51 protein-coding genes and 1 pseudogene are annotated in these 55,277 nt (G+C 74.3%); 20 read left to right on the top strand and 32 right to left on the bottom strand.

The window, feature by feature from the left end; all coding sequences use genetic code 11:
- Positions 1-10: 10 nt before the first annotated feature.
- The 4 genes from MN205_RS07775 to msrA all read right to left on the bottom strand — a co-directional run bounded on the left by MN205_RS07775 (position 11) and on the right by msrA (position 3,872).
- On the bottom strand, positions 11-1,090 hold the full coding sequence (locus tag MN205_RS07775) for a hypothetical protein (protein ID WP_242125959.1): 1,080 nt from the start codon (positions 1,088-1,090) through the stop codon (positions 11-13).
- Positions 1,087-2,322 (bottom strand): ATP-binding protein, encoded by a 1,236-nt coding sequence (locus MN205_RS07770; RefSeq protein WP_242125957.1) that lies wholly within the window; start codon positions 2,320-2,322, stop codon positions 1,087-1,089. The genes MN205_RS07775 and MN205_RS07770 overlap by 4 nt, the downstream gene beginning before the upstream one ends.
- Positions 2,319-3,104 carry a response regulator transcription factor gene (locus MN205_RS21710; protein WP_242125956.1) on the bottom strand — a complete coding sequence of 262 codons (786 nt, stop codon included), beginning with the start codon at positions 3,102-3,104 and terminating at the stop codon, positions 2,319-2,321. Before MN205_RS21710 ends, MN205_RS07770 begins: the two co-directional genes overlap by 4 nt.
- 96 nt (positions 3,105-3,200) lie before the next feature.
- A complete protein-coding gene (gene msrA / locus MN205_RS07760; RefSeq protein WP_242125954.1) occupies positions 3,201-3,872 on the bottom strand; it encodes a peptide-methionine (S)-S-oxide reductase MsrA in 672 nt (223 codons plus the stop codon).
- Positions 3,873-3,952: 80 nt separating this feature from the next.
- On the opposite strand from msrA, the gene MN205_RS07755 reads away from it, so the two are divergent.
- Both MN205_RS07755 and MN205_RS07750 read left to right on the top strand, forming a co-directional pair.
- On the top strand, positions 3,953-5,158 hold the full coding sequence (locus MN205_RS07755) for a cystathionine gamma-synthase (protein ID WP_242125951.1): 1,206 nt from the start codon (positions 3,953-3,955) through the stop codon (positions 5,156-5,158).
- Between the two features lie 465 nt (positions 5,159-5,623).
- A complete protein-coding gene (locus tag MN205_RS07750; RefSeq protein ID WP_242125949.1) occupies positions 5,624-6,790 on the top strand; it encodes a serine hydrolase in 1,167 nt (388 codons plus the stop codon).
- Positions 6,791-6,901: 111 nt separating this feature from the next.
- On the opposite strand, the gene MN205_RS07745 is transcribed toward MN205_RS07750, so the two are convergent.
- Positions 6,902-8,953 carry a VWA domain-containing protein gene (locus MN205_RS07745; protein WP_242125947.1) on the bottom strand — a complete coding sequence of 684 codons (2,052 nt, stop codon included), beginning with the start codon at positions 8,951-8,953 and terminating at the stop codon, positions 6,902-6,904.
- Between the two features lie 231 nt (positions 8,954-9,184).
- On the opposite strand from MN205_RS07745, the gene MN205_RS07740 reads away from it, so the two are divergent.
- From MN205_RS07740 to MN205_RS07710, 7 genes are all read left to right on the top strand, one after another.
- On the top strand, positions 9,185-10,669 hold the full coding sequence (locus MN205_RS07740; RefSeq protein WP_374115887.1) for a CoA-acylating methylmalonate-semialdehyde dehydrogenase: 1,485 nt from the start codon (positions 9,185-9,187) through the stop codon (positions 10,667-10,669).
- A 98-nt stretch (positions 10,670-10,767) separates the two neighbouring features.
- On the top strand, positions 10,768-11,427 hold the full coding sequence (locus MN205_RS07735) for a GntR family transcriptional regulator (RefSeq protein WP_242125943.1): 660 nt from the start codon (positions 10,768-10,770) through the stop codon (positions 11,425-11,427).
- 130 nt (positions 11,428-11,557) lie between these two features.
- A complete protein-coding gene (locus MN205_RS07730) occupies positions 11,558-12,946 on the top strand; it encodes an MFS transporter (protein WP_374115886.1) in 1,389 nt (462 codons plus the stop codon).
- 147 nt (positions 12,947-13,093) lie between these two features.
- Positions 13,094-13,861: a transketolase gene (locus MN205_RS07725; protein ID WP_374115885.1), complete on the top strand. Its 768-nt coding sequence runs from the start codon at positions 13,094-13,096 to the stop codon at positions 13,859-13,861.
- A gap of 41 nt (positions 13,862-13,902) precedes the next feature.
- Positions 13,903-14,913, top strand: coding sequence for a transketolase family protein (locus tag MN205_RS07720; RefSeq protein WP_255818422.1), 1,011 nt, complete (start codon positions 13,903-13,905; stop codon positions 14,911-14,913).
- A gap of 25 nt (positions 14,914-14,938) precedes the next feature.
- Positions 14,939-15,700, top strand: a complete 762-nt coding sequence (locus tag MN205_RS07715; RefSeq protein WP_242125934.1) for an SDR family NAD(P)-dependent oxidoreductase — start codon at positions 14,939-14,941, stop codon at positions 15,698-15,700.
- 78 nt (positions 15,701-15,778) lie between these two features.
- Entirely contained in the window at positions 15,779-19,204 is a 3,426-nt protein-coding gene (locus MN205_RS07710; RefSeq protein WP_242125932.1) for a pyruvate carboxylase, read from the top strand.
- 20 nt (positions 19,205-19,224) lie between these two features.
- Here MN205_RS07710 and MN205_RS07705 read toward each other — a convergent pair whose 3' ends face one another.
- The 5 genes from MN205_RS07705 to MN205_RS07685 all read right to left on the bottom strand — a co-directional run bounded on the left by MN205_RS07705 (position 19,225) and on the right by MN205_RS07685 (position 29,984).
- The gene (locus MN205_RS07705; RefSeq protein WP_242125930.1) at positions 19,225-21,531 is read right to left on the bottom strand and encodes a cation-translocating P-type ATPase; all 2,307 of its coding nucleotides are present in this window, start codon (positions 21,529-21,531) and stop codon (positions 19,225-19,227) included.
- Positions 21,528-21,722 (bottom strand): cation transporter, encoded by a 195-nt coding sequence (locus MN205_RS07700; protein ID WP_242126257.1) that lies wholly within the window; start codon positions 21,720-21,722, stop codon positions 21,528-21,530. The genes MN205_RS07705 and MN205_RS07700 overlap by 4 nt, the downstream gene beginning before the upstream one ends.
- A gap of 73 nt (positions 21,723-21,795) precedes the next feature.
- Positions 21,796-22,077 carry a metal-sensitive transcriptional regulator gene (locus MN205_RS07695; RefSeq protein WP_242125929.1) on the bottom strand — a complete coding sequence of 94 codons (282 nt, stop codon included), beginning with the start codon at positions 22,075-22,077 and terminating at the stop codon, positions 21,796-21,798.
- Between the two features lie 397 nt (positions 22,078-22,474).
- Entirely contained in the window at positions 22,475-28,315 is a 5,841-nt protein-coding gene (locus MN205_RS07690; RefSeq protein WP_242125927.1) for a pectinesterase family protein, read from the bottom strand.
- 226 nt (positions 28,316-28,541) lie between these two features.
- Entirely contained in the window at positions 28,542-29,984 is a 1,443-nt protein-coding gene (locus tag MN205_RS07685) for a sigma 54-interacting transcriptional regulator (protein ID WP_242125925.1), read from the bottom strand.
- Between the two features lie 135 nt (positions 29,985-30,119).
- Here MN205_RS07685 and MN205_RS07680 point away from each other — a divergent pair, with 135 nt between their 5' ends.
- Positions 30,120-31,391 (top strand): AI-2E family transporter, encoded by a 1,272-nt coding sequence (locus MN205_RS07680; protein WP_242125923.1) that lies wholly within the window; start codon positions 30,120-30,122, stop codon positions 31,389-31,391.
- A gap of 64 nt (positions 31,392-31,455) precedes the next feature.
- On the opposite strand, the gene greA is transcribed toward MN205_RS07680, so the two are convergent.
- Positions 31,456-31,953: a transcription elongation factor GreA gene (greA, locus tag MN205_RS07675; protein WP_242125921.1), complete on the bottom strand. Its 498-nt coding sequence runs from the start codon at positions 31,951-31,953 to the stop codon at positions 31,456-31,458.
- 151 nt (positions 31,954-32,104) lie between these two features.
- Positions 32,105-32,524, bottom strand: coding sequence for a DUF4307 domain-containing protein (locus tag MN205_RS07670; RefSeq protein WP_242125919.1), 420 nt, complete (start codon positions 32,522-32,524; stop codon positions 32,105-32,107).
- 135 nt (positions 32,525-32,659) lie between these two features.
- On the opposite strand from MN205_RS07670, the gene mca reads away from it, so the two are divergent.
- Positions 32,660-33,562 carry a mycothiol conjugate amidase Mca gene (mca, locus tag MN205_RS07665; RefSeq protein ID WP_242125917.1) on the top strand — a complete coding sequence of 301 codons (903 nt, stop codon included), beginning with the start codon at positions 32,660-32,662 and terminating at the stop codon, positions 33,560-33,562.
- Positions 33,559-33,882 (top strand): hypothetical protein, encoded by a 324-nt coding sequence (locus MN205_RS07660; protein WP_242125915.1) that lies wholly within the window; start codon positions 33,559-33,561, stop codon positions 33,880-33,882. Before mca ends, MN205_RS07660 begins: the two co-directional genes overlap by 4 nt.
- A 4-nt stretch (positions 33,883-33,886) precedes the next feature.
- Here the strand turns inward: MN205_RS07660 and MN205_RS07655 are convergent, their stop codons facing one another.
- Positions 33,887-34,825, bottom strand: coding sequence for a Gfo/Idh/MocA family protein (locus tag MN205_RS07655; protein ID WP_242125912.1), 939 nt, complete (start codon positions 34,823-34,825; stop codon positions 33,887-33,889).
- 49 nt (positions 34,826-34,874) lie between these two features.
- Positions 34,875-35,771 carry a hypothetical protein gene (locus MN205_RS07650; RefSeq protein WP_242125910.1) on the bottom strand — a complete coding sequence of 299 codons (897 nt, stop codon included), beginning with the start codon at positions 35,769-35,771 and terminating at the stop codon, positions 34,875-34,877.
- A gap of 404 nt (positions 35,772-36,175) precedes the next feature.
- Between MN205_RS07650 and MN205_RS07645 the strand changes: the two genes are divergently transcribed.
- Positions 36,176-36,643, top strand: coding sequence for a hypothetical protein (locus tag MN205_RS07645; protein ID WP_242125908.1), 468 nt, complete (start codon positions 36,176-36,178; stop codon positions 36,641-36,643).
- 205 nt (positions 36,644-36,848) lie between these two features.
- A pseudogene (locus MN205_RS07640) lies at positions 36,849-37,279 on the top strand (dihydrofolate reductase family protein).
- A 329-nt stretch (positions 37,280-37,608) separates the two neighbouring features.
- Here the strand turns inward: MN205_RS07640 and MN205_RS07635 are convergent.
- Both MN205_RS07635 and MN205_RS07630 read right to left on the bottom strand, forming a co-directional pair.
- Positions 37,609-37,836 (bottom strand): hypothetical protein, encoded by a 228-nt coding sequence (locus MN205_RS07635; protein WP_242125906.1) that lies wholly within the window; start codon positions 37,834-37,836, stop codon positions 37,609-37,611.
- A gap of 208 nt (positions 37,837-38,044) precedes the next feature.
- A complete protein-coding gene (locus MN205_RS07630; protein ID WP_242125905.1) occupies positions 38,045-38,851 on the bottom strand; it encodes an NAD(P)H-dependent oxidoreductase in 807 nt (268 codons plus the stop codon).
- A gap of 123 nt (positions 38,852-38,974) precedes the next feature.
- Here MN205_RS07630 and MN205_RS07625 point away from each other — a divergent pair, with 123 nt between their 5' ends.
- The 3 genes from MN205_RS07625 to MN205_RS07615 all read left to right on the top strand — a co-directional run bounded on the left by MN205_RS07625 (position 38,975) and on the right by MN205_RS07615 (position 41,795).
- Positions 38,975-39,976, top strand: coding sequence for an AraC family transcriptional regulator (locus MN205_RS07625; RefSeq protein ID WP_242125902.1), 1,002 nt, complete (start codon positions 38,975-38,977; stop codon positions 39,974-39,976).
- A 151-nt stretch (positions 39,977-40,127) separates the two neighbouring features.
- The gene (locus tag MN205_RS07620; protein WP_242125900.1) at positions 40,128-40,763 is read left to right on the top strand and encodes a phosphotransferase; all 636 of its coding nucleotides are present in this window, start codon (positions 40,128-40,130) and stop codon (positions 40,761-40,763) included.
- A gap of 639 nt (positions 40,764-41,402) precedes the next feature.
- On the top strand, positions 41,403-41,795 hold the full coding sequence (locus tag MN205_RS07615; protein ID WP_242125898.1) for an SDR family NAD(P)-dependent oxidoreductase: 393 nt from the start codon (positions 41,403-41,405) through the stop codon (positions 41,793-41,795).
- Between the two features lie 45 nt (positions 41,796-41,840).
- Here the strand turns inward: MN205_RS07615 and MN205_RS07610 are convergent, their stop codons facing one another.
- The 6 genes from MN205_RS07610 to MN205_RS07585 all read right to left on the bottom strand — a co-directional run bounded on the left by MN205_RS07610 (position 41,841) and on the right by MN205_RS07585 (position 47,048).
- The gene (locus MN205_RS07610) at positions 41,841-42,518 is read right to left on the bottom strand and encodes a response regulator transcription factor (protein WP_242125897.1); all 678 of its coding nucleotides are present in this window, start codon (positions 42,516-42,518) and stop codon (positions 41,841-41,843) included.
- Positions 42,515-43,975 (bottom strand): histidine kinase, encoded by a 1,461-nt coding sequence (locus tag MN205_RS07605; protein WP_242125895.1) that lies wholly within the window; start codon positions 43,973-43,975, stop codon positions 42,515-42,517. The genes MN205_RS07610 and MN205_RS07605 overlap by 4 nt, the downstream gene beginning before the upstream one ends.
- Positions 43,976-44,070: 95 nt before the next feature.
- Positions 44,071-44,925 carry a hypothetical protein gene (locus tag MN205_RS07600; protein ID WP_242125893.1) on the bottom strand — a complete coding sequence of 285 codons (855 nt, stop codon included), beginning with the start codon at positions 44,923-44,925 and terminating at the stop codon, positions 44,071-44,073.
- Complete coding sequence (locus MN205_RS07595) at positions 44,922-45,878, bottom strand: ABC transporter ATP-binding protein (protein WP_242125891.1); 957 nt, start codon at positions 45,876-45,878, stop codon at positions 44,922-44,924. The genes MN205_RS07600 and MN205_RS07595 overlap by 4 nt, the downstream gene beginning before the upstream one ends.
- A 364-nt stretch (positions 45,879-46,242) precedes the next feature.
- Positions 46,243-46,617 (bottom strand): hypothetical protein, encoded by a 375-nt coding sequence (locus MN205_RS07590; RefSeq protein ID WP_242125890.1) that lies wholly within the window; start codon positions 46,615-46,617, stop codon positions 46,243-46,245.
- Positions 46,618-46,646: 29 nt separating this feature from the next.
- Positions 46,647-47,048, bottom strand: a complete 402-nt coding sequence (locus tag MN205_RS07585) for a hypothetical protein (protein WP_242125888.1) — start codon at positions 47,046-47,048, stop codon at positions 46,647-46,649.
- 767 nt (positions 47,049-47,815) lie between these two features.
- On the opposite strand from MN205_RS07585, the gene MN205_RS07580 reads away from it, so the two are divergent.
- Positions 47,816-48,100, top strand: coding sequence for a hypothetical protein (locus MN205_RS07580; protein ID WP_242125886.1), 285 nt, complete (start codon positions 47,816-47,818; stop codon positions 48,098-48,100).
- A 48-nt stretch (positions 48,101-48,148) separates the two neighbouring features.
- Here MN205_RS07580 and MN205_RS07575 read toward each other — a convergent pair whose 3' ends face one another.
- The 3 genes from MN205_RS07575 to MN205_RS07565 all read right to left on the bottom strand — a co-directional run bounded on the left by MN205_RS07575 (position 48,149) and on the right by MN205_RS07565 (position 49,966).
- Complete coding sequence (locus MN205_RS07575; protein ID WP_242125884.1) at positions 48,149-48,469, bottom strand: hypothetical protein; 321 nt, start codon at positions 48,467-48,469, stop codon at positions 48,149-48,151.
- 145 nt (positions 48,470-48,614) lie between these two features.
- Positions 48,615-49,289 carry a bifunctional 2-polyprenyl-6-hydroxyphenol methylase/3-demethylubiquinol 3-O-methyltransferase UbiG gene (locus MN205_RS07570; RefSeq protein WP_242125882.1) on the bottom strand — a complete coding sequence of 225 codons (675 nt, stop codon included), beginning with the start codon at positions 49,287-49,289 and terminating at the stop codon, positions 48,615-48,617.
- A 191-nt stretch (positions 49,290-49,480) separates the two neighbouring features.
- The gene (locus tag MN205_RS07565) at positions 49,481-49,966 is read right to left on the bottom strand and encodes a hypothetical protein (protein ID WP_242125880.1); all 486 of its coding nucleotides are present in this window, start codon (positions 49,964-49,966) and stop codon (positions 49,481-49,483) included.
- Between the two features lie 180 nt (positions 49,967-50,146).
- Here MN205_RS07565 and MN205_RS07560 point away from each other — a divergent pair, with 180 nt between their 5' ends.
- Positions 50,147-50,908 (top strand): YdcF family protein, encoded by a 762-nt coding sequence (locus MN205_RS07560; protein WP_242125878.1) that lies wholly within the window; start codon positions 50,147-50,149, stop codon positions 50,906-50,908.
- Here the strand turns inward: MN205_RS07560 and MN205_RS07555 are convergent.
- The 4 genes from MN205_RS07555 to MN205_RS07540 all read right to left on the bottom strand — a co-directional run bounded on the left by MN205_RS07555 (position 50,875) and on the right by MN205_RS07540 (position 52,868).
- Complete coding sequence (locus MN205_RS07555) at positions 50,875-51,441, bottom strand: GNAT family N-acetyltransferase (RefSeq protein ID WP_242125876.1); 567 nt, start codon at positions 51,439-51,441, stop codon at positions 50,875-50,877. The two genes, MN205_RS07560 and MN205_RS07555, sit on opposite strands and share 34 nt — an antisense overlap.
- Positions 51,442-51,583: 142 nt before the next feature.
- A complete protein-coding gene (locus MN205_RS07550) occupies positions 51,584-51,682 on the bottom strand; it encodes an LPXTG cell wall anchor domain-containing protein (RefSeq protein WP_242125874.1) in 99 nt (32 codons plus the stop codon).
- A 116-nt stretch (positions 51,683-51,798) separates the two neighbouring features.
- Complete coding sequence (locus MN205_RS07545; protein ID WP_242125873.1) at positions 51,799-52,272, bottom strand: SRPBCC family protein; 474 nt, start codon at positions 52,270-52,272, stop codon at positions 51,799-51,801.
- Between the two features lie 83 nt (positions 52,273-52,355).
- Positions 52,356-52,868 carry a GNAT family N-acetyltransferase gene (locus tag MN205_RS07540; protein WP_242125871.1) on the bottom strand — a complete coding sequence of 171 codons (513 nt, stop codon included), beginning with the start codon at positions 52,866-52,868 and terminating at the stop codon, positions 52,356-52,358.
- Positions 52,869-53,032: 164 nt separating this feature from the next.
- On the opposite strand from MN205_RS07540, the gene MN205_RS07535 reads away from it, so the two are divergent.
- A complete protein-coding gene (locus MN205_RS07535; protein WP_242125870.1) occupies positions 53,033-53,476 on the top strand; it encodes a hypothetical protein in 444 nt (147 codons plus the stop codon).
- A gap of 80 nt (positions 53,477-53,556) precedes the next feature.
- Here the strand turns inward: MN205_RS07535 and MN205_RS07530 are convergent, their stop codons facing one another.
- The 3 genes from MN205_RS07530 to MN205_RS07520 all read right to left on the bottom strand — a co-directional run.
- Positions 53,557-53,883, bottom strand: coding sequence for a hypothetical protein (locus tag MN205_RS07530; protein WP_242125869.1), 327 nt, complete (start codon positions 53,881-53,883; stop codon positions 53,557-53,559).
- A 250-nt stretch (positions 53,884-54,133) separates the two neighbouring features.
- Positions 54,134-54,565, bottom strand: coding sequence for a hypothetical protein (locus MN205_RS07525; protein ID WP_242125868.1), 432 nt, complete (start codon positions 54,563-54,565; stop codon positions 54,134-54,136).
- A 288-nt stretch (positions 54,566-54,853) separates the two neighbouring features.
- On the bottom strand, positions 54,854-55,277 hold a 424-nt coding region (locus tag MN205_RS07520), incomplete at its 5' end, for a hypothetical protein (protein ID WP_242125867.1).

The raw sequence follows: 55,277 nt of genomic DNA, 5'->3' as shown, positions 1-55,277 counted from the left end.
CGGCGGGCCGTCAGCGCGCCCGCAGCTCCGCCCACAGCGAGCCGCCCACCGCGTCCACGTCCACGTCCAGGGCCAGGTGCGCCGGCAGGCGCGCCTGCAGCGCCCACGCCACCGCGGCCGCGGTCGCCGGTGCCGCCTCCACCGCCAGGGTCGCCGGGCTCCCGCCCGGCGGCAGGCGCAGCGTCACCGTGCCGTCCGCGCACGACGGCAGCACCACCGTCAGCACCCCGCGGACCCCCGCGAGGAACTCCTCGTCGCCGCCGCGCACCGCACGGTCGTCCACCACGTCCACGGTGCAGCCGCGGGCGCGGGCCGCGCGCAGCCGTGCACGCACCGGCGCGTCCAGCAGGGCCCGCGCGCGCAGGTCGTCGCGCAGCCGGCGCTCCAGCCCCACCGCCGCCCGCGGCAGCTGCGCCCAGGCGCGCTCGTCGGTGGTCCCCGCGGCCGCCACCTGCCGCAGCAGCGGCAGCGCCCCCAGGTCCAGCTCCGCACGGCGCTGCCGCGCGCTGCCCGCCCGCGCCCCGGCCGCGGCCTCCTCCGCCGCCGCCCGGGCGGCCACCGCCTCGTAGCGGGCCACCTCGCGCGCGGTGCGGTCGAACAGCGCGCGCACCGCGACCGCCGCGCTGAACCACAGCAGCGCCGGCTGCTCCAGGGCGGCGATCCACGCGGCCGGCTCCTCCACCCCCGACCGCAGCACCTGCACCGCCACGACGAGCGCGGACGCCAGCTCCGCCGCCAGCGCCGCCGGCCACCGCCGGCGCACCACCAGCGCCACCACCAGCACCTGCGTCGCGCCCGGCCACCAGTTCGCGTAGGTGCGCCACGCGGTCACCGGCAACCACGGCATCACCGCCAGCCCGGACAACGGCACCACCGCGGCCGCCGCCCAGGCGGCACCCGCCCCCAGACGCGTCGACCCGCCCAGCAGCGGCCGCAGCAGCAGCGCCGTCGCCGCCAGCACGGCGGCCACCGCCAGCAGCGTCAGCGCGGGCAGGCGGTGCACGTCCAGCGACAGCAGCGCCGGCAGCGGGGCGTGCGAGGCCAGCCACAGCGCCGCCCCCGCGGCGCAGGCGCGCTGCACCGCCCTCACCGCCGGATCCCCCCGCCCCCGCGCAGCTCCCCGCCGTCCTCGCACAGCTCCCCGGTGGACGCCGCGGGAAGCACGGGCACGGACAGCAGCACGCAGGTGCCCGTCCCCGGCCACGAACGCAGGCACGCCGCACCGCCGACGGCGCGCACCCGGCCGTGCACCGACACCGCCAGCCCCAGGCGCCAGGCCGCGGGGGAGCGGGTGGGGAAGCCGGGTCCCGCGTCCCGCACCTCCACCAGCAGCCGGCCCCCGTCCGTCCCGGCGCGCACCCGCGCCCGCACCCGCAGCGGTGGGGGAGCGCCGGTCCCGTCGGCGCCGTGGCGCACGGCGTTGCGCACCAGCTCCGCGGTCGCGGTGCGCAGCGCCTCGGCGGCCTCGGGGTCCAGCGCGTCGCCGCCGCCCCCGTCACCCGGCCCGTCCAGCAGCGCACCCGGGTGCAGGTCCCGCACGGCGTGCGCCACCTGCGCCCACACCCGCGCCACCGGCAGCGCCGCCGGTGGCACCGTCGGGCGCTCACCCTCCACGCGGGCCAGGGCGGTGCGCGCCGCGTCCCGCGCCTCGGCGCGCCCGGCCGGGTCCTGCGCCTGCGCCGTCGTGGTCAGGGCCGCCAGCACGTCGTCGTGGACGATGGCGTCCCAGCGGGTGTTCTCCAGCTCCGCCGCACGCGCCGCGGACCCGCGCGCCGCCGCGTCCTCCGCGCGCAGCCGCGCCTGCTCCAGCCGGGCGCCCGAGGAGCGCACGGCCGCCACCGCCACCCACACCGCCGGGACGACCACGAGCACCAGCAGGGCGTCCAGGGCGAACGTCACCGGCGGCACCACCCACACCCCGGCCACCTGCACCAGCGCGCGCAGGCCGACGTGCACCAGGCCCAGGCCGAGCGCGGTGCCCAGGCCGGCGGCCACCGCCCCCGCACCCACGGTCAGCGGCGACAGCGCCAGCACCCACGGCGCCTGCTCCGCCCGCCCGGGCACCACCAGCGGCCACGTCGCCAGGGCCGCGTCCCCCAGGACCACCAGCGCCCACGGCAGCCACGGCCGCGGGCGGCCGTGCGCCGCCTGGGCCAGCAGCAGCACCAGCAGCACCGCGTAGGCGGTGAGCACCGGCGCGCTCCACGGCGCCGGGGGCCGCGGGCCCCGCCCCGCGCTGGCGGAGACCACCGTCGGCACCAGCGACAGCACCGCCAGCGCCAGCACGAGCGCGACGATGCGGTGGCCGCTGCGGGCGGTCACCTGCCGGGCGGGGGAGCGCCCGCGCCGGGCGGCGCCGCCGGCGGTGCGGCGGGGGGCAGGGGGCTGAGCACGCCGTCCTCCACGGCGCGCCGGTACAGCTCCATGCGCGTGTAGGCGGGCCGGTCCAGCGCGGCGTACTTGGCGCGGATGCGCTTGAGGTAGCTCTTGGCGGTCTCCAGCGTCACGCCCAGCCGCAGGGCCACCGAGCGCGCCGGCATCCCCCCGGCGTACAGCTCCAGCACGCGGCGCTCCTGCGGCGACAGGTGCCCGGCCAGGTCGGCGTCGCCCTGCAGCGCCGCGGCCGTCTCCGCCGACGGCAGCGTCTCGCCGTCGGCGACCGCGCGCAGCGCCTCCGCCAGGGTCGCCACGGGACGGTCCTTCAGCAGCACGCCCTGCGCACCGGCGCGCAGGGCCTCGGAGGCCTCGGCGTGCTGACGGCCCTCGGTGTAGACGAGGACGCGGCTGCCGGCTCCCCGCAGCGCGCCGACGTTGTCCGCCGGCCGGGAGCCGTCGCCCAGGCGCAGGTCCAGCAGCACCACCGGCGCGGCACCGGTGCCGTCACCGCCGGTGCCGTCACCGCCCGTGCCGTCACTGCCCGTGCCGTCGGCGTCGTCACCGCCGAGGGCGCGCAGCAGCTCCGGCACCGTCGGTGCGGTCGCGACGAGCTGCACGCCGTGGCCGGCGAGCTCCACGCGCAGCCCCGTCAGCAGTGCCGGGTGGTCGTCCACGGCCGCTACGCGCAGCGCAGCACCGGACGCGGTCGGTGCGGGGTCCTGCTCCACTCGAGTGACCTCCTTCGACCGCGGAGCTTAGCCAGCCCACAGCGGTCAGCCTGCACGCGACGAACGCGCCCGCCCCCCGGCCCGTTCACGACCGGCTCACTCCCCGGTGCCGACCAGGCCGATCTGGCACGTCAGACCGTTCGGGCCGTGGTTGCAGTACCCGTTCGGGACCTTGTGCAGGTACTGCTGGTGGTGCTCCTCCGCGTACCAGAACGGGCCCGCCTCGCTCGCCGGGCGGATCTCCGTGGTGATCTCCCCGTGCCCGTGCCCGGTCAGCTCCCGCTGGAACGTCTCGCGGGTGCGCTGCGCGGCTGCCCGCTGCTCGTCCGTCGTGGTGTAGACGGCCGAGCGGTACTCGGTGCCGCGGTCGTTGCCCTGCCGGTAGCCCTGCGTGGGGTCGTGGTTCTCCCAGAACACCTTCAGCAGCTGCTCCGGGCCCGTCACCGACGGGTCGTAGGCGACCAGCACCGTCTCGGCGTGCCCGGTGCGGCCCGTCACCGACTCCTCGTACGTCGGGTTCTCCGTGAAGCCGCCCTGGTACCCGGCGGCCGTGGTCACCACCCCCGGCTGACGCCAGAAGATGCGCTCCGCACCCCAGAAGCAGCCCATCGCGAACGAGATCACCTCGGTCCCCTCGGGCCAGGGGCCCTCCAGCGGCGTGCCGAGCACGGCGTGGGTGGACGGGACCTCGAAGCGGCGGACCGGCGAGCCCGCCAGGGCCTCGTCAGCGGTCACCATGCGCGTCTTGAACGGGTTGCCGAACAGCATTGAGCGATCCTCCCTCGTGGTGTCCCGTCCAACAGCGCGGGCCGACGGGAGCTTCCCGGCGCTGCGTAGGCTTGCGGACCGTGACGACTCCCGACAGCCCCACCGGCGGCACCCCCGCGACGCCCGGCTTCTCCACCCGCGCCCTGCACGCCGGCCAGGAGGCCGACCCGGCCACCGGCGCCGTCGTGACCCCGATCTACCAGGTGTCCACGTACAAGCAGGACGGTGTCGGCGGCCTGCGCACCGGCCTGGGCACCGGCTACGAGTACTCCCGCTCCGGCAACCCGACCCGCACCGCCCTGGAGGTGCAGCTCGCCGCCCTGGAGCAGGGCGACGCCGCGTTCGCCTTCGCCTCCGGCCTGGCCGCCGAGGACACCGTGCTGCGCGCGCTGCTGAAGCCCGGCGACCACGTCGTCATCCCGAACGACGCCTACGGCGGCACCTACCGCCTGGTGAAGAAGGTCGCCGAGCCGTGGGGCGTGGAGCACACCCCCGCCGACCTCGCCGACCTCGACGCCGTGCGCGAGGCCGTGCGCCCGGGCAGCACCCGCCTGGTGTGGCTGGAGACCCCCACCAACCCGCTGCTGACGATCGGCGACATCGCCGCCATCGCGGAGATCGCCCACTCCGCCGGTGCGCTGCTCGTCGTCGACAACACCTTCGCCACCCCCTACCTGCAGACCCCGCTGCTGCTGGGCGCCGACCTCGTCGTGCACTCCACGACCAAGTACGCAGGCGGCCACTCCGACGTCGTCGGCGGCGCCGTCGTCGTGCGCGACGGCGACGACGGCCGCGGCAGCACGATCGCCGAGCGCATCGGCTTCCACCAGAACTCCATGGGCGCCGTGCCCGGCCCCTTCGACTCCTGGCTGGTGCAGCGCGGCCTGAAGACCCTCGCCGTGCGCATGGAGCGGCACTGCGACAACGCCGAGCGGATCGTGGAGTTCCTGCAGTCCCACCCGCGCGTCACGAAGGTGCTCTACCCGGGCCTGCCGGAGTTCCGCAACCACGACGTCGCCGTCAAGCAGATGCGCCGCTTCGGCGGCATGATCTCCTTCCGCACCGCGAGCGTCGAGGACGCCCTGAGCGTGTGCAAGGGGACCGAGCTGTTCACCCTCGCCGAGTCCCTCGGCGGCGTGGAGTCCCTCGTGGAGCACCCCGGCCGGATGACCCACGCCTCCGTCGCCGGTTCCCTCCTGGAGGTCCCGGACGACCTCGTGCGCCTGTCCGTCGGCCTCGAGGACGCCGACGACCTCATCGCGGACCTCGCCACCGCCCTGGGCTGACCCCCGGTCCGGTGCCGTCCGCGTGGTCGCCGTGGTCGCCGTGGTCGCCGTGGTCGCCGTGGTGGGCCGGTGGGGGTGCTGCAGCCGGCTCTCCGCCCGCTGCTCGGTGCACCGTGCCCGGTGACCGTGCGGGGCGGGCTCCGGACGCCGGCCTCCGCACCCCCACCGTCCTGCCGCCCGCTCCGGTGATCCTCGTGCCGGGGGACCCGACCCCGCGTGGGGTGAGGCCGGAGGATGGTGGGGTGGTCCTGTCGGCGGGCGTCCGGAGCCCGCCCCGCGCTGGTCGGTGGGGTGCGGCGAGGAGCAGCGGGCGGAGAGCCCGACGGCAGGACCACCCCACCACCCGGGCGCGAACCCCGCTCCGGTAGGGGAAACCCCCGCACGGGGACACCCGCGCACCCCCTCGAACGCCACGCCCCGCTCCGGTCGGATGGGAACACCACCCACCGACGTCAGGAGCCCGACGTGACCGTCACGACCCCTCCCGCGCCCTCGCGCCGATCCGTGCTCAGCGTCCTCGGGGGAGCGGCCCTCGGCGCCGGTGCCGTCGCCGCGGCCCCGCCCGTGGTCGCCGCCCCGCGCCGGCGCCGCCACCCGCTGCAGGAGCACCTCGACCGCCTCGTGCACGAGGTGGGTTTCCCCTCCGCGCTGGCGAGCGTGCGCGACGCCGACGGGCGGGTGCACGACCTCACCGCGAGCTCCGTCGGGCCGGTGCCCGTGGACGGGCGCGTCCGCGTCGGCAGCAACACGAAGACGTACGTGGCGACGATCGTGCTGCAGCTCGTCGACGAGGGGCTCGTCGGACTCGACGAACCGGTCGATGCGCACCTGACCGGGCTGCTGCGCGGCCCCGGCGGCGACGGCCGCGAGATCACGGTGCGGCAGGTCCTGCAGCACACCGCCGGCCTGCCGAACTACACCGGCCACTTCGGCACCGCCGACTGGTTCGCGCTGCGCGACCGCTACTACGAGCCGCGCCAGCTCCTCGACCTCGTCGCCGAGCAGCCCGCGACGGCGGCGCCGGGGCAGGAGTGGGCGTACAGCAACACCGGCTACGTGGTCGCCGGGCTGCTCGCTCAGCGGGTCGCCGGCCGGCCCCTGGCCGAGCTGGTGCGGACCCGGGTCACCGAGCCGCTGGGGCTGTGCGAGACCTTCTTCCCGCACGCCGGTGAACAGGGTTTCCGCGGGGCCCACCCGGCGGCGTTCCACCGCGACTCCGCCGCGCAGCCCTGGGGGGACATCACCCTGCTCGACCCGTCGTGGGGGTGGGCGGCCGGCGCGCTCGTCGCCTCGCCCAGCGACCTCAACCGGTTCACGGTCGCGCTGCTGTCCGGTGAACTGCTGTCGGCGCAGGCGCTGGAGCAGATGCGCACCACCGTGCCGTCCCCGGACCTGTGGGAGGGAGCCCGCTACGGCCTGGGGCTGTCCAGCTCACCCCTGCCGGACGGCACGCTCCTGTGGGGGCACGGCGGGGACATCCCCGGGTTCGAGACGCGCGGCGGCGCCACCGACGACGGGCGCGCGGTGACGATCGCGGTCACGGCGCTGCCCACGGGTGTCGCCTCCGACGAGGAGGGGGCGCTCGCGGCGGCGAACGCGGTGCTCGACTCCGTGCGGGCGGCGTTCCGCTGAGCTCTGGTCCCGTCCGTGTGGTCGCCGTGGTGGGCCGGTGGGGGTGCTGGGCCGGCTCTCCGCCCGTTGCTCGGTGCACCGTGTCCGGAGCCCGCCACCCCGGCCGGAACCCTACGAAGCCCGCCGCCGGGGAGAACGCCCCGACCGCGAGCGGAGGTAGTCGTCGACGACGAACTGCCCGAGGCGCTCGGGGCTGGGGCTCAGGACGCGCCCGCCGTTGCGGCGGGCGACGGCCTCGACGAAGCGGCGCAGGCCGGGGTCCTCGCCGAGCATGAACAGGTTGATCGTGGCGCCGAAGCGGGTGAGCCGGTCCACCTCGGTGACGGTCGCGCGGATCGTCGCGCTGGTGGGGGGCCACTGGAACACCGCCTCGGGGGCGCCGCCGCTGTCGTCGAGGTGGGCGGTGGGTTCGCCGTCGGTGATGACGAGGACGACGGGTTCGGCGTCGGGGTGCCGGCGCAGGTGGCGGCGGGCGAGGCTCAGGGCGTGCTGGAGGTTCGTGCCCTGCACGAAGTCGGGCTCCACCTCGGCGAGCTCACCGAGGGTCATGGGGGCGGCGTGCAGGCCGAACCCGATGATCTGCAGGGCGTCGCCCGGGAACTTCGTGGAGACGAGGTGGCTGAGGGCGAGCGCGGTCTCCTTCATGGGGCCCCACCGGCCTTCGGCGGCCATGGAGAACGACAGGTCCACGCAGAGGGCGACGGCGGCGGAAGCGCGGCGCTCGGTCTCGACGACCTCGAAGTCCTCCCAGCTCAGGCGCACCGCGCCGCCGGGGGAGGGGCGGGTGCGGCGCAGGGCGTTGGAGACGGTTCGCACGACGTCGAGGGGCTGCTCGTCGCCGAACTCCCAGCGGCGGGTGGCGCCGGTGGGTTCGCCGCCGGCGCCGGCGCTGGTGTTCTCGTGGTCGCCGCGGCCGCCGCTGGTGACGCGGTTCAGCACGTCGCGCAGCGCGGTCTGCCCGAGGCGGCGCAGCGCCTTGGGGGAGAGGGTGAGCCCCTGCCCGGAGCGGGTGAGCCAGCCCTGCCGCTGAAGCTCCCGTTCGAGCTCCTTCAGGCGGCGCAGGTCGTCGGCGGCGCCGCGGCCGAGCTGGCGCTCGAGGGCGTCGACGTCGACGTCGTCGAGGGTGGCGCCGGGGTGCTCCTGGCCGAGCGAGTCGAGCAGGTCGTCGAGCTCGGAGATCTCCTGCAGGGCGTCGGCCGCCTCGCCGTAGCCGAGGGGTTCGCTGCCGCGTGCGCCGCGCACGCGTTCGCCGCTGGTGGAGTCGAGGTCGGGGCGCAGGGCGCGCAGGTTGTCGGAGAGCTGCGACATCTGCGCCTGGAGGTCCGGGTCGTCGCCGAACGCCTGCTGCACCAGCTGCGACAGCTCGTCGCGCTGCTGGGGGGACAGCGAGCGCATGAGGCGACCGGCGGCGGCGGCGCGACGGGCGAGCAGGTCGACCAGGCCGTCGAGGTCCTCCACGCCCTCCGCGTCCGCGCCGAGCGCCTCGCCGTGCTTCGACATGAACTCCTCGAAGCCGGCCTGCGTGTCCTCGCCGCGCGCCTTCCGGGCGAGCAGGTCGTTGAGGTCGGCGACCACGTCCTTCATCGCCTGCACCGCGGCCGGGTCGCCACCGGACAGGGCCTGCTTCATCCCCCGGAACTGCTGGCCGAGGACGTCGTCGCGCAGCCCGTCGAGGATCTGCCGGTACTGCTGCCGGGCCTGCTCGGACGCCCAGTCGTAGTCCTCCAGGTCGCGCACGGCCTGGGCGGTGGAGCGGGGCAGCGCGTCGAGGCGCGCTTCGGCGAATCGGGCGTCGTCGGCGCGGGGGTCGTCGCCGGTGCGGGCGGCGAGCTCCTCGCGCTCGGCGGCGAGGGCCTGGTCGAGCTGGGCGCGGGCCTTCGTCAGGGTGCCGTCGAGGTCGCCGCGGCGGGCGGCCTCGCGGCGCAGGCGGGCGGCGCGGGCGCGCAGGTCCTCCAGGCCGGAACGCCCGTCGGGGCCGTGGCGCAGCAGGTCGTGCAGCGCCTCGCGCAGCGAGCCCCCGTTCAGCACCTGCTGCCCGACGCGGTCGAGGGCGGCGCGCACGTCGTGGGGCGGGGCGAGGGGGTCGGGGCCGCCGGCCCACTCGCCGTAGCGGTAGCGCCCGCCGCGCCGTCGTGCCCAGGACCGGCCCCGCGCGTCGCTCATGCGGCGACGCTACGTCCGGTGCTGCTCCGGCGCCACGCCCCGCTTGCCGACGACCCCCGATTCACATGACAGCTTGTCTTTACAAAAAGGGGTCTTTCGGTGGCATGATGGCGCCGTCCGCCGACCCGTGACCGAGGAGGCTCCCTCGTGACCAGCACGACCGCCAGCTCCACCGCCGCCGCTGGCCAGGCCCCGTCGCCGCGCGGCGACCACCCGCTCGTCGAGCACTGGATCGGCGGCGCCGCGACGGCCGGCTCCGGCGAGAGGTTCGCCGACGTGTACGACCCCGCGACCGGTCGCGTGAGCGGGAACGTGGCGCTGGCCGCGCCCGAGGACGTGGAGGCCGCCGTGGCCGCCGCCCGCGCCGCGTTCCCGGCCTGGCGGGACACCTCGCTGGCCCGGCGCACCACCGTGCTGTTCAAGTTCCGCGAGCTGCTGGACGCCCGCAAGGGCGAGCTGGCCGAGATCATCACCGCCGAGCACGGCAAGGTCCTCTCCGACGCCCTGGGTGAGGTCTCGCGCGGCCAGGAGGTCGTGGAGCTGGCCTGCGGGATCAACCACCTGCTCAAGGGCGGGTTCACCGAGAACGCCTCGACGAAGGTCGACGTGTACTCCGTGCGCCAGCCCCTCGGCGTGGTCGGCATCATCTCCCCGTTCAACTTCCCGGCGATGGTGCCCATGTGGTTCTTCCCCGTCGCGATCGCGGCGGGCAACACCGTGGTGCTCAAGCCCAGCGAGAAGGACCCCTCGGCGGCGAACTTCATCGCGCAGCTGTGGAAGGACGCCGGGCTGCCGGACGGGGTGTTCAACGTCCTGCACGGCGACAAGGTCGCCGTGGACGGGCTGCTGACGCACCCCGACGTCGTCGCCGTCTCCTTCGTGGGCTCCACCCCGATCGCCCGCTACGTCTACGAGACCGGCACCGCCCACGGCAAGCGCGTGCAGGCCCTGGGCGGCGCGAAGAACCACATGCTGGTGCTGCCGGACGCGGACCTGGACCTGGCCGCCGACGCCGCCGTCAACGCCGGCTTCGGCTCCGCCGGTGAGCGCTGCATGGCCGTCTCCGCGCTGGTGGCCGTGGACTCGATCGCCGACGAGCTCATCGCCAAGATCGGCGAGCGCGTCGCCACGCTGCGCACCGGCGACGGCCGGCGCGGCTGCGACATGGGCCCGCTGGTCACGGGTGCGCACCGCGACAAGGTCACCGGTTACGTCGACGCGGGTGTGCGCGAGGGCGCCGAGCTCGTCATCGACGGCCGCGAGGTCGTCCCCGACGCGCAGGACGACGAAGCGGCTGCGGACGGTTTCTGGCTGGGCCCGACCCTCTTCGACAAGGTCTCCACGGACATGTCGATCTACACCGACGAGATCTTCGGGCCGGTCCTGTCCGTGCTGCGCGTGGCCGGCTACGACGACGGCATGGAGCTGATCAACGCCAACAGGTACGGCAACGGCGTGGCCATCTTCACCAACGACGGCGGTGCGGCCCGCAGGTTCCGCAACGAGGTGCAGGTCGGCATGGTCGGCGTCAACGTGCCGGTGCCGGTGCCGGTGGCGTACTACTCCTTCGGCGGCTGGAAGCAGTCCCTGTTCGGCGACACCCACGCCCACGGCGTCGAGGGTGTGCACTTCTTCACCCGCGGCAAGGTCGTCACCGAGCGCTGGCTGGACCCCTCCCACGGCGGCCTGAACCTCGGCTTCCCCCAGAACTCCTGAGCGCGCGGGCGGAGCCGGCCCGGTGCGGCACCGGGCCGGCTCCGTCGTCCCGGGACCGGTGCGCCCGTAGGATCGTGGTCCCCACCCAGGAGGTCCGCGTGTCCCTCGAGCAGCTGTCCAGCCTCGACCGCAGCACCCTGCGCGAGCGGGCGCTGGCCGTGCTGCGGTCGGCCATCACCTCCGGCCGCTACCGCCCGGGGGACCACCTGGGCGAGGTGGACCTCTCCCAGCAGCTGGGGATCAGCCGCGGCACCGTGCGCGAGGCGCTGCGCCACCTGGAGCAGGAGGGGCTGGTCGCTGCCGGGGTGCGCGGCATGCTGCGCGTGCGGGTGCTGTCCGTGCGCGAGGTCGGCGAGCTGTTCCGGGTGCGGGCCGCGCTGGAGGGCCAGGCGGTCGCGGAGATCGCCGCGCGGCCGGACCGCGACGCCGCCGTGGTGCTGCTGCGGGAGGCGCTGGACCGCATCGCCGCGGCGGGCGACTTCGAGGCCCGTCTGCGCGCGGACCTGGGGTTCCACCTGCAGCTGTGCGAGCTGTCGGGCAACTCGATGCTCGTGGAGAGCTGGCGCCACCTCGAGGGCCGCATGCAGGTCACCATCATGAGCCTGGACCCGGGGACCTGGGGGGCGATGACCTCCGAGGACCGCCACCTGCCCATCGTGGAGGCCCTGGCCCGCGGTGACGTGCAGACGGCGGTCGCGGTCGTGCGTGAGCACATGGCGGCCGCCGCCGAGCAGTACGCCGCCGCGCACGCCGCCTGAGCGAGCTGCCCGGTCGGTCTTCCGCCGCGGGGGCGGCCCGTTGACAAAACGCTGGAGCCGGGTCAGCATCGACACCTGCCGAGTGTTGACACTCGACAAACAGCCGCAGGAACGATCGATGGAGATCACCATGACGGAACGGCCCGTGCAGCCGGACGGAGCGCCCTTCGCCCCCGCGTCCTCGCGCCACCCGGTGGTGGGCACCCCCGCCCGCAAGCGGGTGGCGGTCGGCTCCTCCATCGGCGCCACCATCGAGACCTACGACTTCATCGGCTTCGGCACCGCGGCGGCGCTGTACTTCAACGACGCCTTCTTCCCCTCCGAGGACCCGCTGTCCGGCACGCTGCTGTCGTTCGCCACCCTCGGCATCGGGTTCGCGGTGCGCCCGCTGGGCGGCATCATCGGCGGCTACCTCGGTGACCGGATCGGCCGCAAGCCCGTCCTCGTCGCCTCGCTGCTGACGATGGGCATCGCCACCGTCTGCATCGGCCTGCTGCCCACCTACGCCCAGGTCGGCGTGTGGGCCGGCGTCCTGCTCACCCTCGTCCGCGTCGTGCAGGGGCTCGCCTTCGGGGCCGAGTGGGGCGGCGCGATCCTCATGACCTTCGAGCACGCCCCGTGGCGCAAGAAGGGCCTGTACACCGGGATCACCCAGGCCGGTTTCCCCCTGGGCCTGCTGCTGGCCAACGCCGCGTTCCTGCTCAGCGTGCCCCTCGGCGGCACGTGGGCCTGGCGCGTGCCGTTCCTGCTGAGCGCCGTGCTCATCGCCGTCGGCATCGTCATCCGCCTCAAGGTCGAGGAGTCCCCGGAGTTCACCGAGCTCAAGGAGGAGGGGGAGGTCGCGAAGAACCCCCTCAAGGACGTCCTGCGCGACGACTGGCGCAACATCGTGCGGGCCTTCTGCCTGCGCGTGGCCGAGACCGCCGGGTACGCCGTCTCCGTGACGTTCGTGCTGACGTACCTGCGCGAGGAGGAGCTGGCCGACCGCACGCTCACCCTGACGGCGCTCATGACGGCGGCCGCGCTGGGCATCGTCGCCACCACGGCGTGGGGCGCCCTCACCGACCGGGTCGGCCGCCGGCCCGTGTACCTGTTCGGCACCGTGCTCACCGTGCTGTGGGGCGTGCCGCTGTTCCTCACCCTCAACACCGGTGCCGCCGTGGCGATCGTGCTGGCGTTCGTCGTCAGCTACGCGGTCTGCCAGAACTGCCTCGCCGGCGTGCAGGGCGCGTGGTTCTCCGAGCTGTTCTCCGCGAAGACCCGCACCTCGGGGGCGTCGCTGGCCTACCAGCTGTCCGCCGTCGTCTCCGGTTTCACCCCCTTCATCGTGGTCTTCCTCTACGACGCCACCGGCTGGGTCGGTCCCGCGCTGCTGTTCAGCGCCTACGGCCTGTGCGGGCTCGTGGCCGCCGTCGTCACCCGCGAGACGTGGGGCCCGGCGCAGCGCGCCGAGGTCGCCCGGATCGAGGCGGCCGCCGGCACCGGTTCGCGGTCCCACTCGGTCGGCTCCGTCGGCTGAGCCGCCCACCACGTCCCCCCACCCCCACACAGGAGGATTCCCGTGACCACCGTGCACGCGGCGCCGCCGCGCAGCGCCGAGGACCGCGCCACCCGGGTGGCGCGCCTGGAGGAGGCGGCGCACCGCATCCGCCACCACGCCCTGCTGATGGGCGAGGTGCAGGGGCAGGGCTACATCGGCCAGGCCCTCGGCGTCGCCGACGTCCTCGCCGTCGCCTACCGCGACCAGCTGCGCCACCGGCCCCAGGAACCGGAGTGGCCCGGCCGCGACCGGTTCCTGCTGTCCATCGGGCACTACGCCATCGCCCTGTACGCCGCGCTGGCCGAGGCCGGCACCATCGGCGTCGACGAGCTGGAGACGTACGGCTCCGACGGCTCCCGCCTGCCGATGTCCGGCATGGCGTCGTACACCCCCGGCATGGAGATCTCCGGCGGCTCGCTCGGGCACGGCCTGGGCGTCGCCACCGGGATGGCGCTGGGCCTGCGGCTGCAGGGCAACCCCGCCCGGGTGTTCAACCTCCTCTCCGACGGGGAGCTGGACGAGGGTTCCACCTGGGAGGCGGCCATGTCCTGCGCCCACCACGGCCTCGACAACGTCACCGCGATCGTCGACGTCAACGCGCTGCAGGCCGACGGGCCCACCGCCGGGGTGCTGCGCACCGAGCCGGTCACCGACAAGTGGCGCGCCTTCGGCTGGCACGCCGTGCGCGTCGACGGCAACGACGTCGCCGCCCTGGTCGACGCCTTCGACGAGCTCGCCGCCCACCGGGGTGCGCCGAAGGTGCTGATCTGCGACACCCGCGTGGGTCACGGGGTGCCGATGCTCGCCTCGCGCGAGAAGGCCCACTTCATGCGCGTCGAGGAGCACGAGTGGGAGCAGGCCAGGACCCAGCTGGACGAAGGGAGGGCGTCGTGAGCGCCACCACCGAGAAGGTGCCCGCCCTGAAGACCTCGGCGATGATCGCCTCGTTCGCCGACCCCGGGCAGCGGACCACGAGTGCACCGTTCGGGCACGCCCTGGCCCGTCTGGCCGAGCAGCGCCCCGAGATCGTCGGGCTGTCCGCGGACCTCGCCAAGTACACCGACATGCACGTCTTCCGCGAGGCCCACCCCGAGCGGTTCTTCCAGATGGGCATGGCCGAGCAGACCATGCTCGGCGCCGCGGCCGGCATGGCCGAGGTCGGGCTGGTGCCGTTCGCCTCGACGTACTCCGTCTTCGCGACGCGGCGCGCCTACGACTTCCTCTGCCTGGACATCGCCGAGCCGAACCTCAACGTGAACGTGGTCGGCGCCCTGCCCGGTCTCACGACCGGGTACGGACCCAGCCACCAGGCCACCGAGGACCTGGCCATCCTGCGCGGCTGCCCGAACCTGACGATCGTCGACCCCTGCGACTCCGTCGACATCGAGCAGGCCGTCCCGCAGCTGGCCGACCACCCCGGCCCGACGTACCTGCGGTTGCTGCGCGGCAAGGTCCCCACGGTCCTCGACGAGTACGACTACCGGTTCCAGCTCGGCAAGGCCGCCGAGCTGCGCACCGGCCGCGACGTGGTCCTGATCTCCACCGGCCTGATGACGATGCGCGCGCTGCAGGCCGCGCAGCGGCTGGAGGCCGACCACGTCGACGTCGCGGTGCTGCACGTGCCGACCGTCAAGCCGCTGGACCGCGAGGCGGTGCTCGCCGCCGCGCGCACCGATCGCCTCGTGGTGACGCTGGAGAACCACACCGTCGTCGGCGGCCTGGCCGAGTCGGTCGCCTCCACCCTGGCGTTCGCGGGGGTCGGCACCAGGGTCGTGCCGATCGCGCTGCCCGACGAGTTCCTCGCCGCCGGCGCGCTCCCCACGCTGCACGACCGCTACGGGCTGTCCACGGACGCCGTCGTGCAGCGCGTGCGCGCCGAGCTCGGCGGGAACCCCCGCCCGGCCGTCCCGCCCGCCGTCCAGCCCACCGTCCCGCCCACCGCCTGAACGCCGAGAGCACCGGGAGATCACCGTGACCGTCTCCGACAAGACCGCCGTCGTCACCGGCGGCGGCTCCGTCCGCGGCATCGGGCGAGCCACCGCGCACGCCCTGGCCGCCGCGGGCTGGAACGTCGCCGTGCTGGACCTCGACGAGGTCAGCGCCGAGGACGCCGCCCACGAGGTCGGTGAGCGCCACGGCGTCCAGACCGCGGGCATCGCCTGCGACGTCACCGACGAGACCTCGGTCGACGACGCGCTCGGCGTGCTCGCCGCCGCCCTGCCGCCGGTCGGCGCGCTGGTCAACAACGCGGGCATCACCTCGCCCGTGCCGTTCCTGGAGGTCAGCGGCGACGAGTGGGACCGCGTGTTCGCGGTCAACGTGCGCGGCGCGTACAACGTCACGCGCCGCCTGGTCCCCGGGATGGCGGAACGGGGTTTCGGGCGGGTGGTCTTCCTGTCCTCGGTCTCGGCCGAGCGCGGGGGCGGCGTGTTCGGCGGGGTGGCGTACTCCGCGGCGAAGGCCGCCCAGCTGGGCTTCGCCCGCGCCCTGGCCCGCGAGGTCGGCCCGCGCGGCATCACGGTGAACTCGGTCGCCCCCGGCCTCGTCGACACCGACATCACCGCAGGGAAGCTCACCGGCGAGCGAGAGCAGCAGCTGCTGGCCGGCGTGCCGGTGGGGCGCAAGGGGCGCGTGCAGGACGTGGCCGACCTCATCACCTTCCTGTGCCGGGAGGAGACCTCCTACGTCACCGGGGCGACGTACGACGTCAACGGCGGTTCGCACATCCACTGAGCCGCCGGGGGTACCCGCACGGGCTCCCCGGCCCTAGGGTCTCCTCGAGCCCGGACCGACCGACGAAGGAGGCAGGCCGTGTTCCGCAAGGTGCTGGTGGCGAACCGGGGCGAGATCGCCGTCCGGGGGTTCCGGGCCGCGTACGAGCTGGGGGCGCGCACCGTCGCGGTCTACGCGTACGAGGACCGCACGTCGATCCACCGCTCCAAGGCGGACGAGGCGTACCTCATCGGTGAGCGCGGGCACCCGGTGCGCGCCTACCTGGACGTGGACGAGGTCGTCCGGGTGGCCCGCGAGTCGGGGGCGGACGCGGTCTACCCCGGTTACGGCTTCCTGTCGGAGAACCCGCGGCTGGCTCGGGCGTGCGCCGAGGCGGGCATCGCGTTCGTGGGGCCCCCGGCCCGGGTGCTGGAGCTGGCGGGCAACAAGGTGTCGGCGGTGGCCGCCGCCCGCGCGGCGGGCATCGCGACCCTGGAGTCCTCCGCCCCCTCCGCCGACCGCGACGAGCTGATCGCGGCCGCGGAGGCCGTCGGGTTCCCGGTGTTCGTCAAGGCGGTGGCCGGCGGTGGTGGCCGCGGGATGCGCCTGGTGCGCACGGCGCCCGAGCTGCCTGACGCGCTGGCCGCGGCGATGCGCGAGGCCGACGGCGCGTTCGGCGACCCGACCGTGTTCCTGGAGCGCGCCGTGGAACGCCCGCGACACGTCGAGGTGCAGGTCCTCGCCGACGCGGCCGGCGAGGTGGTGCACCTGTTCGAGCGGGACTGCTCGCTGCAGCGCCGGCACCAGAAGGTCGTCGAGATCGCCCCGGCGCCGAACCTCGACGAGGACGTGCGCCGCGCCCTGCACGCCGACGCGGTGCGCTTCGCCCGGGAGATCGGGTACGTCAACGCCGGCACCGTGGAGTTCCTCGTCGCCACGGCGGGGGAGCGGGCCGGGGAGCACGCGTTCATCGAGATGAACCCGCGCATCCAGGTCGAGCACACGGTGACCGAGGAGGTCACCGACGTCGACCTGGTGCAGTCGCAGCTGCGCATCGCCTCGGGGGAGTCCCTGGTGGACCTGGGGCTGCACCAGGAGGCGCTGCGCGTCAACGGTGCGGCGCTGCAGTGCCGCATCACCACCGAGGACCCCGCGAACGGCTTCCGCCCCGACACGGGGCGGATCTCCGCGTACCGATCCGCGGGTGGCGCCGGGGTGCGCCTGGACGGCGGGACCGCCAACGCCGGTGCCGAGGTGTCCCCGCACTTCGACTCCATGCTCGTCAAGCTGACCTGCCGGGGCCGGGACTTCCCGACGGCCGTCGCCCGCGCGCGCCGGGCCCTGGCGGAGTTCCGCATCCGCGGCGTCGCGACGAACATCTCGTTCCTGCAGGCGGTGCTGGACCACCCCGACTTCACCGCCGGGCGGGTGGACACCTCGTTCATCGCCGAGCACCCCGAGCTGGCGGTCGCCCGCACCCCCGCCGACCGCGGGACGCGCCTGCTGACGCACCTGGCGGACGTCACGGTCAACACCCCGCACGGGGCGGCGCCGGTGAGCGTGCACCCGCGCCGGAAGCTGCCCGCCCTGGACCCCGAGCTCGCCGCGGCGGCGCCGCCGGCGGGGTCGAAGCAGCGTCTCGACGAGCTGGGCCCGGAGGGTTTCGCCGCCTGGCTGCGCGCCGAGAGCCGCGTCCACGTCACCGACACCACGTTCCGCGACGCCCACCAGTCCCTGCTGGCGACGCGGGTGCGCACCGCCGACCTGCTGGCGGTGGCGCCGACGGTCGCCCGGACGATGCCCGGGCTGCTGAGCCTGGAGTGCTGGGGCGGGGCCACCTACGACGTGGCGCTGCGCTTCCTGGGGGAGGACCCGTGGGCGCGCCTGGCAGCGCTGCGCGAGGCGGTGCCGAACGTGTGCCTGCAGATGCTGCTGCGCGGGCGCAACACGGTCGGCTACACGCCCTACCCGCTGGCCGTGACCGACGCGTTCGTCGCCGAGGCCGTCGCCACGGGCGTGGACGTCTTCCGGATCTTCGACGCCCTCAACGACGCCGGCCAGGTCGAGCCCGCGATCCGCGCGGTGCGCGAGGCCGGCGGCGCGGTGGCCGAGGCGGCGCTGTGCTACACCGGCGACCTCTCGAACCCGGCCGAGGACCTCTACACCCTCGACCACTACCTGGAGCTGGCCGAGCGGTTCGTGGCCGCCGGCGCCCACGTGCTGGCGATCAAGGACATGGCCGGGTTGCTCCGCCCGGCGGCGGCCCGGGAACTGGTCGGCGCGCTGCGCCGCGAGTTCGACCTGCCGGTGCACCTGCACACCCACGACACCGCCGGCGGGCAGCTGGCGACGCTGCTGGCGGCCGTGGACGCGGGAGTCGACGCCGTGGACGTGGCGGTGGCCTCGATGGCCGGCACCACGAGCCAGCCGTCGATGTCGGCGCTGGTCGCCGCCACGGAGCACACCGCGCGCGAGACGCCGCTGGACCTGCGCGCGGCGATGGACCTGGAGCCGTACTGGGAGGCGGTGCGCCGCGTGTACGCGCCGTTCGAGTCGGGGCTGGCCGGCCCCACCGGGCGCGTGTACGAGCACGAGATCCCCGGCGGGCAGCTGTCGAACCTGCGCCAGCAGGCGATCGCCCTGGGGCTGGGCGAGCGGTTCGAGGCGATCGAGACGGCGTACGCGGCCGTGGACCGCGTGCTGGGGCGGCTGGTGAAGGTCACGCCCAGCTCCAAGGTGGTCGGCGACCTCGCGCTGCAGCTGGTCGCCGCCGGTGTGGACACCCCCGAGGCGGTCGCGGCGTTCGCCGAGGACCCCTCGGGGGTGGACCTGCCGGACTCGGTGGTGGGTTTCCTCGCCGGGGAGCTGGGCACGCCGCCGGGCGGCTGGCCCGAGCCGTTCCGCTCGAAGGCGCTGGCCGGGCGCACCGCCCGCACGACGGCCGCGGAGGTGCCGGCGGAGGAGGTCGAGCACCTGGCCTCACCGGGGCCGCGGCGGCGCGAGGCGCTGAACCGGCTGCTGTTCCCGGCTCCCACGAAGGCGTTCACCGAGCACCGGGCCGCCTACGGCGACACCTCGGTGCTGGACACCCTCGACGCGCTGTACGGGCTGCGCCCGGGCGTGGAGCACATCGTGCACCTGGAGCAGGGCGTGCAGCTCATCGTCGTGCTGGAGGCGGTCTCGGACCCGGACGAGCGCGGGATGCGCACCGTGCTGGCCAGCCTCAACGGGCAGGTGCGCCCGGTGCAGGTGCGCGACCGCTCCGTGGACGTGCACACCCGCACCGCCGAGAAGGCCGACCCGGCCGACCCCACGCACCTGCCGGCGCCCTACGCCGGCACCGTCACCCTCGCCGTGGCGGTGGGCGAGGCCGTGGAGGCCGGGCAGGTGCTCGCCACCATCGAGGCGATGAAGATGGAGGCGGCCATCACCGCCCCGCGCGCCGGCACGGTCGTGCACGCGGCGGTCGACCCGGTGCAGTCCGTGGACGCCGGGGACCTGCTGCTGCGCCTGCAGCCCGCCTGACGCCTGCGCCGGTCCCGGGGTCAGCCCGCCGTGGCCCGGAACCGGCGCAGCCGCAGGCTGTTCGTCACCACGAACAGCGACGACAGCGCCATCGCCAGCCCCGCCAGCAGCGGGTTCAGCAGGCCCGCCACCGCCAGCGGGATCGCGGCGACGTTGTAGGCGAACGCCCAGAACAGGTTCGCCCGGATGGTGCGCAGCGTCGCGCGCGAGAGCCGCAGCGCGTCCACGGCCACCAGCAGGTCGTCGCGCACCAGGGTCAGGTCCGCGGCGCGCGCGGCCACGTCGGTGCCGGTGCCCATCGCCACGCCCAGGTCGGCGGCGGCCAGGGCGGGGGCGTCGTTGACGCCGTCCCCGACCACGGCGACCGTGCGGCCCTCGGCCTGCAGGCGGCGCACCACGTCCACCTTGCCCTCGGGCAGCACCTCGGCGATCACCTCGTCGATGCCGACGCGGGCCGCCACGGCGCGCGCGGCGCGGGTGTTGTCGCCGGTCAGCAGCACCGGGCGCAGGCCCAGCCCCCGCAGCCGGGCGACCGCCTCGGCGCTGGTGGGGCGCACGGTGTCGGAGACCACGAGCACCCCTCGGGCCGCGCCGTCCCAGCCGACGGCCACGGCGGTGCGGCCGGCCGCCTCGGCCTCGTCGCGGGCCGCGGCCAGGTCCGCCGGCAGCGGCTGCGCCCACTCCCGCTCCAGCCAGGACGCGCGGCCGGCGACGACGGCGCGGCCCTCGACCACACCGGACACGCCCAGGCCACCGGTGGAGGCGAAGGACTCCACCGCCGGCAGCCGCAGCCCCCGCGCGCGGGCGCCGGTGGCGACGGCCGCCGCGACCGGGTGCTCGGAGGCGTCCTCCAGCGCACCGGCCAGGCGCAGCAGCTCCGCCTCGTCGACGCCGGCGGCCGGGTGCGCCGAGGCCAGCGCCATCCGTCCGGTCGTGATCGTGCCGGTCTTGTCCAGGACGACGGTGTCCACCCGGCGGGTGGACTCCAGCGCCTCGGGGCCCTTGACGAACACGCCGAGCTGGGCGCCGCGGCCGGTGCCCACGAGCAGCGCCGTGGGGGTGGCCAGGCCCAGCGCGCACGGGCAGGCGATGACGAGCACCGCGACGGCCGCGGTGAACGCGGCTTCGGCGCCGTGCCCGGTGAGCAGCCAGCCGGCGAGCGTGGCCAGCGAGATCAGCAGCACCACCGGGACGAACACCCCGGAGACGCGGTCGGCCAGGCGCTGCACCGCCGCCTTGCCGGACTGGGCGTCCTCCACCATGCGCGCCATCTGCGCCAGGCGGGTTCCCGCACCGACGGAGGTGGCGCGCACCACCAGGCGCCCGCCCGCGTTGACGGTGGCGCCGGTGACGGCGTCGCCGACGCCGACCTCCACGGGCACCGGCTCACCGGTCAGCAGGGCGGTGTCCACCGCACCGGAGCCCTCGACGACCACGCCGTCGGTGGCGATCTTCTCGCCCGGCCGCACGACGAACTCGTCGCCGACGGCCAGGGCGTCCACGCCCACGCGCTCCTCGCGCCCGTCCCGCAGCACGGCCACGTCCTTCGCGCCCAGGTCCAGCAGGGCGCGCAGGGCCTCGCCGGAGCGGCGCTTGGCGCGCGCCTCCAGGTAGCGGCCGGTGAGCAGGAAGACGGTCACCGCGGCGGCGACCTCCAGGTACAGCTCCTCCGCGCCGCCGCGGGCGGGCAGCAGCGAGAACTCCATCCGCATGCCCGGCATCCCGGCGTCGCCGAGGAACAGCGCGTACAGCGACCAGCCGAACGCGGCGAGCACGCCCAGGCTGACGAGGGTGTCCATGGTGGCCGCGCCGTGGCGGGCGTTGGTGAACGCCGCCCGGTGGAACGGCCAGGCGCCCCACACCGCGACGGGCGCGGCCAGGGTCAGCGCCAGCCACTGCCAGTTCGTGAACTGCAGGACCGGCACCATCGACAGCAGCAGCACGGGGACGGTGAGCGCCGTCGAGACGAGCACGCGGTGGCGCAGCTCGGCGGTGCGGGCCTGCGCCGCGTCGCGCTCGCCACCGGCCGCCGGGGCGGCCGCGGAGCCACCGGGAGCGGGCCGGGCCGGCTCGGGGGCCGGCGGCAGCGCAGCGGTGTACCCGGTGGCCTCGACGACGGCGATGGCGTCGGCGACGTCGGTGCCCTCGGGCAGCGCCACGCGGGCCTTCTCGGTGGCGTAGTTGACGCTGGCCTCCACGCCCGGCATCCGGTTGAGCTTCTTCTCCACCCGTGCCGCGCACGAGGCGCACGTCATGCCGCCGATCTCCAGCTCGACCGTGCGCAGCGCGACGGGCGAGCCCGTGGAGGTGGGGGGCTCGCCGCTCACGGTCGCCTCCCGGCGAGCTCGTAGCCGGCCTCGTCCACGGCGGCGGCCACGGCCGCCTCGTCGAGCGGGGCCTGCGACGTCACGGTCACCGTGGAGGCGCCGCCGGTCACGAGCTCGACGTCCACGGAGGCGACGCCCTCGATCGCGCCGACCTCGGTGCGCACGGCGTTCACGCAGTGCTGGCACGTCATGCCGGTGACCTCGTAGGACTGCTGGTTCACGGTTCCTCCTGGTGTCGCGGGTTCTGCTGGGCGGATCGGTCGGTCAGGACCGCACGAGGCGGGCGATGGCGTCGGAGGCCTCCTTGACCTTCGCGTCGGCGGCCGGACCGCCCTCGCGGGCGGCGTCGACGACGCAGTGGGCCAGGTGGTCGTCCAGGAGCTGCAGCGCCACGGCCTGCAGGGCCTTGGTGGCCGCGGACACCTGCGTCAGCACGTCGATGCAGTAGGTGTCCTCCTCGACCATGCGGTGCAGGCCGCGGACCTGCCCCTCGATGCGGCGCAGGCGCTTGAGCACCTGCTCCTTGTCGTCGTCGTAGCCGACCACGGCCACCTCCTCCGTCGCTCACCTCGTACCCCTGGGGGGTACCTGGAGAACAGGGTGGCACGCGGGTCTGTTCCCGTCGAGGCGGGGGAGACGTCCACCGTCACGAGCCACGGCAGGTCGGTGGCCACCCTCGCTCCCGTCCAGCCGCCCTCGAGCACGGGTCCGCGCACCTCCGTGCCCGCCGACGAGGTCGCCGGAGCCCTGCCCCACCTCGGTCCCGGCCTGGCCGAGGAGCTGCGCCTGGCCGAGGAGCTGCGCCGGGACCTGGACGGCTTCGACCTGGAGGACGACGACTCCTTCGGGCGTCACGGGGAGGCGCGCCCGCAGCACGACGAGAGGCCCCGCCCGGTGGTCCGGGCGGGGCCTCTCGTCGTGCTGCGGGGTCGCTCGTCGCGCGTCAGACGGCGCTGGGGTCCCAGCCGTCGGTGCCGGCGAGGTAGGCGCGGGCGGTGTACCGCTCGGCCTCCTCGTCGCTCAGCTGCGGCCGCGTCGACGGATCGACGATCGCCGCCCCGGCGCCGGTGTTGCGGTACTCGCTGAAGCGGGCGTCGGCCCACGGCGTGGTCGCGTCCCAGTCCCGCCACGGGCTGGTCCGGATCGCCGCGCCGATCTCCGTGTCGCGGACCACGACCTGCGCCGAGGTGCTGGGGTCCGCCGGGTAGGGGCGGCCCAGGTACATGCTGTCCGCCGCGCCGTCGGTGAGGATGCGGCTACCGGTGATGAGGAACCCGTGCTCGAAGTCCCCGGTGATCGACGAGTCCGTGAGCACGTCGCCCGGGCGGTCCAGCAGGTGGAAGGTGCTGTCGGCGAAGACGGCCGTCCCGCGACCGATCAGCGCGTCGGCGCCACCCTCGACGAACACCCGGTGGAAGTACGCCCTGGCCTGCGTGGTCGTGCTCGGGCTGTTGATCTTCAGCACCTGCTTGTCGCCGAGGAAGCGCACGTCCTCGAAGACGTTGCGGTCCCCCTGCGTCTGCAGCGCGGTGGCCGTGGCGCCGGGACCCGCGGTGTTGGCAACGGTGAGGTTCCTGAGCGTCCACCCCTTGCCGGAGAGCGTCAGCGTCGCCCCCGCGCTCGACGAGGTGATCACCGTGTCCTGCGCGCCGGTGCCGGCGCCCACGACCGTCACGCCGTACCTGTTCCCGCTGACGACCGTGCCGTCGTACGTGCCCGGCTGGACGAGCACGACCCGTCCGCCCTGGGTGGTGAAGTCGGCGTCGTCCTTCAGCGAGTCGATGCCCGCCTGCAGGGTGGTGGCGTCGCCGGAGCCGTCGGCGGCCACGACCACGTCGGCGTCCACGGGGGTGGCGCTGACGGCGTCGGAGACGGGCGAGGCGTTGCCGGAGCCGTCCACCGCCGCGACGGTGTACCGGTACGCGGTGCCCGCGGTCACGGTGGTGTCGGTGAACGTCACCCCCGTCACCCCCGTCGCCACCTGCACCGTCGCACCGCCACCGGTGGAGCGCTGCACGGTGTAGCCGGCCACGTCGGCGTCGGCCGGCGCGGTCCAGTCCAGCACGACGGTGCGTCCGCTCAACCGACTGCCCAGCGCGCTCGGCGCAGCCGGGGCGACGGTCTCGACCGGGGTGGTCGGGGTGACCGGCGCAGTGGTTCCGGGAGCCGCTTGACCGGTGGGGTTCCAGCCGTCGGAACCGGCCAGGTACGCCCACTTCGTGGCGGAGGCGGCCTGCTCGTCGGTCAGCTGCGGGCGGTCGTCGTTCACGGCCGCGCCGGCACCGGTGTTCCGGTGCTCGAAGAAGCGCCCGTCGGTCCACAGGTTCGGGCTCATGCCCGTCCACGGCGAGGACTTGACCGCCTCGGGCAGCGCGGTCTCCCGGATGGTCACCTGCCCGCGGGAGTCGGGGTACTCGACACCGTTCTTGGTGTAGTCGTCGGACCAGCCGCGCCACGGCCTGCCCAGGTGGAAGCTGTTCGCCGGGGCGTCGCTGGTGATGCGCGAGTCCGTGATGAGGAACCCGTAGGGGTTCGTGTCCGCAGTGCTGGCGGCGGTGATGTAGCCGTTGTTGGAGCTCGAGCCGCGGGAGAGGGCGTGGATGGTGGTGCGGTCGAACACGGCGGTGCCGCGGCCGAAGATGAAGTCGACATCACCCTCGACGTAGCTGTCCACGAAGTAGGAGCGGGCGACCTTCGTCGCGTCGGGGGAGTCGACCAGCAGGGTGTCCTGGTTGCCCAGCAGGTGGACGTTGTCGAAGACGAGCCGGTCGCCGGTGGTCTTCAACGCCACGGCCTGCTCGCCGTCGTAGGTGGACGCCGCCTCGTCGAAGGAGTTCTCGATGGTGAGGTCCCTGACGGTGACGTCGTTCCCCGAGACGAGCACCGACTGGCTCTTGCCGGTGCCGTAGGTGCCCGTGCCCCCCGGGATCGGCGTGCCGGCCGCGTTGTCGTAGGTCAGCACGACGTCGGTGGCCTTGCCGGTGGTCCCGATCAGCGTCACGCCGCTGCGAGAGATGGTGATCATCTCGCGGTAGACGCCGGGCTTGACGGCGATCACGGTCGGGTTCGCGGCCGTGCCCGCCGGCGCGGCGGCGATCGCGGCGGCCACGCTGGTGTACTGCCCCGTCCCGTCGGCCGCCACGAGCACGTCGTGGGCGGGCAGCGGGACGCCGATCGGGGTGGCGGTGACCGGCGTGGACGCCGGCGACTCGTTGCTGCTGCGGTCCACGGCCGTGACGACGTAGCGGTAGGTCGGGCCGTTGGCCGCGGTTCGGTCGGTGTAGGAGGTGCCCGTCACGCCGGTGGCGATCCGGTTCGCCGCGGTGAGCTCCACGACCTCGGAGGTGGAGCGGTACACCGCGTACCCCGCCAGGTCGGTCTCGGTGCCCGCCGTCCAGGTGAGGGTCACGGAGCTGTCGCTGGGTTCGGCGCCCAGGACGTCCACCGCGGCGGGCGCGGTGGTGTCGGCCGGAGCGGCCTCCCCGGTGGGGTTCCAGCCGTCGGCGCCGGCGAGGTAGGTGAACTTCGTGTGCTTCGCCGCGTCCAGGTCGCTCAGTTGCGGTCGGTCGGCGCTCACCGTCGCGCCCGCCCCGGTGTTGCGGTACTCGGCGAACCGGGCGCCCCGCCAGGAGAACGTCTTCGACATGTCCGTCCACGGGGAGGACTTGATCGCCGCCGGGAGCTCGGTGTCGCGGATCACGACCTGGGCCACCGCGTTCACGTCACCGCTGGGCTGCCACGGCCTGCCCAGGTGGAACGTGCCGTCGGGGGCGTCGCTGGTCACGGTGGAGTCGGTGATGAGGAAGCCGTGGGCCAGGCTGCTGTCGGTGCTGGCCGCCGTCAGGTAACCGTTGTTGCTGCTGCTGCCGCGGCTGGAGGCGTGCAGCGTGGAGCGGTCGAAGACGGCGGTGCCGCGGCCGAAGACGAAGTCGACGTCACCCTCCACGTAGGAGTTCACGAAGTACGAACGGGCCAGGGCGCCGGCACTCGGGGAGTCGGCGTACAGGGTGTCCTGGTCGCCCAGCAGGCGCACGTTGTCGAACACGAGCCGGTCACCGACGGTCTTCAGCGCCACCGCCTGCTCGCTGCCCGAGCCGGTCTCGACGTAGGAGTTCTCGATGGTGAGGTTCTTCGCCGTGACGTCGCTGCCCTTGACGGTCACCGTGGCGCTGCCGGTCGTGCCGTAGGTGCCGCTGCCGTCGGGCTTGGCGGTGCCCGCGGCGTTGTCGTAGCTGATGACGACGTCGGCGGCGTTCCCGGTGGTGCCCACCAGCGTGGTGTTCGAGCGGGTCAGCGTGAACGTCTCGCGGTAGGTGCCGGGCTCGATCGCGATGACGAACGGCGTGGTTCCGGCCGGTGCGGCAGCCAGGGCGGCGGTGACCGTCGTGAAGTCCCGGCTGCCGTCGGCCGCCACGGTGACGTCGGCGGCCACGACCGGGGCCGGGGCCGGGCGCAGCGCCTGCGCGGCAGCCGGGGCGGAGGTGTTCCCGGAGGTGTCGGTGGCGACCACGCGGTACGAGGACGTGACGCCCTCGGGTGCGGTGGTGTCGGTGAACGCCGGCTCGGTCAGCGGGGTGCCGGTCAGCTGCGTCCAGGAACCGTCGGCCGCGTCGGGGGTGCCGGAGCGGAACACCAGGTAGCCGGCGAGGTCCGGCTCGGTGCTCGCCGCCCAGGTGAGGACGTTGCCGGCCTCGGCGCCGGTGGCGCCCAGGCCGGTGGGAGCGGCCGGAGCGGTGACGTCCGGGCGCAGCGCGCCGACGCCGGCGCCGGGCTCGGAGAGGTTGCCGCTGAGGTCGCTCGCGCGCACCCGGTAGGTGTACGCGGTGCCCGGGACGGCCGTGGTGTCGGTGAACGCCGCGGTGGTCAGCGCCGTCGTGGTGAGGGTGTCGAACGTGGTGCTCGTGCCGGTGGCGCGCTGCACGACGTACCCGGCCAGATCGGGCTCGGTGCTCGCCGTCCAGGTCAGCGCGACGCCTTCCTCGCCGGCGGTGGCGGTGAGCCCCGCGGGGGCCGCCGGTGCGACGCGGTCGGTGCGCAGGACGCTCGCGGAGGCGGGCAGGGACTCGTTGCGACTGCGGTCCACGGCGGTGACCCGGTAGTGCGAGAACACGCCGGCGGGGGCGGTGGTGTCGGTGAACTTCGCCGAGGTGGTCGTGGCGACGAGCGTGAACTCGCCGTCGGCGGTGGCCGACCGGTACACGCGGTACTCGGCGAGGTCCTTCTCGCGGTTCTTCGACCAGCTCAGCGCGACGCCGCTGGTGGCGGTCTTCGCCTTCAGCGATCGAACCGCGGCGGGGGCGGCGGTGTCGGGCAGCGTCGCGGTGACCGCGGTGTGGGCGCCGGTGTTCCCGCTGAGGTCCACGGCGGCGACCCGGTACGTGTACGAGGTGCCGGCGACGGCGGTGGTGTCGGTGAACGTCGAGGCGGTGAGCGTCTTCGTCAGGGTCTTGAAGGACCCGCTGGTCCCGGTGGCGCGCTGCACGACCCAGGCGGCGACGTCGGGCTCGGCGCCGTCGGCCCAGTCCAGGACGACGGTCGCGGCGTCCAGGTCGGGCGTGGCGACCAGGGCGGTGGGGGCGGTCGGGGCGGTGCGGTCCCGGCGCAACCCGGTGACGGTGGCGGCGGGGGACTCGTTGCCGCTGACGTCGACGGCGGTCACCCGGTAGTGCGAGAACACCCCCGCGGGGGCGCTGGTGTCGGTGAACTTCGCCGAGGCCGGGGTCCCGACGAGCGTGAACTCGCCGTCGGCGGTGGCGGCGCGGTAGACGCGGTACCCGGCCAGGTCCTTCTCGGAGCCCTTCGACCAGCTCAGCGACACCCCGCGGGTGGAACCCTTCGCCTTCGCCGAGCGCACCGCCGCGGGCGCGACGTCGTCCGGCAGCACGGTGGTGGTGGAGGCGGTCCGCGAGTCGTTGCCGCTGAGGTCCACGGCCGCCACGCGGTACGTGTACCTGGTGCCGGGGACGGCGCTCGCGTCCTTCCACGCCGAAGCGGTGACGGGCGTGCCGGTGAGGGTCTTGAAGGACCGGCTGGTGCCGGTGGCGCGGGAGACGACGTACCCGGCGAGGTCGGTGTCGGCCGAGTCCGCCCAGTCCAGCGCGATGCCGTCGGCGCCGGCGGTCGCGACGAGGCCGGTGGGGGTGCCGGGGGCGGTCCTGTCGCGGCGCAGCGCGGAGGTGCTCGCGGGAGCGGACTCGTTGCCGGCACGGTCCACGGCGGTGACCCGGTAGTGCGAGGACACCCCGGCGGGGGCGGTCCTGTCGGTGAACTTCGCCGACCCGGTGGTGGCGAGGAGCTCGAACTCGCCGTCGGCGGTGGTGGCGCGGTAGACGCGGTACCCGGCGAGGTCCTTCTCGGAACCCTTCGACCAGCTCAGCGCGATCCTGGTGGTGGAGGCCTTCGCCTTCAGCGAGCGCACGGCGGCGGGGGCGGTGGTGTCCGCGGCCGGGGTGCCGGTCCCCGTGGCGGGCGCCGGTGCGGGGGTCGGGGCGTTCCCGGTGCCGCCACCGGTGCCGGTGCCGCCACCGGTGCCGGTGCCGTTGTCGGTGCCGCCCGTGGCGTCCCCGGGGGCGGGGGAGGGCGTCTGCGCGGTGACCGGGGTCCAGGTCCCGGACGTGACGGCGTCGCTCACCCCCCGCTCGGTGCGCTCCACCCGCACGGGCGCGGCGGCAGCGGCGGGGCCCGCCAGCCCGGCGGCCAGCGCCAGGGCGACGAACGGCGGGACCGCGCGGAACGCGCACGCGCGGGCGGTGAAGGCACGGGGGGTGCCGGTGGGGCTGCTCATCGTGGGATCTCTCTCTGCGCGCACCGTGGGGCGGCGCACGGCCGCCCGGTCGGAGCACCCGGGAAACGCTGCCCTCAGTGACAGCCGGGTGACAGGGAGAGGTTGAGATCTGAACGGTGCACTGAGCAAACTGCCTGCACCCGATCGGGTACACCGAGTACCTCACCGGGGGGAACGTCGTCGCGCACCGTGACGTCTGTTGACCCAGCGGGGCCGGGCGGGTGCGTCAGCTGCCGTAGACGGTGCGCCCGTCCTCCAGCACCACCTTGTCCAGCCGACGCGTCAGGTGCAGGGCCTCCAGCACGAACTCCACGCCCGACGCGGCCCGCTGCGGTGTCGGCTCGTCACCCAGCCCCAGGCGGTCCAGCACCTGCGCCAGCCCAGGCACCGTCCCCACCTGCTCCAGCAGCCGCTCCGCCGGCACCAGGTCGCCCGTCTCGACGGTGCGGCCGTCGGTGACCAGCGCGCTGAACCCCGACAGCTCCGCACCCCCCAGCCGCGCCCGGTACGTCTCCGCCACCGAGGTGCGCAGCAGGTGCTCCAGCACCTCCGCCTCGCGGCCCTCCTCGCCCTGCTCGAACTCCACCTTGCCGCCCAGCACGCTCACGACCGTGTGCAGGTCGCCCACCCGCGCCACCGGCTCGCCGTCCTCACCGGCGAGCGCGGCGCGCCGCAGCGCCGCCGCCGCGACCGTCTCGGCCGCCGCGATGGAGAAGCGCGCCGAGACCCCCGACGCCGGGTCCACCGCCGGGGACTCGCGCACCGCCCGCGTGAAGCGGGCCAGCACCTCCAGCAGGTGGTCGGGCACCTCCGCGACCGTCTGCGCCTCCTGGCGCACCAGGTCCACCTCCAGCTCCACCTCGAGCGGGTAGTGGGTGCGCACCTCCGCGCCGAAGCGGTCCTTCAGCGGCGTGATGATGCGCCCGCGGTTGGTGTAGTCCTCCGGGTTCGCGCTCGCCACCAGCAGCAGGTCCAGCGGCAGGCGCAGCTGGTAGCCGCGCACCTGGATGTCGCGCTCCTCCAGCACGTTCAGCAGCGACACCTGGATGCGCTCGGCCAGGTCCGGCAGCTCGTTGATCGCGAAGATGCCGCGGTTGGTGCGCGGCACCAGGCCGAAGTGGATGGTCTCCGGGTCGCCCAGCGCCCGGCCCTCGGCCACCTTCACCGGGTCCACGTCGCCGATGAGGTCCCCCACCGAGGTGTCCGGGGTGGCGAGCTTCTCGCCGTAGCGCAGCGAGCGGTGCAGCCACGCCACCGGCAGGTCCTCGCCCTCCTCGCGCACCCGCCGGCGCGAGGCCGGCGTCAGCGGTGCGTAGGGGTGCTCGTTCAGCTCGCTGCCGTCGATCACGGGCGTCCACTCGTCCAGCAGACCCACCAGCGAGCGCAGCAGGCGCGTCTTGCCCTGCCCGCGCTCACCCAGCAGCACCACGTCGTGCCCGGCCAGGAGCGCCCGCTCCAGCTCCGGGGCGACGGTGTCCTCGTAGCCGAGCACACCGGGGAAGCGGTCCTCGCCGGCGCGCATCCGGGCCAGCAGGTTGCGGCGCAGCTCCTGCTTGACGCCGACGTGCTCGTGGCCGGCGGCACGCAGCTCGCCGAGCGTGCGCGGCAGGTGCGCGGGGGGTTCGAGGGGGAGGGTGGCGGCCGTCGCGGTGGAGTCCCGGTTGCTCACCCGCCGAACCTACGTCCGTTCCGTCGCGCCCACACCCCCTCCCGCGCTCCCGGTGCGGCGCCCGTGCGCCCCGGTGCGCGCGCACCCCGCCCGCTCGGCGCGCCGCCGGTGGTCGCGACCAGCACGATGGGCCGCATGCCGCAGTCCCGCCCCCACGACCGCGCCGCCGCACCGGTGGACCTGCGCGTGGAGCAGCGCGCCGCCCCCGGGCCGGAGCGGGAACCCGACGACGCCCTGCACCCGAGCCCCCACCACCCCTACGTCAGCCCCGCCCTGCGCACCGCCGCCGAGTGGTCCTGGCGGGTGGTGGCGATCACCGCCGCCGCGGTCGTCCTCGCGTACGGGCTCAGCTACGTCTCCACGGTGTTCATCCCCGTCCTCGTGGCCCTGCTGATCACCGCCCTGCTCAACCCCCTCGTCGCGTGGGGGCACGCCCGCGGGGTGCCGCGGGCGCTGGCGACCGCGCTGACGATGCTGCTGGCGCTGGCCGTCGTGGCGGGGCTCGTCACCCTCATCGGCACCCGGGCCGCCGACGGCTTCGCGGACCTGTCCGACTCCGCCAGCCGGGGCATCGACGAGGTCGTGGACTGGCTGGCCACCGGACCGCTGCAGGTGTCCTCCGCGGCCCTGTCCGGCTACGTGGACCAGGCGCAGGACGCGCTGGCGGCAAACCGCGACGCCATCCTCTCCGGTGCCACCGGCGTCGTCTCCACCGCCGGGCACGTCGTCGCCGGGATCTTCATCGCCCTGTTCGCGACGTTCTTCTACCTGCTGGAGGGCCGGCGCCTGTGGTCGTGGCTGCTGCGCCTGTTCCCGCCGCCGGCGCGCGAGCGCCTCGACGACGCCGCCCGGCAGTCCTGGGTCACGCTCACGCACTACATGCGCGCCACCATCGTGGTGGCGTTCGCGGACGGCGCGGGCGTCGCGATCGGGGCGGCGATCCTCCAGGTGCCGCTGGCGGTCCCCCTGGGCCTGCTGGTGTTCCTCGGCGCGTTCATCCCCATCATCGGCGCCCTGCTGTCGGGGGCCGTGGCGGTCCTCGTCGCGCTCGTCGCGCAGGGTCCCGTCACCGCGCTGATCATGCTCGGGGTCGTCGTGGCCGTGCAGCAGATCGAGAGCCACGTGCTGCAGCCGTTCCTCATGGGCCGCGCCGTGGCGGTGCACCCGCTGGCCGTCATCCTCGCCGTCGCCGCCGGCGCCACCGTCTTCGGCATCGTCGGGGCGCTGTTCGCCGTGCCGCTGGTGGCGGTGCTCAACACCGGCGTCAGCGCCCTGGCGCGCGGCGGCCGGCGCACCGAGGAGGTCGCCGGGATCGAGGACTCCGGCGCGCCGCTGGCCCCGGAGCGACCCGCGCGCAACGACGGCACCGAGCACGAGGACGGCCGTGAGCCGCACGTGCGGCGCTGACCGCCCGGCGCGGGCGCGCCCCGGCNCCCGCGGGTGCCGGGGCGCCGTCGCGCCGGGGCGGTGCTCACCCGGTGAAGGGCTCCACCTTCAGGACCTTCACCGGGATGTCCCGGCCGTTGGGGGCGGTGTAGGCCACCTCGTCGCCCGGCTGGCGGCCCAGCACGGCCGCGCCCAGCGGGGAGCGCTCGCTGTAGACGTCCAGGCCCCCGGCGTCGCCGACCTCCCGGCTGCCCAGCAGGAAGCGCATCTCGTCGCCCGCCAGCTCCACCGTCACCACCGAGCCCAGCGTGACCTCGCCGTTCGCCGAGGGGGCCGCCTCGCCCACCTGCGCGGTCTCCAGGAGCCGGCGCAGCTGCCGGATGCGCAGCTCCTGCTTGCCCTGCTCCTCCTTGGCGGCGTGGTAGCCGGCGTTCTCCTTGAGGTCGCCCTCCTCGCGGGCCTGCTCGATGCGCTTGGCGAGCTCGGTGCGGCCCGGGCCGGACAGGTGCTCGTACTCGGCCTTCAGCCGGTCGTAGGCGTCCTGGGTCAGCCAGGTGACGCCGCCGCTGGTCGTCTCGCTCACGATCACTCCTCGTCGGGCTCCTCCGGGCGGGACCTGCTGCCCGCCCTCAAACGCCGAGTCGCCCGGCCCCGCGACCGGGGGGCGAGCGACTCGAAGGGACAACGTTAGCCCGCCACCGCCCGGCCATCCACCGCTCGGCGCGGGCGGCCGGTCAGCCCCGCACCTGCGAGCACGACTCCACCAGCGCCGTCGCCGCGCGGGACGTGGTGCGGATCTCCACCGTGCGCTGCACCTCGCGCTCGGTGCCGGCGGGCACGTCCACCCGCAGCAGCCCCACCTCCGCGGACGAGGCGTCGAGGGCGTGCACGGTGCACTGCACGGTCGTGCCCGGATCGCGGGCGACCGAGAAGCGCAGCTCGACGGCGCGGTCGCCCAGGACGTCGTAGCCGATCACGGTGGTGGCCGGCCCCTGCGTCTGCCACACCGCCACCCACGCGCCGTACGCCAGCACCAGCACCGCGCCCAGGACGGCAGCGGCCAGCGGCAGGGGCCTGCGGTACCACGGCCTGGACGGGCGCGGGCGGCGTCCGTAGCGCGCGGCGAGCAGGTCGTCGGTGGTGTGGCTGGGCACGTGCTGCTCCCGGGGTGGGGGGACCTCCCCGAGGGGGGTGTCCCGGTCTGTCGGTGCGGTGGGCGAGGATGTGCACCGATGGTCGCACCCGCCGCGGGCGGGGCAGCGACGCGGGGAAGTGGAGGAGGAGCGCCAGTGGCGGAGACGCTGCGGCTGATGGCCGTGCACGCCCACCCGGACGACGAGTCGAGCAAGGGCGCCGCGTCGATGGCGCGCTACGCGGCCGAGGGCGTGGAGGTCCTCGTCGTGTCGTGCACCGGCGGTGAGCGCGGCGACGTGCTCAACCCGCGCCTGCAGGGCGACCCGCGCATGCTGCGCGACATGGCCGAGTACCGGCGGCGGGAGATGGCCGAGGCCGCCCGCGTCCTCGGCGTGCAGCACCGCTGGCTCGGCTACGTCGACTCCGGCCTGCCCGAGGGCGACCCGCTGCCGCCGCTGCCGGCGGGCTGCTTCGCGCTGGAGCCGGAGGAGTTCACCGTCAACGCGCTCGTGCACGTCGTGCGCGAGTTCCGCCCCCACGTGATGACGACGTACGACGAGTCCGGCGGCTACCCGCACCCGGACCACATCATGTGCCACAGGGTCTCGCGCGCCGCGTTCGACGCCGCCGCCGACCCCGCCCGCTTCCCGCTGGCCGGCGAGGCGTGGCGCACCTCCAAGCTCTACTACCACGCGAACTTCTCGCGGGCCCGGATGACGGCCTTCCACGAGGCGCTGCTCGCCCGCGGCCTGGAGTCGCCCTACGGCGAGTGGATCGAGCGCGTGGAGAAGATGGAGGCGGACCCCACCGCGCCGAAGCGCGTCGAGCTGGAGATCACCACGCGCGTCGAGTGCGCTGACTTCTTCGAGACCCGCGACCGCGCCCTGCTCGCCCACGCCACCCAGATCGACCCCGACGGGTTCTTCTTCGGCGTGCCGCTGGAGATGCAGCGCGAGCTGTGGCCCACGGAGGACTACCACCTGGCCGTCTCCCACGTGCCCACCGAGGTGCCCGAGGACGACCTGTTCGCCGGCCTGCGCGAGCGGGGCCCGGCGTGATCGCGGCCGGCGGCCCGCTCCCGCTCGCGGCGACCCCCGCCGCGGAGACCTCCACGGCGACCGTCACCGACGGCCCGGTGCCCACCGAGAGCACGGTGGACGCGGACCTCGTCACCCCCGGCCTGGGGGGCTTCATCTCCTTCTTCCTCCTGGCGGTCGCCGTGTACTTCATCGGGCGCGGCATGGCCCGGCGGGTGCAGCGCGTGAACCAGCGGGCCCGGCTGGAGGCCGAGGAGCGCGCCGGGACCGCCGCGCGCGCGGTGAACGGCGAGGGGGCCGCCGAGCCCCCCGCGGACCGGCCCGGCGGCCGGGAGGGCTGAGCCCTCAGCGCCGCGCCACGGGCGTGGTGCGCTCACCCACCGGCCGCGCCAGGTGCTCCTCCACCGCCGCCAGCACCGCCACCGCGTCCCGCGCGCACGCGGCGTCCAGCGCGTCCGGCACGCCGGTGGCGGCGGCCGCGCGCAACCGGTCCACGGCGCGGGCGAACCCGTCCTGCACGGTGCCGTGGAAGCGCGGCATGTCGTGCCGCCCGCCCGGCCCCCACACCGCGGCGAACGAGCCGCCCGCACCGGCCGGTGCCGTCAGCGTCAGCGACAGCGCGCTGCCCGCCCCACCGGTGTGCTCCAGCGCCGCGTTCACCGCGTCGCGGGCACCGCGGCCGGCGCTGACCCGCTCCACCGGCGGCAGCAGCTCCAGCAGCACCGACAGCGCGTGCGGGCCGGTGTCCCACAGGCCCCCGCGCTCGCGCCGCCACGCCGAGGCACCGTAGGGGTTGCCGGGGGCGTCGATCGTGCCCGCCCAGCGGGCGATCGCCCCCTCCCACGGGCCGTGCTCGGCGGCCAGGGCACGCATCTGCTCCAGCCAGTCCGTGATGTCCGGCTGGAACAGGTACGTCGTGTGCACGAGCGAGGCGACGCCGCCCTCCCGGACGGCCGCCACCACGTCGTCGGCGGCGGGCAGGTCCAGCGCCAGCGGCTTCTCCACCAGCACGTGCCGGCCCGCGCGCGCCGCCCGCGCGGCCAGCGGCGCCTGGACGTCCGGCGGCAGCGCGATCGTCACCGCGTCCACGGCCCCGATCAGCTCGTCGGGGGAGGCGAAACCGCGCCCGCCCACCCGGTCCGCCACCTCGGCGGCCCTCGCGGGGTCACGGCCGGCGAAACCGACCAGCTCCACGTCCGGGTGGGCGGCCAGCGCCGCCCCGTGGCAGGTCTCGGCCCAGTGGCCGGTGCCGAGGACCCCGAACCGTCGCGGTGCATCGCTCACGGCGACCACCCTGCCGCACCGGGGTCCGCGGACGAGCGGCGGTGGTCGTTCACGCGTGGGGTGGGGTGTGCAGCGATCGCAGGGGCACGTGACCTTCGACGATCTCGTCGGCGAGCGCTTCGAGGGTGCGGTCCCGGGTGTAGGCGGTGGCGCGCAGCAGGGCCAAGGCGTCGGCGTCGGGGGTCCGCAGCGCTTGACGGGCCATGCTGAGGACCATCCACACGCGCTGGCGGCGCCGCGCGCCGGGGGCGTCCATCCACGCCGGCTGGCCGGGGTGGGCCGGGTGGGTCGGGGCTCGGCCGGGGCCGCGGCCGGCGGGTGGCGCGGTGGTGCCGGCGCCGGGGGAGCCGAGCACCTCGGGCGTGGGCGCCTCGGAGCCCCACAGCTCGGTGCTGATCAGCGCGGCGACCGCCTGTGCGCGGGCCAGCCCGGCGGACGGGGTGGCACCGGGGCCGGAGGACGTGACCGGTCGCTCGCGGTGGAAGTACAGGTCCACGACCCCTCGTGCGGGCTCGCCGTGCTGCTGGGACGGCTGCCGGGGCAGGTGGAGGGGCAGGGTGACGGTGCTGCGGTAGGGGGTGTGGCGGTGCAGGAGGTCGTGCAGCACCGGCCACGCGCGCTGCAGCAGTTCCCGATCGGTGACGACGGGCTCGCCGGTGGCCCAGGAGCGGGTGCTGGGTCCTCCTCCACTGGTGAACTGCCAGCGCTCGGCGGCAGCGGCCGCGGGGTCGCTGGCTCCGACGGGCAGGCGCCACGGGTCGTGGCTGGTGATGGTGATGCTGACGCCGTCGACGGGGAGGCCGGCGGTGAGGTCAGCGGTGGAGTCGTCGTTGAGCACGTCGCGGCAAGCGGTCGCGAGCGCTGTGGCGTCCAGTTCGGGGTGAGCGCGTTCGGCGTACCGGGCGCAGGCGGCTCTGAAGCGGACCGCCAGGGCCTCCGTGCTCATCCGCTCGCGCCCTCGTCCGTCGTGCTGCTCCCCTCGGCGCCGTGCCGGCCGCAGGGGCCCGCCCGCACACCCGGGTCGGGCCGGGTCCGTGCGAGGGGCAGCCTACTTCGGCGCACCCTCGGTGGGCCCGCGGACGTCGGCCGGCTGCTGCAGTCGTCGTGAGGTGTGCACCGGTCGCGAGAGGACGCCTGACCGCACGCCAGGAACGGTCCTCACCGTCCACGACAGCGTCACGTCCGTGAAACCGGGTCCCGTGACCGCGCGCGGGTCTGTGCAGATCGGGTGGCGAGATCACGCGGGCGGCTGTCGTGGTGGCAGCGGGCTGGCACGGTGGAGTGGTGCCCGAGCCGAGGACCGCCAGCAGCGCGGGGGGCAGCAGTCCTCTCCTGGTCGCAGGTCCTGCCGTGGTCACTGCTGCGGGGCTGACGGTGCTGCTGGTGGTGGAGCCGGCACAGACCGTCCACCCGGACCTGGGCCGTCTGTACGCCAGCGCTCCGGCCGGGGTGTGGTGGTCGCTGGCGGTGACCGTCGGCTGCTGGCTGGCGGCGGTGGCGGCGTGGACGCTGGGGGGTGTGGCACTGGGGCGGTGGGTGGCGCGCCGGGTGGCGGGTGCACCGGCTGCGCTGGTGCTGACGGCCCACGTCAGCGTGCTGGTGCTGGCGTGCGCGGGTGTGGCCGCCAGCATCGTGGTGCCCGGCTTCGGGACGGGGAGGAACCTGTACGAGCACGCCAGTGACCTGGGCATCGCCCCGCCGTCGTCGACGTGGAGCCCGGTGACGGTGGGGATGGCGGTGGTGGGTGCCGCGCTGTCGGTGCTGGCTGCTGCCTGCGCGGCGGTGGCGGTGGCGGCGACCGGACGCAGGCGCCGGTGATCCAGCTGGACCGTCCCGGGCTCGGGGCCCGCTGAGCCCTGTGGGCACGCAGGTGGTGGCCGGTGGAGCGCCGGGTCGGCGCCGCGACCGAGCGCCGGCGGACCTCCTCCCCGCGATCGGTTCCCACCCGGGCTCCTGCTCGAGGCGGAAGGCCCGCCGGTCCGACCGTCGATGCCTGTTGCCGGTGACGCCGTGGCGGTGGAAGCTGTGTCCCCCCGTCCGGCCGGAGGCACCCGGGGGCAAGCTGATCCACGCAGCCAACACCTCGCTCGACGGCTACCTCGAGGACGAGGACGGTTCCTTCGACTGGTCCGTGCCTGACGAGGAGGTGCACGCGTTCTGGAACGAGCACGAGCGGCACATCGGTACGTCGCTCCACGGCCGACGCACGTACGAGACCATGCGCGTCTGGGAGAGCGACGACTGGTTGACGACTGAACCGGCCGTCGTCCGCGAGGACGCGGAGATCTGGCGCGACGCCGACAAGGTCGTCTACTCCTCGACGCTCGCAGAGGTGTCGGCGGCGGCAAACCGGCGCTCCCCAGGGGCGTCCGACCCGACCTCGAGCTGCTGGACCATCGACGGTTCGGCAACGGCGCGGTGCACGTGCGCCACGCCGTGCGCAACGGGACCTGACACCCGTTTCCGGCTGCCGCGCTGGTCGGGGGGCGCTGCGACCGGCTCGCGGCGGCCCTGGTGCTGGTTCGGTGCGCTGCTGTCCGATCGATCCCCGCACCGCCGTGTCGATCGCGAACTCCGAGGTGCAGCGCTGTTCCCGCGAAGCCGGCGGCGGTCGCAGGCGCCCGGCGTGTCAGGGGCTGCGTGAGCGGAGGATCGTCAGGTTCTGTCGCGAGGTGCTGCTGCTCCGCAGGGTGCGGTGGCGCTGCGACCTGGTGGCCCACACCCTCGCTCGAGCCCTGGCCGGGCGGTCGAGGTCCCTGCGGGTGATCGACGTCGGCGGCTGTTCAGAGCACCGGTTCAGTGCTGACGGTGCTGCCCACGTTGAAGACGACCGCTTCCGAGCCCACCTCGACCCGAGCGAGCTGTCCGCCCACCTGGGCGGCCATCCCCGCGTCCCAGCTGCCTCCTGAGACCAGCAGAGGTCCTCGCAGGCTCGCTGATGCTGAGGAGTTCGAGCAGGCCGTCAGCAGAGCCGTGCGCACCAGGACACCAGCCACCGGGTGACGGGTCACCGCTCCACGCTCCTCACCAGCGGTCGGGGATCACCTGCGGTTGCGCTTCGACGTCCGGGAGGACAGGCGCGTTCCGAGCCCTGCAGCCACGGAGAGCCGTCGAGGCGTGCTGGCAGGCGCCGTGACCACCTTCCGCCCGTCGGCGCCGTACGACCTGTTCGCGGTGGCCGCCACCGAGCGTGTGGCCGCCGCCGGCACCGGGGTGCGGTCAGGACCAGTCAGGAGGGGCGAGGTGGATGCCGAGGTCGATGCGCTCGGGCAGGAGGTCCGCGCGCAGGGCACGGGTTTCCCGGTAGTCACCGTCGCGCAAGCGCCGGAACCGCCGCGCCGGCTCGGTGTCGACGGTGCGCAGCCTCTTCCGCAGGCGCTCCACCTCCTGATCGACCCCCGCGGCTCCCAGCGCGTCGGCGTCGTGGACCACGTGCAGGTCGAGGGTCTCGATGCCCACGTACCAGAGCACGCCGTGAGTCAGGGGGAACAGCAGGGACTCCAGGTCGCCGCTGATGCCGCGAGGGCCGATGGAGCGCGCGTCCTCCCCCGCGGTCACGACGACGAGGGCCCTGCGCCCGACCAGGCCGCCGTCGCCGTAGCGCCGCGGGACCCCGAGTTCGGGATCGATGTCGCCGTAGGCGAACCCGCTGGTGAGGACCCGGTCGAACCAGCCCTTCAGGATCGCCGGCGGCCCGTACCACCACAGGGGGAACTGCACGACGAGCAGTTCCGCAGCCGCGAGCTTGGCCTGTTCCTCGCGCACGTCGGCGGGTAGTTCCCCCCGGGTGTACCTCTCGCCCACCAGTTCGGGGATGTTCACGGGCTCCTCGGCGAGGTCCCCGAGGTCGCGGGCGCCGAGGACGGGGTCGAAGCCCCGGGCGTACAGGTCGGAGGTCAGCACCTCGTAGCGGGTGGACAACGCCGCCGTCCCCTCCCGGAAGAGGCGGTCGTTCAGGGATCCGCGGCGAGGGTGCGCGTACACCCACAGGGCGGTACCGGGCGTGGGTGGGTGCGTGATCGTCATGGGGTCGCTCCTGTCGTGGGTCGTCGGTCGTCCGTGCTCACGGTCTCGATCCAACGGGAGCGGTCCGGACGCATCCATGGGTGAGACGCGAAGAACCATGTGCGGTCGTCTAACCTGGCTCGGGTGGACGCCTTCAGCGACCTGATCCGTGGAGTGCGGGCTCACGGCTCGTTGTTCGGCAGCTCGACCCTGACCGCGCCCTGGGCGCTGCACTTCGTGGACGGTGCTCCGCTGACCCTGTGCACCGTCCTGACGGGAGCGGGCTGGATCGTGCCGGAGCACGAACCGCCGGAACGGGTCGGCGCCCACGAGACGGTCCTCGTGCGTGGTCCGGGAACCTTCACCTTCGTCGACGAGGTCGGCACCGGGGCCGTCCCGATCGTGTGCGGGACGGACTGCGCCACCCCTGAGCAGGGCGGCACCCGGCACCGGCTGGGGTGGCACGACCCCGGTGGGTCCCGAGACGACGAGAGCGGTGCGACGACGCTGATCGTCGGCGCCTACCCGGCGCGGGGTGAGATCGGCCGCAGGCTGCTGGAGGCGCTGCCCGTCGTGCTGCGCGTGGGCGCCGGTGGTGCGACCGACCCCGTGCTGGACGTCCTCGCGGCCGAGGTCGCCGTCGACGCCCCGGGTCAGCAGGTCGTCCTCGACCGGTTGCTGGACTGGGTGCTGGTCTGCACGCTGCGCGAGTTCTTCGACCGGCCCGGTGTCCGGTCGCCCGGCTGGTGGGCCGCCCAGCGCGATCCGGTGGCCGGGAACGCGCTGCGACTGCTGCACGCCGAGCCGGCGGCACCCTGGACGGTCGCCGCGCTGGCCGAGCGCGCCGGGGTGTCGCGCGCGACGCTGGCCAAGAGGTTCAGCGACCTGGTCGGCGAACCGCCGCTGACCTACCTCACGCGCTGGCGCATGACGCTCGCCGCGGACCTGCTCCTCGAGCAGCCGTCGGCGACCGTCGCGCACGTCGCGCGCACCGTGGGGTACTCCGATCCGTTCGGCTTCAGCGCAGCGTTCAAGAGGGTCCGGGGTGTCAGCCCCAGTGAGTTCCGGCGGCTGACGACCACCGCCTCGCCGGAGGCTGAACCGCCCGTTGCTGCCCGCGCCGGCTCGGGCGGTCGCCGTCCGTGAACGCGGGGCGCGTCGTCGAGAGCTGATGCGACGTCGACCGATCGCGGCGTTTCGCGCGCGCGGTCGTCGCCGGCCGGTGTCGCAGCCGTGGCCGGGGCGGGCGCGGAAACACGCGTGCACCGCAGGTGGTTGCGCTGGCAGCATCGCGCAGGTGCTCCCCCTCCACGAGATCGACCGCCTCGCCGTCACCGTCGACGAGGAGTGGCGGTCCCCGGCCGCGGACGCTGTCGCCGCCGCGTGGGGCTGCGAACCAGGGCGCGCGCGGTGGTGGCGATCGAGCGCCAGCCACGTCTTCGTCCTGCCGGACCCCGACGGCGGCGGGCGCTCCTACCTGCGCTTCACCCCGGCGGCACACGCCTCGCGGCAGCGGGTCGGCGCCGTCGCCGAGCTGGTGGAACAGCTGGGCCGGGAGGGCGCGCGCGTCGCGGCACCTGTGCCCTCCACGACGGGGACGCTGGTGGAGACCGTCGCGACGCCGCTGGGGCAGGTGCACGCCACCTGCGTGCGAGCCGCCCCCGGCGAGCAGTTCGACGTCGACGAGCTGACGCCGGCGCAGGCGCGGGCGTGGGGTGCGTCGCTCGCGAGCCTGCACGCGGCGACGGACGAGCTCGGCAGCACGCTCGTGGCTCGGCTGCCCACTGCCGGCAGCGTGCTCGAGGACGCGCAGGCATCGCTCGCCGAGGACGCGCCGCTGCAGCACGAGCCCCTGGTGCGGCTGCGGCCGGAGCTCCAGCGCCAGGCCGACGAGCACCGCGCCCACCTGCTCGACGCGCCGGCGGTCGTCTGAGCCGCAGGTGCTGCCACCACAGGTGCAGCTCCCGGCCGGCGGAGAAGGCTGAACCGTCACGGTCGGTCGTGCTGGTGGTGGGGGCTCCGGTCCCGGAGGCGGGAGCCGCGCAGGCCAGGGGGCGGGGCTGCGCGTGCTCGACGACCCCTCCGAGCCCTTCCCCGCGGACGTGGAGCACCTGCCGGGGAGGTCGCAGGCACCGGCGGGTCCAGCGCTGAGGGGGCCGACGGGTTCAGGAGAGGGCGGTGGCGGCTTCGGCCGCGAGGACGCACTCCGACGGTGGCCGACCGGCCGCGGCCTGCGCGGCGATCTCCCGGAGTCGGCCAGCCGGTCGCGTGCCCGTGTCAGCTCGTCGGTCTGCGCCTGGATCCGGCGGTGCTCCTCGTCGAGGTGGGCGCGCATCCCGGGCGTGGCCGTCCCCGTGTCCAGGACCCGCCGCCCCGAGGCGATCGACCTCGACGGCGTCCACGCCCTCGCCCTCGACATCACCGACCCGCCTCCGTCGCCGCGGCCGCGCAGGTGGCCGACGACGTGGACCTGCTCGTCGACAACGCGGACATCGCCACCGACGCCACCCTGCTCGGCGACCTCGACCACGCTCACCGGGAGATGGACACCAACCTCTGAGGAACGCTGTCCGTGGTGCGTGCCTTCGCCCCCGTCCTGGCCGCCAACGGCGGGGGGACCATCGTCAACATCGCCTCGGGCGCATCGTGGATGGCGTTGCCCGGAGCCACCGCCTACGCGGTCAGCAAGGCGGCGTTGTGGAACACGGGCAACGCGCTGCGCCACGAACTGGCCGCCCAGGGGACGTCGGTGATGTCGGTCCACCTCGGTGTCGCCGACACCGGCATGGGCGAGGGCGTCCCCTTCGACAAGCTCGATCCCGCGCAGGTGGCCCGGGCCACCTTGGACGGGGTCGAACGCGACGAGTACGAGGTCGTCGTCGACGAGCAGACCGCTCTCATCGAGGAGTGGCTGGCCGAGGATCCCAGGGACTTCTACGCCTTGCTGGCTCGAATGCTGAGCTGAGGGACGAGGCCGGGGGACTGCCCCGATCTCAGCCGATGCCGGTGCTCAGCCGAGCGTCGGACGCACCAGCCCCGTCTCGTAGGCGAGGACGACCGCCTGCACGCGGTCGCGCACACCCAGCTTGGCCAGCACCCGCGCGACGTGCGTCTTGACGGTGGCCTCGGACAGGAACAGCCTCGCTGCGATCTCCGCGTTCGACTGGGCGTCGGCGATGCAGCGCAGCACCTCGAGCTCGCGGGGTGTGAGGTCCGCCAGGCGGGGGTGCGCAGCGTCTCGTTCGGGTTCCTCACCGGTCGCGGGGAAGCGGTGGGCGAACAGCTCGAGCATGCGCCGGGTGACGCGCGGGGAGACGACGGCTTCGCCGCCGGCCACGGTGCGCACCGCGCCGATCAGGTCGCCCGGTCCGGCGTCCTTGAGCAGGAAACCGCTGGCACCGGCCCGCAGCGCGGCGAAGGCGTACTCGTCGAGGTCGAACGTCGTCAGGATCAGCACGCGCACGTGGGGGGACGCCTCGACGAGGTGACGGGTGGCGTCGATGCCGTTCAGGCGGGGCATGCGCACGTCCATCAGGACGACGTCGGGACGCAGCGCCGCGCTCTGCTCCAGCGCTGCGCTCCCGTCGCCGGCTTCACCCACCACCTCGATGTCGCCGGCGCTCTCGAGCACGAGGCGGAAACCCACGCGGATCAGCGCGTGGTCGTCGACCAGCAGGACCCTGATCACGAGGCCGCCCCGTGGCGGGGCAGCACCGCGCGCACCCGCCAGCCCGCTCCGTGCGGGCCGGCCTCGAGCGTTCCGCCGAAGGCCGCGGCGCGCTCGCGCATGCCGACCAGCCCGCGCTGCGAACCGGTGCCGGCCTCGACGCCGGTGCAGGTGCCCGCGTCGGTGACGACGACCTCCACGTGCTCGGGTCCCAGGTGCACCGCCAGCCGGACCGCCGCGGTCCCCGGTGCGTGGCGCAGCGCGTTGGTGAGCGACTCCTGGACGATGCGGTAGACGGCCAGGCCCAGGCTCGTGTCCAGGTCCCGCAGGCCGTCCGCGGCCAACCCCGTGGTGCGCACGGGCAGCCCGGCGCGGCGGAACCGGTCGACGAGCGCGTTCAGGTCCACGCTGCCCGGCTGGGGTTCCACGGGCGCGTGCAGCGCGACCGGGGAGGCGGAGGCGTCACCGCCGACCGGGGGTGGATCGCCACCGGGTGCGAGCGCGTCGTCGTCCTCGTGCAGGACACCGAGGATGCGCCGCATGTCGCCCAGCGCCGAGCGCCCGGTCGCCACGAGGTCCTCGAGCGCGGCGCGCGAGCGTTCGGGTGCCCGCTCCAGGGCGGCCGAGGCACCGTCACCGAGGGCGACCATGACGGAGACGCTGTGCGCGACGACGTCGTGCATCTCCCGCGCGATGCGCGCCCGCTCGCCCGCCCGCGCCAGGCGCAGCCGCTGCTCCTGCTCGTGCGCGAGGGCGTTCGCGGCGTCCAGCAGGCGGGCGATGTCCAGTCGCCGGTTGCGCACGCTCGTGCCGATCGCGATCGCGAGCAGCGCGAGCACCAGGACGGGCGCTGCGGTCTGCGCCCACACGACGCTCTGGAGGAAGGAGCCGTCGCGCGCTCGCCGCGCGACCGCGTCGAGCCCGCCGGCCTGCGCCGGGTCGGCACCGAGCACGAGGGCGCTCACCGTCGCCGGCAGCGGCAGGAGCCGCGCGGCGACCAGCAGAGCCGTGACCGTCGCGGCGCTCGTCGCCCACGTCACGGCCGGTCGCCGGGACGCCGCGACGGCGTACAGCGCGAGCGCGACGCCGAGCTCGAAGCCCGAGGGAGCCCCCGTGGTGGCGAGCGCGAGGACGCCGAGCACGCCCACGACCGCGGCCACGAGCACGGGCCGCCGCCGCCGGAGGGTCAGCGCCAGCGCGCCGGCTGCGGTGAGCACGAACGAGGCCCACTGCATCTGCAGGACCCGCTGGCCGCCGAGGTGGGTGCTGAGCCCGTACATCGAGTCCGCACCGATCCCGGTGAGCAGCGCCCACCCGGCGAAGAACAGCACGACCAGGACGTCGGAGACCGCGGGGAACCGGTCGAAGAACCGCCGCACCGGACCCAGCCGCCGTGCGGACGACTCGGTGAACAGCGGGCTCGACGCCGACGCCCACGACGACGGGGGAGCGGTCGCCGGCGTCGGTGTCCCGCTCACGGCGTGTCCTCCAGCACCGGTGCATCCTCCCAGCTGCTGCGCGCCCTCGGGGTCGGTCGTGGAGCCACCGCACCGACCCGCCGCGCTCGCCACGCTCAGGCGTCCCGGCGGCGCACGAGCACGCCGGCCACGACGAGCACCGTCGCGACCCAGGCGAGCAGGACGGTGAAGCCGCCCCAGGGGGAGAGGGCGCTGCTGCTGGAGGTGGTCAGGACCGAGCCGACGGCGTCGGACTGGAGCAGCTCGCTGCCCGCGGTGGCCGGCAGGTGCGCCGCGAACGTCTGGACCGGGGTCCAGGGGACCAGGGACAGGACGTTCTCCACCACCAGCAGCAGCCCGAGCACGAACGCCACCCCGGCCGCGGAGTTGCGGACGATCGCACCGACGCCGAACGCCAGGGCGCTCACGGCGGCCAGGTAGAGCGGCGTGCCCAGGACGATCCGCGCGTCCTCGGCCCGCAGCAGGTCCACGGACATGCCGGTCTCCTCGAACCAGGGCGAGCTGGCGGCCCAGGCCAGCGCGACGGCGACGACCGAGGCGCCCAGCACGACGAGGACGGTGACCACCAGCTTCGCGGCGAGCGCGAGCAGGCGCCGCGGGGCGGCCGCGAAGGTCGAGCGGATCTGACCCGTGCCGTGCTCGCCGGTGATCGCCAGGACGGCGAGCGTGCAGAGGGCGAGCTGGGTGAGCGCCACGCCGGAGGTGACGTACACCGCGCCGACCATCCCGGGGGTGCCGGCCGCCTCGGGGACCCGGGCCACGCTGACCACCCGTGAGACCGCGAACAGCGGGACGAACAGCACCCCGGCGGCGAGGATCCACCAGTTCGAGCGCAGCGAGCGGAACTTGATCCACTCCGCGGCCACGAGCCGGCCGAAGCCGTACGGCTGGACGCTCGCGCGCCGGCCCGGGTTCGCGGTGGTGGCGGGGGTGGGGACGGGAGTGGTCATCGGGGCGTTCCTGACGTGGGTCGGGTGGGCGCGGTCGTCTCGTGCGCGCCGGGTGAGCGGTACTCGACCTCGGCGGCGGTCAGCTGCATGTAGGCCTGCTCCAGCGAGCTGTGCACGGGGGTGAGCTCGTGCAGCTCGAGACCGGCTGCGGCGGCGGTGGCGGCGATCTGCCGCGCGTCGCTGCCGGTGACCTCGAGCACGTCGTGCTCGACGTTCACGACCTCGACGCCCGTGCGCCGGCGCAGGAGCGGTTCCAGCTGCGCGGTGTCCGGTGTCCGCACCCGCACCGTCGTCGACCGCGTCCGCGCGACGATCTCGGCGACGGACGCGTCGGCGATGACCCGCCCGCGTCCCACGACGAGGAGGTGGTCGGCCGTGAGGGCCATCTCGCTCATCAGGTGCGAGGAGAGGAACACCGTGCGGCCCTGCGCGGCGAGGTCGCGCAGCAGGGTGCGCACCCACAGCACGCCCTCGGGGTCCAGGCCGTTGACCGGCTCGTCCAGGATCAGGGTGTGCGGATCGCCCAGCAGGGCCGCTGCGATGCCCAGGCGCTGACCCATGCCCAGCGAGAACGTGCCCACGCGCTCGCGCGCCACGGACGCCAGGCCGGCCAGTTCGACGACCTCCTCCACGCGGCGCCGGCCGATGCCGTGCGTGGCGGCCTGGGCGAGCAGGTGCTCGCGCGCCGAGCGGCCCGGGTGCACGGCCTTCGCCTCCAGCAGCGCGCCGACCTCGCCCAGCGGGGCGCGGTGGCGCGCGTACTCCTCGCCGTTGACGTGCACGGTGCCGGCGCTGGGCCGGTCCAGGCCCATGATCATCCGCATCGTCGTGGACTTCCCGGCACCGTTGGGCCCCAGGAAACCGGTCACCCTCCCGGGGTGGACGGTGAAGGTGACGCCGTCGACGGCCGTCTTCTCCCCGTACCTCTTGGTCAGGCCGATGGCCTCGATCACGGTCTCCCCCTGTGTTCGGCGTGCTTCGAACGTAGGAGCGGACGAGGTGGCGCCGGGACGCCCGTGCGGATCACATCCGTGGCCCGGCCGGGTCGCCCGTCGGGATGACCGGCGTCATCCCGTGGTGGTACCCGACGTCGCCGCGCGCTCCCAGCAGTCCGGGCAGGTGGCGCTCGGAGGGCGCACCAGGCGCGGAACGGTCCAGTCGGCTGCTGCGTCCGAGGGGCGTGCGGGTTCGTCGGGTCGTCGCGGTCACCGGTGCGCTGGCCTTCTCCTGCGCCGCGCTGGGTGCGGTGCCCACGGTGCCGCCGGCCACGCGGAGCAGTACGCCATCGGCTCCCGGCAAGCAGAACCGCCCGAGCCGTCACGACCTCGTGCCGTCACGACCTCGTGGACGTGAGGGGGTGACGCCGCGGGGTGTCGAGACCGTCTCGGTGTCGTCGTCCGCCTCCAGCGCTCCGGGGCCGTCCCGCAGCCGCGCCCCGCGGCCCAGCACGATCGGCACCTGGAACAGGTGGAGGTGCTCGACGAGTCCGGCCGCGACGACGTCGCGCGCGACGTCGAGGGCCTCGGCCGGTGAGGCGTCGAGGAAGTGCGACTCCATGATCGCCGCCGTGCCCTCCAGGTGGCGCAGCGCATCGCGCAGGTGCGGGTGCTGCTGCGCGATCGAGGGGAACAGTTCCCGGTTCTCACCTTCGTGCTGCCAGGTCGGGGTGGTGCAGAACCCGTGGCAGTACAAGCCGTGACGCTCCGCTCCGTGTGAGGGGGTCAGATGTCCACGACGCCGTCGACGGCGGCGCCGGCCGGGGGCAAGTTGTGTGTTTCGAGGGCGTCCATGAGATCCGCTCCGACGTGTGGTGCAGGTGCGATGCGGCCCAGTTCGTCGAAGAGGGGTTCGCGGCGGCGCAGCAGCAGGCCGGGGTAGTCGCTGAGGCGGCACGTCAGTTCCAGGTGCGTGTGCGGCCAGGAGCCGCTGACCGCCGCTGCCGAACCGCTGGCCCCGGCAGCCCAGGCGTGTTCGCTCTGGTGCATGTCGTGCATCCGTTGCACGTACGAGTCGGTATCGACCGGTCGTGGCACCAGGGGCCAGCCGCGGCCGGTGGTGTCGATGCTGTCGGCGGGCAGGAACACCTGCGGTGCGCCGTCGGGAAGCAAGCGCAGGACTTCCACCGGTGCCTGCGCGCCCCACGGCCCCCACGAGCGTCGTTCGATGGCCAGCAGCAGCGCACCCTCGGCGGTAGCACCGCTCGGCAGCGGCGCCCTCGTGACCGTTGACAGGGGTGGTGGCCGTGACGCGTCCGTCGCCCAGGTCCAGGCGCTGCACCTGCTGCTCGTGCGCGCCTCGAACCCCGTGCGCGGTGGCGATCACCCGGCACCACAACCCGTCCGGGTCGGGTCGCTGCCGTGAGCACCCGAAGGACCAGCGCACCGACCCTGAGCGGATCGAGCGGCGCGGGTCGTCGCTGTACCAGAACATCGCCCGCAGTTCCCCGGGGCGGCGGTGCTGCACCTGCGGGGCCCGCTCCTGCGGTACGGCGTGGGTGTGCACGCTGAGCACGTCGGGCACGGGTTCGTCGTGGGGCAGGCGCAGCCAGCGGGGCGCGTGCACCACCCGCCCGGCGTCCGCGTGCGGTTGCAGGTGCCACGGCTGGTCCCGCACGCGCACGTACAGGGCCTGCTCATCGGCCTGCACCCAGGTGACGGGCCGGTCGACCGCGATGCGGCGCGCTGCACCGGTGGCACCCACCCGCACGAGGTGACCGTGGGGCGAGCCCCAGGTGAGACGGGCATCGGGGGAGAAGACGACCTCGTCCGTGCGGTACCGCGGTGCGCACCAGGCCGCGCCTGGCATGTCTGCCTCCGATCCCTGGAGAGCCCTGGCGCCTCGCCGCGCTCGATCGCCCGGTACCGGGCCGGCGCTGCGAGCATGGGCAGTGGTGATCGAGCGAGCCGAGGCAGAAGGGGTCATGTCGGTGAGTGCGGTGTTGTCGCGTGTCGGGTTGGTGCTGGTGCATCTGGGGGGCGTGCTGGCTCTGCTGGCCATCTGGTCCGACGCCACGCTGGGTCCTGGTGAGGGCGCCAACATCGGTGGGGCCCTGGCCGTCGTGGCTGGTGCGGGTCTCTTCATCGTCGGGGTGCTTCTCGAGGCCGGCGCCTCGATCACCCACGTGGTGAGCAGGGGCCGTGATCGCCGTCGTGGTCGGGTCGCAGCCGCCCGCTGAGGATGACGGGCTGTTCGTGGGCGTCCACGACAGCGCCGTGAGAGGGCGTTACGTGGAGCTGGGCGCTCCAGGAGCGCGGCGCACCCAAGACAGCAGGGTCAGCGCCGTCGCCATGTCGAGATCACGGGCCACAACGTCCGCCGCGGCTCGGTCGTGATCTCCCAGGGCGACCCCCTGCTGCTGGAGGAAGTCGACGATGTCGCGCCCTTCTGGGCCGGGGTGCTTCGCGTACCGGCGAGGCGTGTCGCCGTGCAGCGCGGGGACCTCGTCCAGCGCCTCGTGAGGCACCACGTGGTCCAGGTCGATCCGCATGACGCTGTAGTCCTCGTTGCCTGCTTCGTCGCGTTGAGGAACGAATCCGCGCGTCATCTGAGCACCCTTCTGCTGCTGAGGACCGGCGCCCCGTCAAGGGAGGCTGCGGCTGATGAACCGCGGTCATCTCGGCAGATCCGGGGGGGGGGGGCGACATCCTGGCCAGCGCCATGAGCGAGCACCAGGCCGGCGCGGGGCGCGGTCATCTACTCGCGTCAGGCGCAGCGGTGTAGCGCAACGAGTAGCGCCAGAACAGGTGCCGGCGCAGGGAAGCCCTCGGCGTCTGCCGGTTGGCGATGTCGCGGATCTCGCGCAGAGTCGTGGTGGTGGGCGCCGCTGGCGCTGACATGGCGATCGGCCGCTGGCTGGATCGTCGCTGCAGCGTCTTCACCGTGCCCATGACGAGGTTGGCGGGCACGGCCGCGGCGCTGAGCAGGTGGTCCGAGGGTTCCTCCTCGCGGTAGACGCCCAGGACCACCAGCGTGCCTCCCGGGGCGAGAAGGTCCCGCAGTCGGCTCAGCGCCGGCTCGAAGGGAACGTGGTGCAGAACCGCCAGTGCGGTGATGACGTCGTACCCGCCGGGCAAGTCGGCGCTGAGCAGGTCCTCGCAGCGGAAGTCGACGTTGCCCTGCTCGTGCAAGAGGCGCCGCGCGGTGTCGATGCTGGCGGGGTCGGCGTCGAGTCCGGTGACGTGTCCGGCGCGTCGGGAGAGGCGGCGGACCAGGTCACCGGTGCCGCAGCCGATGTCCAGGGCGGCGTTGATGCGGGAGGGCAGGTGCCGCTCGATCCAGCCGTGGTGGTGGGCGTTGTGGTCCCACGGATGCCCGCGGTTCCACTCACCGCACCAGGCCAGTGCGCGCTGACCGACCGCAGCCATCACCGTGCTGCACCTCCGCTGCCACGTTGCATCCCGGAGCAGCCAAGCAGCCACGGGTGCCCACGAACAAGATCAACCAGGTGGCGAAGGTCGCGTTGCCATCGCACGCCTTTCGGCACAGGCGTGAAGTCGGCCGACCACGATCACGCCCGGAGGCGCCATGACCGCAAAGGTGACGCTGTGGCAGCAGGTCACACCTCAGGAGCTCCGGGCTCTGTAGGCCGCTGGCGCGCGGGGAACCCCTCACCGCTGAGCGGTGCGTAGGCGAACCACCTGTACTCCCCCGAGGGGAGGTCCGGCAGAGGCGGCAGCGGTGGGGGCGACTCATCAATGACGGCAGGATCGGTGAGTACCGCCAGGCGCGGTTCGAGCACGACGTGGCGGCGTTCAGGGGCAGTGTCCAAGGCGCGCCAGAGGGCCTCGTCGAGGTGCACCTGCAGCAGGTTCAGACCGGCGACCTCCACCGGGGCGTCGGGCCACAGGGCGTCGCGAGTCCCCTCGTCCACCCGGCAGTACCGGCCCAGCTGCTCGGCGGTGGCGTGCAGGCGCAGCGGCGGGTCCTGGGGCTCGGCGTCCCAGCGGTGCAGCGTGAAGACGGCTTCGTCGTACGTGACGTCGGGGTCGACGTCCTGGCGCAGGCGCCGCTCCAGCTCGGCCAGCAGCTCGTCATCCGTCACCGCATCAGGCTAGGTGCCGTGCCGCCGCAGCCGACGGGCAAGACATCCACCGGGCGGAACCACCTCCACCGCACCGGACCTGGAGGGCAACGCCCTGAGATCGGCACGAGCACGCGATGTCCGCGCCATGACCGCGCGTGTCGGGTCGTCCTCCGCCGGTCCCCGACCGATGATCGGCAGGTGCCTGGCCCGCTGCACCCGTCGCCGCCTGCCGCTGTGGTGGCCGCGCTGGCAGCGGCCGCCGCACTGCCCGTGGTCGCCGTCCTGGTCGCCGAGCTGGTGCAGTGGCGCGCCTCGCGCCGCGGGTGGGACCAGCACCCGCACCGGGACCGCAGCCGGCGCCGGGGCCGGCGCACCGCTGAGCCCGTGCCGGGCCCCCAGGTGGTCCTGGTGCTCGGCTGCCCCTCGCGCCCGGGCGGTCGGGTGCACCCGGTGCAGCGCTGGCGCACCGAGATCGCGGTGCGTTCGCTGCACCCGCAGCACGGACGGCTGCTGTTCAGCGGCGGGCGCACCGGCGCCCCCGACGATCCCAGCGAGGCGTGCGTGATGGCCGCCTACGCCCGCGACGTCCTGGGTGTGCCCGAGCAGCGCATCGCGCTGGAGGAGGAGGCGCGCAGCACCTGGCAGAACGTGGCGCACTGCCTGGACCAGCTGGAGGCGGCCGGCAGCATCACCATCGCCTCCGCACCCACGCACGCCGCTCGCGCCCGGCGCTACCTGGCGAAGCAGCGACCGGGCCTGGCGCAGCGGCTGACGCCGGCGCAGGACTACCGCGTCGGGGAGCGTCGCGGGTGGAAGGTGGCCACCGTGGCGTACGCGCTGGCGCGCAAGATCGGGCGAGCCCTGCCGCTGAAGCCTGCTGCACCGTGGCAGCGCCCTGACCGAGTCCCCCGGCGTGGCGGCGGCGGTCATCGCCGAGCGGGGTCGGCACTGATCTCGTAGATGATCTCCAAGCCGTCTTCGTCGTCCCACTGCTCACCGACTGCGGTGAAGCCGTACTGCGCGACCAGGCCGTAGGAGGCGGTGTTCTCGGGCGTGATGGTCACCCGCACCGTGCGCACGCCCGGCTCGTTGCGGGCGCGCTGCAGCAACGACTCCAGAGCAGCGCGGGCGTAGCCGCGGCAGCGGTAGGCCGGATCGACGGCGTAGCCGATCTCCACCATCCCTTCGGCGTCAGGAGGGCCGTGGTAGCCGGCGCGGCCCACGGCGAGGTGCTGGTCCTCGTCCCAGATGACACCGGTGACCCAGGCAGCGCTGGTGGGGTCGTGGCGGGTCTGCTCGCTGCGCATGCGCCACACGCTGCGCCAGTCCGGGCCGGCGAAGTAGTCGCTCAGCGGCACGGGGCTGGCGGTGTCGGCGGTGGCCAGGTCACCAGTTGCCAGGGCGTCGAAGACCGCTCCGGTCAGGTGGACGATGCGTACGTGAGGTCGGGGACGGTCAGTCCTGGTGGTGACCGGTGCTGCGTGCTCAGGCACCGGATGATGCTCTCAGGACTACCTCACCCGCTGTTCGTGGGCACTGCTGGGCCTTCGGGTGATCTTCCACCTCTCGGTTGGGGCGGGCCCGGCGCCCACTCGTGATCGCGCCCGGAGGGCGGCATGACCGCGTGCGTGTGCGCTACTGGCGTCGTCTCCGGGCCAGTAGACCGATGCCTGCGACGATGGCGATGAGGATGAGCAGCAGGACGACGATCTCGCCAGTGTTGATCCCGAACATGCGGCCGAGCTAGGCCACCGGAACTCGACGTGGTCGGTCATCGGTGTGCCGTCTGCGCGGAAGTCGGCATGGGCGAGCACCGTCGCGGACGGTGCCACGAGCAAGCGATCGAGGGGTCAGGAGGGGTGTTCGTCGCCTGCTTCGGTGGCGCGCTTGACGTGGGCCGCGCGTTCTCGCAGGAGTCGGCGCAGGTAGGGCGCCAGCAGCAGGTGGGCAACCGCCGCACCGAGTGGGCCGGCGGGGGCGGTGATGCTCATGCGGTCCGTCATGCGGGTGCGCTGCGCTGTCAGGGCTTCGAAGAGGTGCTCGTGGTGCAGGGTGCGGAAGGGGCCGCGGGTCTGCTCGTCGACGAAGCGGTGCGGGCGGTCGTGGGCGGTGATGCGGCTGGTCATGCGCCAGCTGCGCCCGAGGTGGCGGGCCTGGAAGGTGACTTCGTCGTCTAGGCCGAGGCGGCGGCGTCCGGTGCTGGTGGTGGCCGTCTCGCCGCTGCTGGCGAGGGAGGCGGCGTGGACATCGACGTCCAGTTCGAGGTCGAAGACGACGGCGGACGGGGCGTCGATGACGGTCACGACCTCGATCACCACGGGCACGCGCGCAGCCTAGGAGCGTGACCCGATCTCCCTCCACTCCTCGACATGGCCGGACGTCCGCGACAGCGCTGTGCCCGGACGCGTCAAAGGGTGTGCCGGTAGCGCACTTCGTCCAAGGCAACGCCCTCGCGCTGCTCCTGCTTGGTGCCGCCGTCGGTGCGCCATCCGCACCGTTGGTAGAAGCGCCGGGCGCGGTCGTTGCCGGCGAGCACCCACGAGGTGGCCTCGGTGAATCCGTCGGCGAGCAGTTCCTTCTCGGCCGCCTTGAGCAGGGCCCGTCCGGTGCCGGTGCTCCAGGACGTGGACTGCACGTAGAGGGCTTGGATCTCGCCTGTGGTGCCGGATGCCTCCTCGTCGCGGCTGGGACCACAGCGCACGAAGCCAGTGGCATCTCCGGCTGGGTCTTCAGCAAGCAGGCAGTGGTGAGGAGTATGCAGCGGCAGCACCGCCTGCCAACGCTCGACCGCCCTGTCGAGGGTCATGGCGGCCAGGACGACCTGGGGGATCAGTCCGGTGTAGGTGGTGCGCCAGGTGTCGACGTGGATGCGGGCGAGGTCGCCGGCGTCGTCGAGCGTGGCCGGTCTGACCAGGGTCACGGGCTCGAGGGTAGTGAGGCAGCGTGGGAGCTCAGGCGAGACGTCGATGGGTGTGACGGTGGTGGACCTGAGTGGTTCACCGCGACAGCGCCATGAGCGGTGGGCCGCCGGAAGCCCGGCGAGCTTGCGCCGGCAAGATCAGGGTCGAGTAGGGGGTGTCCCCGATGACCCTGACCACCCCACGGACGCGATCCTCGAATACCGGCACCAGGGACCGGGGCGAGTTCGTCGCGGTCGCGGCGGGAGCAGGGTGCGTCGTCGATGAGGACAGCATGAGCAGTGCGGATGAGTGGATCCAGCAGCGGGTCAACCCTGGCGGCAAGGGTCTGCCGGTGACGGCGGAGAGCCTGGCCGAGCTACTGGTGCGCGTGACGATGTACGGCATCGCGGTGCGTGATGACGGCAACGAGGTCATGGGTGGGCAGTGGGGACACGTGGGGACCTTGATCGACAAGCTGGGCCAAGCGGCCGGCCTGGAGGTGAACGCGGTCAACGACGTGCACCGCTCGGAGGTGGCGAGGCTGGGACTGGATCGGGACCTGGAGTCAGGTTCGGACTCGGAGCCGGGTTCGGAGCAGGGCAGCGTGCTCGGGGTCCGCGCCAGGTGAAGGCTCGCGGACCGTGCTGGCCGTGGCCGCACAAGGTTCTGCAGACGGCGTCGTGAGCGCGCACTGCGGGAGCCGGTGGGCTACTCGCCCTCGGTTCTCGGTGGTCTGCGGGTGTCGTCCTCGCTGGTGGTGGTCTGCGTCGGTGGAGAGGGCATCGATCGTGAGTCGCTGGGTGTCCAGCCGTAGATCGTCGACTGCACCGCTCCGGTCCGCACGAGGGGGTCGGCGACCCTGGACCTGACGTCTCGGCGCTTGTCGGCCCAGCTCCTGCGCCTGAGCACGATCTGCAGCAGCCGGATCAGGACGGCCAGGCCGAGCACGACCCAGATGCCGACGCCGATGTAGCCGGCGAGGACGTCGGCGCCGCCCGTGGAGGTGGGTGCAGCCTGGATGGAGTACGCGGTCATGGCTCCTCCAGCGGCCGTCGTCGGCTGGTGGTGCTCGTCCACCGTGGCACGGGTGGGCTGCAGGCGACCAGTGGGAGCCTGCCGCGCACGCCACGGAGCAGTAGGTCTCGCAGCTGTGTGCGCGGGGCTTGGGTGTGCTCGCCGGCTCGTCCTCGAGTGCGCCGTACCTGACCCGCGGTCGTGGTCCGTCGGGTCCCCGATGGGGCTCACCGCCATGTGCAGGTGTCCGATGTGCGGCTCCACCACCGGCTCACTGCTGTGGGGCGGGAACTTCGACGGAGCCCACGAGCCAGCTCCCGTCAGCATCTGCACAGCCCTCCGGTCGAGTCAGGTGGTCCAGCCCCCGACCAGTGGTGCCACCGCCGAACCAGACGGTGTCACCCGGCGTCCGAGCCTGCCCCTGGAAGACGACTTGCTGAGAGTCCGACTGCCACTCGACGTCGTCGCTGTGCCGCACCAGCTCGTGGAAGACACTGCCGTCCTGCACCCCGGTGCAGCCGTCCCGCTGCGTCAGGACTCCGCTCATGAGGGCCTCCATGTCGGCGTCGTTCGGCGCGGTCAGGCTGAGCGGGCTGGCCCTCAGCTCCTCGGTGAGCCCGCCAGGCCCGCCGCACGCGCCCAGCGCAACGGCCAGCGCAGCAGGCAGGAGCAGGCACGGCAGTGCCACCTTCGACGTCCGCACCTCCGGCCACCTCCTGCATCGCCACTGCGGTCCCTCCACTGTGACGCGCGTGAGGGCTGACGGCTCCCCGTACGCCGATCCAGTCCGTTGACGAACGCCGCAGATCGACAGATCAGGACGTCCGGAGAATCGGGTCACGATCCGGATGGCTCCGGCAGTCTTGAACCCCTCGAGCGCTGTGCCCCTCCGACGTCCTCGCTCGGAAGGGCGATTCTGCAGCGCACGACCTCTGGCCATGGGTCGACGGGCGTGGACCCTGGTCATCGCCGCAGCGCAACTGGCGCGCAGCTAGCGGCTCGTGCGAACGGTGACGAGGAAGTCGGTGCTGTCCGAGGTGATCACCTCGCCGGTCCAGGGGTCTTCCAGGTGCCCGTCGTCCTCGGGGTCGAAGCCGCGCAGGGCGCTGCCGCTGGGCACGCGGAGGATCGGCCGGCTCGCTCCTGCGTCCTGGACGACGTGGATGTCGCTGACTCGTCCCTTCACCCGCTCGCTGGTCCCGCGGTCGTGGTGGCTCTCGATCAGTCGCACCCGGCCGTCCGGCTCCACGTGGTGGATGCAGTCGAAGGTGACGACGTCGTCGCGTTCGATGGCGGCCCCGCAGCACTCGTGCTCCCGGTCACCCGCTTCGACGACGATGTCCACGGTGAGGATCGTGTCAGCTGGTGGCTGGTCGAGCGGCACCAGTTGCGCGAGTCGGGTGCCGCGGCCGCCT

The sequence above is a fragment of the Kineococcus sp. TRM81007 genome, assembly GCF_022669155.1.
Classification (GTDB): Bacteria; Actinomycetota; Actinomycetes; order Actinomycetales; family Kineococcaceae; genus Kineococcus.
Note: the sequence above shows the minus strand (reverse complement) of the source record. Positions and strands in the feature narration are given on the sequence as shown.

Coding starts and splice junctions, on each gene's coding strand:
- MN205_RS07745 (WP_242125947.1), bottom strand. CDS start 8,953: ATGAGCGACGCGCGGGGCCGGTCCTGGGCACGACGGCGCGGCGGGCGC.
- MN205_RS07650 (WP_242125910.1), bottom strand. CDS start 35,771: ATGAGCACGGAGGCCCTGGCGGTCCGCTTCAGAGCCGCCTGCGCCCGG.
- MN205_RS07535 (WP_242125870.1), top strand. CDS start 53,033: ATGACCCTGACCACCCCACGGACGCGATCCTCGAATACCGGCACCAGG.
- MN205_RS07575 (WP_242125884.1), bottom strand. CDS start 48,469: ATGACGCGCGGATTCGTTCCTCAACGCGACGAAGCAGGCAACGAGGAC.
- MN205_RS07725 (WP_374115885.1), top strand. CDS start 13,094: ATGGGCGAGGTGCAGGGGCAGGGCTACATCGGCCAGGCCCTCGGCGTC.
- msrA (WP_242125954.1), bottom strand. CDS start 3,872: ATGCTGTTCGGCAACCCGTTCAAGACGCGCATGGTGACCGCTGACGAG.
- MN205_RS07690 (WP_242125927.1), bottom strand. CDS start 28,315: ATGAGCAGCCCCACCGGCACCCCCCGTGCCTTCACCGCCCGCGCGTGC.
- MN205_RS07530 (WP_242125869.1), bottom strand. CDS start 53,883: ATGACCGCGTACTCCATCCAGGCTGCACCCACCTCCACGGGCGGCGCC.
- MN205_RS07680 (WP_242125923.1), top strand. CDS start 30,120: ATGCCGCAGTCCCGCCCCCACGACCGCGCCGCCGCACCGGTGGACCTG.
- MN205_RS07720 (WP_255818422.1), top strand. CDS start 13,903: ATGATCGCCTCGTTCGCCGACCCCGGGCAGCGGACCACGAGTGCACCG.
- MN205_RS07600 (WP_242125893.1), bottom strand. CDS start 44,925: ATGACCACTCCCGTCCCCACCCCCGCCACCACCGCGAACCCGGGCCGG.
- MN205_RS07550 (WP_242125874.1), bottom strand. CDS start 51,682: ATGTTCGGGATCAACACTGGCGAGATCGTCGTCCTGCTGCTCATCCTC.
- MN205_RS07700 (WP_242126257.1), bottom strand. CDS start 21,722: ATGACGTGCCAGCACTGCGTGAACGCCGTGCGCACCGAGGTCGGCGCG.
- MN205_RS07730 (WP_374115886.1), top strand. CDS start 11,558: ATGACGGAACGGCCCGTGCAGCCGGACGGAGCGCCCTTCGCCCCCGCG.
- MN205_RS07630 (WP_242125905.1), bottom strand. CDS start 38,851: ATGACGATCACGCACCCACCCACGCCCGGTACCGCCCTGTGGGTGTAC.
- MN205_RS07570 (WP_242125882.1), bottom strand. CDS start 49,289: ATGGCTGCGGTCGGTCAGCGCGCACTGGCCTGGTGCGGTGAGTGGAAC.